Origin of the sequence: Pseudoxanthomonas sp. J31 (assembly GCF_000510725.1) — a bacterium.
GTDB lineage: Bacteria > Pseudomonadota > Gammaproteobacteria > Xanthomonadales > Xanthomonadaceae > Pseudoxanthomonas.
This window is the reverse complement of sequence record NZ_AZNZ01000011.1, coordinates 1-56,848: the sequence shown is the minus strand read 5'-3', so window position 1 is coordinate 56,848 and position 56,848 is coordinate 1. Positions and strand designations below refer to the sequence as shown.

The following is a 56,848-nucleotide window of genomic DNA, read 5'->3' as shown; positions in this document are numbered from 1 at the left end:
TGCTTGGCGCCGGCCTTGCTGCCCATGCGCTGCATGGCCGATGCCGGCGGACCGACGAACACCAGGCCCGCCGCGGCCACCGCCTCGGCGAAGCCGGCGTTCTCGGACAGGAAGCCGTAGCCGGGATGGATGGCCTCGGCGCCGCTGCGCAGCGCGGCGTCGATCACCGCCTCGCTGCGCAGGTAGCTCTCGGCCGGTGCCGCGCCGCCGATGCACACGGCATGGTCGGCCATGCGCACGTGCAGGGCGCCGGCGTCGGCCTCCGAGTACACCGCCACGGTCTCGATCCCCAGGCGCCGGCAGGTGCGGATGACGCGGCAGGCGATCTCGCCGCGGTTGGCGATCAGGAGGCGCTTGAACAACGGGCTTGCAGGCATGGCGGGTCCAGGTGGGAACCGCGGCGCAGGGCACGCGGTTGGAACACGATCAGTCCGCGGTACCGGCCCCGGTGACGGCCGGGCCGGCGCGCGGTGCTCATTCCTTGCTTCCGATCCAGGCAGGCGGGCGCTTGCCGAGGAACGCGGCCAGGCCTTCCTGGCCCTCGGGCGAGACCCGCAGCGCGGCGATCAGCGCGGCGTTGTCCGCATCCAGCGCCTCGGCCGGGCCGCCGGCCACGACCCGCCGCACCAGCGCCTTGGCCGAGGCCGCGGCGACCGGGCCGGCCTGCAGCAGCAGGTCCAGTTCGGCCTGGACGGCGGCATCCAGCGCGTCCTCGGCCACCACGGCATGCAGCAGGCCCATGCGCTGCGCCGCCTCGGCGTCGAAATGCCCGGCGGTGGCGAACCAGCGCCGCGCCTGGCGCGGTCCGATGGCGGCCACGACATAGGGCGAGACCACCGCCGGCAGCAGGCCCAGCCGGGCTTCGGTCAGGCCAAAGCGGGCCTTCGGCGTGCCGATGGCGATGTCGCAGCACGCCACCAGGCCCACGCCGCCGCCGAAGGCCGGGCCGTGCACCCGCGCCAGGGTGGGGCGCGGCAGCTCGTCCAGGGTGCGCATCAGCCGGGCCAGGGCGAGGGCATCCTCGCGGTTCTCCCGCTCGCTGGCGGCGGCCATGCCGCGCATCCAGTTGAGGTCGGCGCCGGCGGAGAACGAGGGCCCTTCGCCTTCCAGCAGCACCGCGCGCACCGCCGGGTCGGCGCCGGCCTGTTCCAGCGCGGCGGTCAGGGCGGCGATCAGGGCCGGGTCGAAGGCATTGTGCAGGTGCGGCCGGTTCAGGCGCAGGCGCAGCACGGGGCCGGCCGGTTGGATCAGCAGCGGTTCGGCCATGTCGGCTCCGGGGGAAAACCGTTTCGGATGATAACGGTGCCCCGGTTGGCGGCCATGACGCAGCGCGGCGAGGACCGGTCCAGCGGAAACCTTCACCTGGCCGCGATGCTAGAATTGAGAACAATTCTTGATTGTCCGGAGCCATCGTGCTGCTGTCAGACCTGCCGCCGCGCACGCCCGTCGCGGTCACCTCCGTCGAGGATCGCCACCCCAACGACGTCGTCGCCCGCCGCCTGCGCGAGCTGGGCTTCGTGGCCGGCGAGCCGGTGCAGGTGGTGGCGAAGGGGCCGCTCGGCGGGGAGCCGCTGCTGGTGCAGGTCGGCTACACCCGCTTCGCCCTGCGCCGCGCCGAAGCGGCCCGGGTGCGGGTGCAGCCCGCGGGCACGGAGGCGGCATGAGCGCCCAGGAAGCGAGCCTGCGCCTGGCGCTGCTGGGCAACCCCAACTGTGGCAAGACCGCGCTGTTCAACCAGCTGACCGGCAGCCGGCAGAAGGTGGCCAACTACGCCGGCGTGACCGTCGAGCGCAAGGAAGGCCGGCTGGTCACCCCGTCCGGCCGCAGCTACGCCGTGCTGGACCTGCCCGGCGCCTACAGCCTCAACCCGGCCAGCCTGGACGAGGCCATCACCCGCGACCTGTGCCGCGGCTTCTACCCGGGCGAGCCGGCGCCGGACATGCTGGTGTGCGTGGTCGACGCCACCAACCTGCGCCTGCATCTGCGCTTCGTGCTGGAGGTGCGGCAGATGGGGCGGCCGATGGTGGTCGCGCTGAACATGAGCGACGCCGCGCGCCGCCGCGGCATCGCCATCGACCGCGCCGCGCTGGAGCGCGAACTGGGCGTGCCGGTGGTGGAGACCGTGGCCGTGCGCCGCAACGGTGCGCGCGAACTGGTCGAGCTGATCGACCGCTTCGCCGCCGCCCCGCAGCCGCCGGCGGTGCAGCTGCCCGCGGACGCCGACCTGCACGCCGAGACCCGCCGCCTGCTGGCGGCGACCGTGTCCATGCCGGCGCGCACCGCGCAGGTCGACGACGCCCTGGACCGCTGGCTGCTGCATCCGTTCTTCGGCCTGCTGACCCTGGCCGTGGTGATGTTCCTGATCTTCCAGGCGGTGTACGCCTGGGCCACGCCGGTGATGGACCTGATCGACGCCGGCACCGGCGCGCTGGGCGAGTGGGTCTCGGCGACCCTGCCGGAAGGGCCGCTGGCCAGCCTGCTGGCCGATGGCATCATCGCCGGCCTCGGCGGGGTGGTGGTGTTCCTGCCGCAGATCCTGGTGCTGTTCGCCTTCATCCTGGCGCTGGAGGAATCCGGCTACCTGCCGCGCGCGGCGTTCCTGCTGGACCGGATGATGGCCGGCGCAGGCCTGTCCGGGCGTTCCTTCATCCCGCTGCTGTCGTCCTTCGCCTGCGCCATCCCCGGGATCATGGCCACGCGCAGCATCCAGGACCCACGCGACCGCCTGGCCACCATCCTGGTGGCGCCGCTGATGACCTGCTCGGCGCGGCTGCCGGTGTACGCGCTGCTGATCGGCGCCTTCATCCCCTCGCGCGAGGTCTGGGGCGGGTTCAACCTGCAGGGCCTGGTGCTGTTCGGCCTGTACATGGCCGGCATCCTCAGCGCGCTGGCGGTGTCGTTCGTGATGAAGAAGTGGCGCCGCGACCGCGGCGAGCACCCGCTGCTGCTGGAGCTTCCGTCCTACCGCCTGCCCAACCCGCGCGACCTGGCCATCGGCCTGTGGGAGCGTGCGCTGATCTTCCTCAAGCGCGTGGGCGGCATCATCTTCGCCCTGACCGTGCTGCTGTGGGTGCTGCTGAACTTCCCCGCGGCCCCGGCCGACGCGACCCTGCCGGCGATCGACTACAGCCTGGCCGGCCGCATCGGCCATGCGCTGGCGGTGGTGTTCGCGCCGCTGGGCTTCAACTGGCAGATCTGCATCGCCCTGATCCCGGGCCTGGCCGCGCGCGAGGTGGCGGTGTCCTCGCTGGCCACGGTGTACGCACTGTCGGCGGCCGATGACGAGGCCGCGGCGCAGGCGCTGACCCCGCTGATCGCCGATGGCTGGTCGCTGGCCACCGGCCTGGCCCTGCTGGTGTGGTTCATCTATGCCCCGCAGTGCATCGCCACCTGGGCGGCGATCAAGCGCGAGACCGGCTCGTGGAAGACCATGGCCATCGCGGCCGGCTACCTGTTCGCCCTGGCCTACCTGGCCTCGATGCTGACCTACCAGGTCGCCATCCGCCTGGGCGCGGGCTGAGGAGGACGCACGATGCCGCTGTGGCTGCAGTACGTGATCGTCGCACTGGTGGTGCTGCTGGCGCTGTGGATGTTCCTGCGCCGCCAGTTCCCCGGCACCGTGCGCCGGCTGCGCCTGGCCCTGGCGGCGCCGCTGGTGCGCGATGGCCGGCCGGCATGGATGCGGCGCCTGGCACGGCTGATCGCCCCGGCTGCCGGCGGCGGCGCCGGTGCCTGCGGTGGCTGCGATGCCTGTGGCCCGGAGCCGCGGAAGGGGCCGCCACGCTGAGCCGGGGGCCGGGATCAGGCAAGAGAAAACGGGCGCCGCGGCGCCCGTTTTCCGTTTCCGGTGGTGTGGCCGCTCAGCCGTCCGCGTCCTGCGGCATCCAGGCCTTGTAGCGGCCGCTGCAGTGGAGCAGGGCCATCATGTAGAGCATGCCGTCGTAGTAGCGGTGGTGGCCTTCCGGCACCGGGCGTTCCCACAGCGCGCGCACGAAGTCCAGCCGCCGCGGGTGGTCGGCGGCGAGGCTGGCGGTGGCGTTCATCGCCACCAGTCCGGTGGTCTGGCCGCCGCCCAGCGGCTTGCCGGCCAGCGTGTACAGGCTGGCGTAGCGGTCCAGGCCCTGGCGGTGGAAGAACGCCTGCAGGCGGTTGCTCAGCTCCACCTGGCGCGGGTCGGCCCGCCACCAGGACCAGTCCATCGACCAGTTCATCGCGGTGCGCCAGGCGTCGTAGCGGAAGTCCGCCGACTCGCGGCGCCACGGCGCCGCCCACGGCGTGCCGTCGAAGTTGCCGTAGTCCGGGGTCAGGGCGGTCTTCGGGTGCGCGGCGCGCACGAAGTAGTCGCGGCTGACCTGCGCCGCCTCGCGCCAGAACGCGCGGTCGGCTTCCGGCCCGACCCGCGCCCAGACCTCGTAGAAGGCGGGCAGGTGGTAGGAGGCGTCGGTATGCGCGGCGTTGGGCAGGTCCGGGGTGAAGCGGACCATCTTCGCGTCCTTGTCGAACAGGTTCACCGCGGTGGCCCGCTTCGAGGTCGAAGTGGCGCCGGTGATGGCGCCGCGGTGCAGGACGTCGGTGAGGATGCGGTCAGCCCAGCTGCGGTAGGCGTAGATGCCTTCGCCATCGCCCCAGCGCGCCGAGGCGAAGTACAGGGCGGTGATGAAGTACTCCTCGCCGTCGGGCGCCGGCATCTCGTCGTTGGCCACCCCGTCGGTGCGCACCGACCAGGCGAAGTAGCCGTGCGCCGGATGCTTCGGGTCGGCGTGGTACATGTGGGTCACGGCCCAGTTCCAGATCGCGTCGAACTCGGCCTTACGGTCCAGCTGCACCGCGATCATCATCCCGTAGGACATGCCTTCCGAGCGCACGTCGTTGCTGTTGACGTCGTGGATGTAGGCCATCGGCCCGTGCTCGTTGGCGCCGGACGGGTAGTACACCGCCTGGTTGCGCGGGTCGCCGTGGAACAGCTGCCGGAACGCGGCCTGGATCTTCGCCTCCACCGCGGCGGCGTCGTAGCCGGCCTCGGCGAACAGGTCAGGATACTGCCCGGATGCGACCGCGCCCGGGCCGGCGGCCGCGGGCGGCGGCGTGGGCGTGGCCTGTGCCGTGGCTTCGCCCGACGCGCCGCAGGCGCACAGCGCAAGGCCCAGGAGCAGGGGCAGGGCGGCGACCAGGCGCCGGATCGGAAGACGTCGGTGCATGCAGCGGATCCCCTCCAGGAAAGCGCCGCCGACCATAGCAGAACCGCGCGCGGCTTCCAGCCGGAACGGCAGCGGCGGCCGACGGGCGGCGGCCGGCTGCGCGCGGCTACATCCGGAACACGCCGAAGCGGGCCGGCTCGATCGGCGCGTTGAGCGAGGCCGACAGGCCCAGGCCCAGCACCCGGCGGGTGTCGGCCGGGTCGATGATGCCGTCGTCCCACAGCCGCGCGGTGGCGTACCAGGGGCTGCCCTGGCGCTCGTATTGCTCGCGCACCGGCGCCTTGAACGCCTCCTCTTCCTCCGCGCTCCACTGGCCACCGCCGGCCTCGATCGCGTCGCGGCGCACGGTGGCGAGCACGCTGGCGGCCTGTTCGCCGCCCATCACGCTGATGCGCGCGTTCGGCCACATCCACAGGAAGCGCGCGCCGTAGGCGCGGCCGCACATGGCGTAGTTGCCCGCGCCGAAACTGCCGCCGATGACCACGGTGAACTTGGGCACGGACGAACATGCCACGGCGGTGACCATCTTCGCCCCGTCCTTGGCGATGCCGGCGTTCTCGTACTTGCGGCCGACCATGAAGCCGGTGATGTTCTGCAGGAACACCAGCGGGATGCCGCGCTGGTTGCACAGCTGGATGAAGTGCGCGCCCTTGAGCGCGCTCTCGCCGAACAGGATGCCGTTGTTGGCGACGATGCCCACCGGGCAACCGTGCACGTGGGCGAAGCCGGTGACCAGGGTCTTGCCGTAGCGGGCCTTGAACTCGTCCAGCTCGCTGCCGTCGACGATGCGCGCGATCACCTCGCGGATGTCGAACGGGCGGCGCGTGTCCTTCGGCACCAGGCCGTACAGCTCCTCGGCCGGGTACAGCGGCTCGCGCGGTTCGCGCAGCGCCACGGCGGGCTGCTTGCGGCGGTTGAGGTGGCCGACGATGCCGCGCGCGATCTCCAGCGCATGGCGGTCGTCCTCGGCGTAGTGGTCGGCCACGCCGGAGACCGAAGTGTGCACGTCGGCGCCGCCCAGCGCCTCGGCATCGACCACCTCGCCGGTGGCGGCCTTCACCAGCGGCGGGCCGCCGAGGAAGATCGTGCCCTGGCCGCGGACGATGATGCTCTCGTCGCACATCGCCGGCACGTAGGCGCCGCCGGCGGTGCAGCTGCCCATCACCACCGCGATCTGCGGGATGTCCTCCGCGCTCATCCGCGCCTGGTTGTAGAAGATGCGGCCGAAGTGCTCCTTGTCCGGGAACACCTCGTCCTGCAGCGGCAGGAAGGCGCCGCCGGAGTCGACCAGGTAGATGCACGGCAACCGGTTCTCGCGCGCGATCTCCTGCGCGCGCAGGTGCTTCTTCACCGTCATCGGGAAATAGGTGCCGCCCTTGACCGTGGCGTCGTTGGCCACGACCACCACTTCCTGGCCCATCACCCGTCCGATGCCGCAGACCATGCCGGCCGCGGGCGCGGCGCCGTCGTACATGTCCTCGGCCGCCAGCGGGGCGATCTCCAGGAACGGGGAGCCGGGATCGAGCAGGGCGTCGATGCGTTCGCGGACCGGCAGCTTGCCGCGTTCGACGTGGCGCTGGCGGGCTTTCTCGCCACCGCCCTCGGCGGCCCGTTGCAGGCGCTGGTGCAGTTCCTCGGCCAGTTGCCGGTGGTGGCTTTCGTTTTCGCGGAATTCGGGGGAGCGGGTATCGATCTGGCTGCGGAGGACGGGCATGGGAATCGTCGGTTAGGCGTGCCCGGAGGATAAGCCAGCGCGTCCCTGGCGCCTTCTGGCGCCGCAACACGGGCCGGCCGCGGCGCGGCCGGCCCGGATGGATCAGTCGTTGTCGGTGCGGGCGTCGGCCGCGGCCTCGCGCGCCTTGTCGGCGGTCGCGTCGGCGGCGTTGGCGGTGGCTTCGGCCGCGTCGGCGGCGGCTTCGCGGGTGGCGGCCTCGGCGCGCTGGCCGGCCTCGCGGGCGTGCACTTCGGCGTCGGCCGCGGCCTCGCGGGTGGCATCGGCGGCCGAACTGGCGGCCTCACGGGTAGCGGCGGCCGCGTGCTCGCCGGCCGCGGCGGCATGGTCGCCGGCGGCCGCGGCCTCGGCGCGGGCCTCCTCGCGCGAGGAGTTGTCGCAGGCGCCCAAGGCCAGGGCGAGGGCAGCGGCGGCGGGGATCAGCAGGATGCGGTTGCGGGTCATGGTCGACTCCTGTTCCGGGGAATGGGGCGCCAGGCTGGCGCGGCGGCAGCATTCCCCGGCCGCGGTGGGCGTGCCGTGAACCGGCTGAACAGTCCAGTCAGCAATAGGCTGGGACTATTGAACTGCCGTTCATCTGCGTATTCAGGTTTGGGGTCCGGAGGCCATTCCGCGGAAGCAGCTAAACGTTTTCATGCGCAGCTGGCAGCGCACCGTATGGAGCGGCGCAGGGGTGGCATGGCAGGCCCGCAGGCGCAGCCACGCCACGCTCCTACCGTTGGGGCCGCCAGTGGAGCGGGGCAATACGCGCGGGTGAGGCGTAGCGGGTAGGAGGCGCACGAGTACGGGATGTGCGGCCGAACGCCGCCTGCCTCGGGTCAGCCTGCCCGTTGCATGGATATCCGGCCAGCGTTGCGCCGGCCCATTCCGGTGGAAAACCGCAAGCGTGGAATATCGCGCGCATCCGCAAAGCGGGATCCGGATAAAGCGAAAGGCCGCCGGTTTCCCGGCGGCCTTCCGTGCAGCGTGCTGTAAAGCCTTATTACTTCTTGGCTTCTTCGGCAGCGTCCTTGGCCTGCTCGGCAACGTCGGCAGCAGCCTCGGCGGTATCGGCGGCAGCGTCGGCAGCGCCCTCGGTGGCAGCGCCCTCGGCCGAAGCGGCGGCGTCAGCGGCGGTGTCGGCAGCAGCAGCGGCCGAATCGGCGGCGACCTGGGCGGCGTCGGCAGCCTCGGAGCCCTCGGCGGCAGCGGCGTCGGCAGCAGCCTGAGCCTCGGCAGCAGCGGTGTCAGCGGCAGCAGCCGCGTCCTGCGCCTGCTCGGAGTTCGAGCACGCGGCCAGGGCCAGACCCAGGGCCAGGGCGATCAGCAGCTTGTTGATGCTCATGTTGGATATTCCTCGTCGTTTAGTTGGGCAACGCGCGATTGCGCGCCGCCAACATGATGACAAGGCCGTTTCTGCTGTCAAGCAGCAACAGGTGAGTTTCGTAAAGAGCTCGTGAAAAACGATTACACCATTTCCAGAGCGATAGCGGTAGCCTCTCCTCCGCCGATGCACAGCGCGGCCACACCCTTCTTCAGGCCGCGCTTGCGCAGCGCGTTGACCAGGGTCACCACCAGCCGGGCGCCGGTCGCGCCGATGGGATGACCCAGGGCGCAGGCGCCACCGTTGACGTTGATCCTGTCGTGCGGGATGCCCAGCTCGCGGATCGGGGCCATGGCCACCACGGCGAAGGCCTCGTTGATCTCGAACAGGTCCACGTCGCCGACCTGCCAGCCCACCTTGTCCAGCAGGCTGGAGATGGCGCCCACCGGGGCGGTGGTGAACCACTCCGGCTGCTGCGAGAAGGTGGCATGGCCGACGATCCGCGCCAGCGGCTGCAGGCCGCGGCGGGCGGCGTCATCGGCCGACATCAGCACGGTGGCGGCGGCGCCGTCGGAAATGGAGGAGGAGCTGGCCGCGGTGACCGTGCCGTCCTTCTTGAATGCCGGCTTGAGGGTCGGGATCTTGTTGATGTCGGACTTGCCCGGCTGTTCGTCGCTGGCGATCTCCACCTCGCCCTTGCGGGTGGCGACCTTGACCGGGACGATCTCGCCCTCGAACGCGCCGCTGGCCTGCGCCGCCTGCGCGCGCCTGACCGACTCGATCGCGTAGGCGTCCTGCTCCTCGCGGGTGAAGCCGTACTTCTCCACGGTCTTCTCCGCGAACACGCCCATCGACTGGCCGTCGTACGGGTTGGTCAGGCCGTCCCAGGCCATGTGGTCCACCGCCTGGAAACCGCCGTAGCGGTTGCCGGTGCGGGAGTTGGGGATCATGTGCGGCGCGTTGCTCATCGACTCCATGCCGCCGGCGACCACGACCGAGGCCGAGCCGGCCTTGATCAGGTCGTGGCCGAGCATGATCGCCTTCATGCCCGAGCCGCACACCTTGTTGATGGTGGTGCAGCCGGCGGAGGTCGGCAGGCCGGCGGCCAGCGCCGCCTGGCGGGCCGGCGCCTGGCCGAGGTTGGCCGGCAGCACGCAGCCCATGATCACTTCCGACACATCGGCCGCGGGCACGCCCGACTGCTCCAGCGCCGCGCCGATCGCGGCCGCGCCCAGGGTGGGCGTGGGCACGCCGTTGAACTGGCCGAGGAAGGAACCGATGGCGGTGCGTTTGGCGGCGACGATCACGATGTCGGACATGGGGGTGCCTCGCAAAGGGTGAGCCGCGATTATCCGCACACCCGGCAGGGGCGCGCCACACCCACGGTGGCAGGCGACAAGCCGCGCACGCTTGCGGTATAGAACGGCCGTGGCGGCGTCCGCGCCACGCCTTCGGGGAGAACACGATGCAGGGAAGTGCCCGACATCCTTCCGGCGCCGTACGCGTGCTGCTGGCGACCGCCGTGGCCATCGCCCTGGCCGCCTGCGGTGGCGGGGGAGGCGGCGGCAATGTCCGCCCGGGCAATCCGTCGACGCCCCCGCCGCCTTCCAGCGACGTCCCGCAGCCGGCCGCGGACGCGCACCTGGCCATCACCAACGCCAGCGCCCGGCAACGTGGCGGCCTTACCGGTGCCGGCTATGCCATCGGCCTGATCGACACCGGCGTGAACCGCAACCACCCGGGCCTGGCCGGGCGGGTGGCGGCCAACCTCAACTACGTGGATCCGCAGGCGAACAACCTCGCGGTCGACGACGTGGTCGGCCATGGCACGACGGTGGCCCTGCTCGCCGCCGGCGTGCCGGTGGGGCCCTGGCCGGGTGGGGTGGCACCGGGGGCGACCATCCTCTCGGCGCGGGTCATCAACGACAGGCGCCCGGACGACGACGGCTCCGGCCGCGGCAACGAGGTCAGCGGCCCGCTGGGCCTGCGCCCGGTCCACGAGGACCTGGTCGCGCGCGGCATGCGCATCATGAACAACTCCTGGGGCGGGCTGTACTGGACCCGGGACAGCGTCACCGCGCAGATCGCCGAGGAGTACCGCTTCTTCATCCGCGACCACGACGGCCTGGTGGTGTTCGCCACCGGCAACGAGGGCCGCGCCAATCCCACCGATACCGCCTCGCTGCCCAGCCAGGCCGGGCCCAACGGCACCCGCCCGGCGGCCGACCTGGAACGTGGTTGGCTGGCGGTCACCGCGGTGGACACCAGCCGTCCCGACCGCCTGGCCTCCTACGCCAATGCCTGCGGCCTGGGCCGCGACTACTGCCTGGCCGCGCCCGGCACCTCGGTCTACCCCGGGCACGACGCCACCGCGGGCAACACCACTTATTACTATGGCTCCGGCACCTCGTACGCGGCGCCGCTGGTGTCCGGCGCCGCAGCCCTGGTGTGGGAGAAGTTCCCGTACTTCGACAACGACCTGGTCCGCCAGACCTTGCTGGGCACGGCCACCGACATCGGCGCGCCCGGCCCGGATGCGGTGTTCGGCTACGGCCTGCTGAACGTGGCGCGCGCCCTTGGCGGGCCGGCGAAGTTCGACTGGGGCGACGTCGAGGTGAGCTTCGAGGGCGAATCGGCCTGGAGCAACCCGATCAGCGGCGCCGGCGGCCTGGTCAAGCGCGGCAGCGGCACCCTGGTGCTGGAGAAGCCGTCCACCTACACCGGCGCTACCCGGATCGAACAGGGCGTGCTGCGCGCGCCCGGTGGCCTGTCCGCCTCCGACGTCCACGTGGCCAGCGGCGCGCGGCTGGAGCGCGTCACCGAACTGGGCGCGGACCTGGTCAACGCCGGCACCGTCGTGGTCGACGGCGGCGGCAGCGCGCAGGGCGCGCCGTTGGTGGTGATGGGCGACTACACCCAGCAGGCCGGCGGCCGCCTGACCCTGGTGCTGGGCAATGGCGGCATGCAGGTGCGCGGCCGCGCCACCATCGAGGGCGGCGACGTGCAGGTCATCGGCCAGCGCCAGGGCTACGTGATGCAGGTGCGCGAGGACGTACTGTCCGCCGAGGGCGGCCTGGCCGGCCGCTTCGACGGGCTGGGCGCGGGCCCGGGCGTGTTCCTGGACGCCTCGCTGGTGTATGGCGGCAGCAGGGTGTGGATGGAACTGCGCCGGGTGGACGTGGCCGCCACCGCCGCCGCGCTGGGCATCGGCGATCCGGCCGCGCTGGGCGCGGCCCGGCGCCTGGAATCGGCGTTCTCGAGCCTGGACCAGAACGGCGTGCCGGCGGCGGCCGGCGCGGATTTCGAGCGCATTGCCGGTGCCATCCAGCGCACCGAGGACGCACAGTCGGCGGCCGCCACCCTGCGCAGCCTCTCCGGCGAATTGCATGCCGCGGCCATGGCCGCCACCTTCGACAGCCTGGACCTGGGCCGGCGCACGTTGTCCTCGCGCCTGGACCAGCTGGCCGGCGGCGCCCAGAGCAGCGGCAGCTGGATCGAATCCCTGGGGGCACCGGCGCTGGCCGGCGGCGCGCACGGCGATGCCCGGGTCAGCGGCTGGATGGCAGGCCACGATCTGCGCCTGGACGGGCGCAGGTTTGCCGGCCTGGCCGTGGCCGAAACCCATGGCGACAGCCGCCTGCGCGCGCTCGGCGACCGCAGCCGCGAGCGCCAGGCGCAGGTGCAGGCCTATGCCGGCGTGCACGGCGAGCGCGCCTACCTGGCCGGGCAGTTCGGCAGCGGCCAGTGGCAGCGCCGCACCGACCGCCAGCTGCTGGCCGGTGCCAGCCGCCACGCCGTGCATGCCGGTTACGACGGCCGCTTTGCCGTGGCCGCGCTGGAAACCGGCTGGCGCTTCGGCACCGGCGCCAGCGGCCTGGTGCCGTATCTGGGCCTGGAATACGCGCAGGTCCAGAGCGACGGCTTCCGCGAGCAGGGTGCCGCCGGCTTCGGCCTGCGCAGCGCCGCGCTCGATGCCCGCCGCAGCCAGGGCCTGGCCGGCCTGCGCGCGTTCGGCCATTTCGGCGCGTGGCAGCTGCAGGGGCATGCGGAGTGGCAGCACACCCTGTCCAGCGCCGGGCTGGCGCCGCTGGCCAGCTTCGTCGGCGTCGATGCCTGGTCGCCGCTGGCCGCGGCTGATCCGACCCGCGGCGGTGGCCTGTTCGGCTTGAGCGCGCGCACCCGGCTCGGCCGTCACGCGCAGCTGGGCTTCAGCTTCGACCAGCGCTTCGGACCGCGCGGTGACGCACGCCAGGCCAGTCTCCAGTACGCCGTGGACTTCTGAAACGCCGCGCGTGGCCGGCGGCGTTTCCGCCGCACTTCAATGGCGCAGCCGCTTGGCCCGGGCAGGCGGCGCGCACCGCGCCGCCGCAGTACCCGGGCGCCGGCGAGGTCTGGCGCGTCGCCACGCGCTGTGGGCTTGCCGCAGGACTGGTCCGGGGGCGACTCCCGTGCGCAAGTCGCCGGATGCGGCCTTCGGCCCTGTCCGGGCCATGCGGGCCAGGCTCAGCCGCGGCCCTCGAACAGTTCCCGGCCAATCAGCATGCGCCGGATCTCGTTGGTGCCGGCGCCGATCGAATAGAGCTTGGCGTCGCGCAGGATGCGCCCGGTGGCGTACTCGTTGATGTAGCCGTTACCGCCCAGGGCCTGGATGCCTTCCAGCGCCACCTGCACCGCCGCCTCGGAGGCGTGCAGCAGGCAGGCCGCCGCGGCGGCGCGCGAGCGCCGGCCTTCGTCGAAATCGCGCGCCACCTGGTAGGCGAAGGCGCGGCTGGACTGCAGCGCGGTGTACATGTCGGCGATCTTGCCCTGCATCAGGCCGAAGGTGCCGATCGCCGCGTCGAACTGCTTGCGCTCGCGCACGTAGGGCAGGGCGATGTCGAGCGCCGCCTGCATCAGCCCGATCGGGCCGCCGGTCAACACCAGGCGCTCGGTGTCCAGGCCGCTCATCAGCACGCGCACACCCTGGTTGACCTCGCCCAGCACGTTTTCCTGCGGGATCTCGCAGTTGTCGAACACCAGCTCGCAGGTGTTGGAGCCGCGCATGCCCAGCTTGTCCAGCTTCTGCGCGGTGGAGAAGCCGCGCATGCCACGCTCGACGATGAAGGCAGTCATGCAGCGGCTGCCGGCCTCCTTGCCCGCGGTGCGCATGTACACCAGCAGCACGTCGGCTTCCGGGCCGTTGGTGATCCACATCTTGCTGCCATTGGCGATCCACACCCCGTCGCGCAGCTCGGCGCTGCAGCGCATGGAGCCGACCACGTCCGAGCCGGCGCCCGGCTCGCTCATCGCCAGCGCGCCCTTCCATTCGCCGCTGCAGAGCTTCGGCAGGTACTTGCGGCGCTGGGCCTCGTTGCCGTTGAGGAACAGGTTGGACACGCACAGGTTGGAGTGCGCGCCGTAGCTGAGCCCCACCGACCCGGAGGCGCGCGAGATTTCCTCCATCGCCACCAGGTGGGCGAGGTAGCCCATGCCGCTGCCGCCGTATTCCGGGGCGACGGTCATGCCCAGCAGGCCCAGCTCGCCCAGCTTGGGCCACAGGTCCTGCGGGAACGCGTTGTCGTGGTCGATCTGCGCCGCGCGCGGCGCGATCTCGCTTTCGGCGAAACGCTGGACGGCCTCACGCAGCGCGTCGATTTCCTCCCCAAGCTGGAACGCTCGCATCGGCCGCCTCACTCCCTGATTGTTTCATTTGAACCTAGTGTAGTGCGGGACGCGAAAGCGTCATGTGCGGGCGCAACAAACGCCGCCGGGATGGGGGTTCTCCGCTGCCCGGCAGCCATGCACACAGCCCGGACAAGGCCCACGGCCACACCCGGAAAGGCAGCCGGTCACCCGTAGCAGGCGCATCGACCCTATGCGTACGCAGGCACATATGCCGGCAAGGCCACAGGCCGCACCGGGACCCCGAATCCCGAATCCCGAAAAAAAGGCCCGGAACCCGGGCCTTTTTTTCCTCAGTGCTGCTCGCCGCGCAGATGCCCCATGCGCGGGGCCGAGCGGCCCATCGGCAGCTTGAGCTTGCCGATCGCCGACAGGCGCGCCTCGGCGATGCGGTCGGCGGCGTACTGCGGGCTGATGTTCTCGCGCTCGGACAGGTCGAAGATCTTCGCCACGTTGTGGTAGATGCTGCGGATCAGGCGCATCGCCCGCTCGCGGTTGTAGCCGTCGATCTCCAGCGACACGTTCATCACGCCGCCGGCGTTGACCGCGTAGTCCGGCGCGAACAGGATGCCGCGCCGGTGCAGCTCGTCGCCCACCGCATGGCTGGCCAGCTGGTTGTTGGCCGAGCCGCACACGATCTTCGCCTTGAGCCGCTCGATGGTCTCCATCGTCAGCGCGCCTTCCATCGCGCACGGCGCGAACACGTCGGCGGCCACGTCGTAGATCTCGTCCACGCCGACCGCCTCCACCCCGTACTCGGACACCGCGTACTCCACGCGTGCCGGGTCCAGGTCGGTGACGAACAGCTTGGCCCCGCGCTCGCGCAGCAGCTTCACCAGCTCCATGCCGATATGGCCCAGGCCCTGCACCGCGATGCTGGTCTTGCCGATTTCCTCGTGGCCCAGCTTGCGCTGCAGGCTGGCCATCAGCGCCTGCAGGGTTCCGTAGGCGGTGAACGGGGCCGGGTCGCCGGAGCCACCGTGGACCTGGTGCACGCCGGTGACGTACTCGGTCTCCAGGTACACCAGCTCCATGTCGTTGACGTCCGTGCCCACGTCCTCGGCGGTGATGTAGCGCCCGCCCAGCGCATCGACCGCGCGGCCGAAGGCGCGGAACAGGGCCTCGGTCTTGTCGGTCTTCGGGTCGCCCAGGATCACCGCCTTGCCGCCGCCGATGTTCAGGCCGGCCAGCGCGTTCTTGTAGGTCATGGTGCGGCTCAGGCGCAGCACGTCGCGCACCGCGTCGGCCTCGTCGGCGTAGTGGCGCATGCGCACACCGCCCAGGGCCGGGCCCAGCACGGTGCTGTGGATCGCGATGATCGCCTTCAGGCCCACGTCGGGGTTGTTGCAGAAGACCACCTGTTCGTGGCCGGAGGTGGCGAGGGTTTCAAACAGCATGGCGGGCTCCGCGTCGTCGGGTCGCGCGTGGCGGCGGGCCGGCCGGCACCGCCGGGCGCCGGGTCCGGAAACAAAAAAGCGACGTGGCCGGGTGGGGGAGGGCATGCGTCGCGGGTCACATTCTAAACCGGTTCCAACTCCGCTCCCGCGAAGGCTTGTCCGAACGAACGATCGTGCTATTTTGCGTTCCATGAACCTGCCCGCGCCTGCCACCGCCAAGGGAGCCCATACCCGCGACATGCTCCTGAGCCGCGCCTGCGAACTTGCGGCCCGGGTCGGGCTGGAGGGGGTGAGCATCGGCGAGCTGGCCAATGCCGCGGGCATGTCCAAGAGCGGCGTGTTCGCCCACTTCGGCTCGCGCGAGGACCTGGTGCGGCAGACCCTGGAATGGGCCGCTGCCGGCTTCACCGATCAGGTCCTGGTGCCGGCCCTGCGCCGGCCGCGTGGCCTGCCGCGGCTGCAGGCGGTCATCGAAGGCTGGATGGACTGGATCCTGGCCCATCCCGACGGCTGCGTGTTCCTCGGCGCGATCTCCGAGTACGACGGCCGCCCCGGCCCGATGCGCGAATTCGTCACCGAACTGATGGAGCGTTGGCGCGGCGTGGTCGAAACCGCGGTGCGCAAGGCCGTCGAGGAGGGCCACCTGCGCCCTGGCACCGACCCGAAGCTGCTGGCCTTCGAATTGCATGGCCTGATGTACGGCCTGCACCACGTACGCCTGCACGACCCGCAGGCCCCGGAACTGGCGCGCCGCGCCCTGCACGACCTGTTCGACCGCTACCGGGCCGATGCCGGCCCGGCCACTCCCCCCCGCTGATACGGAGCTGTGCCATGGATGCCGCAAAGCCTTCCTCTTTGCCTCAAAAAAGCACGATCGTTCGCAAATCCGGCGTCCCGCGCCCCCTGCGCTGGGCCTTCCGCGCCGGCAGCTGGCTGGCACCGCGCACCACCGTGCGCCATGCCTCGCGGCTGTTCGCCACGCCGCTGCCCAGCTCGCGCAGCCGCGCCCTGGCCGCCCCCTGCGACGACGCCCGCATCGGCCAGGTGGAAAGCGGCGGCCACGTGCTGACTACCTACACCTGGGGCGATCCGGCGTTGCAGCCCTATGTGCTGTTCGCGCATGGCTGGTCCAGCTTCGGCCTGCGCTGCCGGCCGTGGGTGGAGCCGCTGCGCGCGGCCGGCTACGCCGTGGTCGCCTTCGACCTGCCCGGGCACGGGCGCAACCCGCCATGCCAGACCAACCTGCCGGCCTGCGCCGCGGCGCTGGCCGACGTGGCCCGCCAGCACGGCCCGGCCGCTGCCCTTGTCGCGCACTCGATGGGCGGCGCGGCGGCGGTGCTGGCGCTGCGCGAAGGCGTGCGCGCCGGCCGGGTGGTGCTGCTGGCGCCGGCGGCGGACATGCGTGAGGCCGGCCACCGCTTCGGACGCACAATCGGCCTGAGTCCGCCGCTGGTGGCGCGCATGTTCGAGCGCTTCGAACGCCAGATCGGCATTGCCGTGGACCAGCTGGCCGCGCACCTGCACCTGCCCGCGCTGGGCGTGCCGGCGCTGGTCGTGCACGACGTGGAGGACGAGGACGTGCCGTGGGAGGAGGGCGAACGCTACGCCCGCCTGTGGCCGGGCGCGCGCCTGCTGAGCACCCGCGGCCTGGGCCACCACCGCATCGCCTCCGAACCGCAGGTGGTGGAGGCGGCGCTGCGCTTCCTGCGCGGCGAGGCGGTGGGCGAGCGGGTGGTGTCCTCGCCCAACCTGCCGTTCGGGCTCGCCTGAAACCATGTTTGACTTTATGTGAACCGCATCGCAGATTGCGCGCCGCACGGGGGGATCCGTCGGCGCGCCTGCGCGCCCAGCAACTGCCCGACCACACGCCGGCGCCGCCGGCGTGGTGGTCGCGCGCGGCTTTCCCCGGCCCGCCAGGGAATTGGCGGCCTGGTCCCCCTTCCGCACGGATGCGGGGATCGTCCACACCACAGGGGGGAAGCCCATGAACCGTCATGCAGTCGTCCTCGCCGCGCTGTTGCTGGCCGGCGCCACCCAGCCCGCGCACGCCCAGGCCGTGTCCCAGGCGTGGAAGCAGTACCGCGAAGGCCGCACCACCCAGGCGCCGCCGCCGCCGTCCGAGCCGGAGCTTCCGGCGGCGATGAGCCACCAGCAGGCCCAGTACTACCGCCCGGTGCAGCGCGACGGCAGCGGCTTCTTCGTTGGCGCCCAGCTCGGCAAGGGCTGGATCTACGAGGAGATCGACCAGGACGCGGTTTCGTTCAACGCCGGCTACCGCTGGCAGGCGGGTCCGGTCGCGCTGCTGGGCATCGAGGTGGGCGCCGGCCGCCTGGCCGACACCCGCTGGCAGGGGATCCATTTCGATGAGGTGAAGTTCCGCAGCATCGGCTTCAATGGCCGCTTCAACTTCGGCCGCCACAACCCGTGGTACGGCATCGTCCGTGCCGGCTACTGGGCCGCCGACGTGGGCGAGGGCGAGTGGGCCGGGGAAGTGGATGGCGGCTACGTCGGCATCGGCGTCGGCGTGGACCTGGGCCGCAACGCCAACCTCAACCTGCTCTACACCAGCTACGTCTACGCCAGCTCCTACTACTGGGCCGACTACGAGTTCAACCGCGCCGACACCGTGACCGTCGGCATCGAAGCGCGGTTCTGATCGCGATCACTGGCGGCATATAGCCCGGGCAGGCGGAACGCACCGCGCCGCTACAGTGCCGGGGCGATGGCGGGGCCCGACGCGTCGCCAACGCGCTGCGGCGGAGTCCCGGATGCGGCCTTCCTTATCCGGGCTAGGCGTAGGCGTCGCATTTCAATGGCCGGGGCCGCGAGGGCGGCCCCGATGCCATCGCACATCGATGACGCAGGGCGCGGCCCGCCGCTGCTGCCGGGGAACCGCCGCCGGACGGCGTTGGCGGACGACTTCGCGTGCATGGCGGGATCCCGGGTGCCATCCGGCCTTATCCGGCCGCCGCCGCGATGCAGGGCGTCGCCATCGCACCTGCGCGAAAGTCACGCTGCACCGCGCCAATCCGTTTCGGATGCAAGCACTAGAATCGGGTCGAATCCCGACTTTCCGGTGACGCATACGCATGAGCACGCCCGCCAGCCATCTCCAGGGCGCACGCCCCGAAGCCCACGCCGACACCACGCCGCTGCGCTTCGTGACCGCGGCCAGCCTGTTCGACGGCCACGACGCGGCGATCAACATCATGCGCCGGCTGATCCAGGCCCAGGGCGCTGAAGTGATCCACCTCGGCCACAACCGCAGCGTCGAGGACGTGGTCCGCGCCGCGCTGCAGGAAGACGCCGACGCCATCGCCCTGTCCAGCTACCAGGGCGGCCACGTCGAGTACTTCAAGTACATGGTGGACATGCTGCGCGAGAAGGGCGCCTCGCACATCCGCGTGTTCGGCGGCGGCGGCGGCACCATCACCCCCGAGGAAATCCGCGAGCTTGAGGCCTACGGCGTCGAGCGCATCTACCACCCCAACGACGGAATGAAGATGGGGCTGGTGGAAATGATCGGGGATGTGGTTGCGCGCGCCAAGCGCGCGCGTGATTCGTCATTGGTGGCTGGTGATCCGCAAGGGCACGACGCGGCCGACGAGTTTGCGATCGCCCGCATGCTCTCGAGGATCGAGGACGGCGCCTTCTCCGAATCCGAGCTGGCCCTGATGCGCCGGGGCTGGGCTGCCGCTCCCAGCGAATCACGAACCACGAATCACCAGTCACGCCCGACCACGCCAGTGGTCGGCATCACCGGCACCGGCGGCGCCGGCAAGTCCTCGGTCACCGACGAGCTGCTCAACCGCTTCCTGGCCTGCTTCCCGCAGATGCGCATCGCGGTGCTGTCGGTGGACCCGACCCGCCGGCGCACGGGCGGGGCGCTGCTGGGCGACCGCATCCGCATGAACTCGCTGCGCAGCCACCGCGTGTACATGCGCTCGATGGCCACCCGCCGCCAGCACAGCGCCACCAACACCGTGCTGCGCGACTGCATCGGCTACCTGCGCTCGCTGGATTTCGACCTGGTGATCGTGGAGACCGCCGGCATCGGCCAGTCCGACTCGGAGATCGTCGACCTGGTCGACTTCCCGGTGTACGTGATGACCTCCGACTACGGCGCCGCCAGCCAGCTGGAGAAGATCGACATGCTCGACTTCGCCGAACTGGTGGTGCTGAACAAGTACGACCGCCGCGGCGCCGAGGACGCCCTGCGCGACGTGCGCAAGCAGTGGAAGCGCAACCGCAACGCCTTCCAGGTGCCGGACGAGGAGATCCCGGTCTACCCGACCATCGCCAGCCAGTTCAACGATCCCGGCGTGAGCTGGATGTTCGCCAACCTCTGTCGCCTGCTGCGTGGGAAACTGGACTCCGCCCTTGGTTCTGCTGTCGGCTCCCCCCGCTGCGACTTCAACCCCAGCATCGACACCTCGCTGAAGGAACCGCGGGCCACCGTGCTGATCCCCGGCAACCGCGTGCGCTACCTGGCCGAGATCGCCGAGCAGGGCAGGGCGATCAACCGCCGCATCGAAAGCGAGGCCGAGACCGCCGCCCGCGCCCAGCACTACTGGGAAGCCCTGCGCGAGCTGGGCGACCCGCTGCTGCCCGAGCCGCTGGCGCTCTACGACGGCGCCGCCCTGCAACCCCCGTCCTCCGGGGAGGCTGTCGAAGCCGACCGCAGCCTGCTCACCCTGCGCCAGCGCTACAACGACGCCATCCAGTCGCTTTCCAGCGATTCCCAGCGCCTGCTGCGCGAGTGGCCGCAGCGGCTGAAGTCGATCACCGACGAGGTCAACGAGTACCAGGTCCGCGGCAGGACCATCCGGGTCGAGAACTACCGTGAGTCCCTCAGCCACCAGAAGATCCCGAAGATCGCCGCGCCGCGCTTCAGGTCCTGGGGCGAGCTGCTGACCTTTCTCGGCAAGGAGAACCTGCCCGGCAGCTACCCGTACACCGGCGGCGTCTACCCGTACCGCCGCACCGGCGAGGATCCGATCCGCATGTTCGCCGGCGAGGGCACGCCCGAGCGCACCAACCGCCGCTTCCACTACCTGTCCGCCGGGCAGCCGGCCGCGCGCCTGTCCACCGCGTTCGACTCGGTGACCCTGTACGGCGAGGACCCGGCGCCGCGCCCGGACATCTACGGCAAGATCGGCAACTCCGGCGTCAACGTGCCCACGCTGGACGACATGAAGAAGCTGTACTCCGGCTTCGACCTGTGCGCGCCGAACACCAGCGTGTCCATGACCATCAACGGCCCGGCGCCGATCATCCTGGCGATGTTCATGAACACCGCCATCGACCAGCAGGTGGAGAAGTACCTGAAGGCCGACCCGGACCGCTGGGCCGAGGCGAAGCGGAAGATGGACGCCTTCTTCGAAGGCCGCCAGCGCCCGCGCTACCACGGCGACCTGCCGCCGGGGAACGACGGCCTCGGCCTGGGCCTGCTGGGCGTCACCGGCGACCAGCTGGTGGACCGCGAGACCTACGAGAAGATCAAGGCACAGACCCTGCGCACCGTGCGCGGCACCGTGCAGGCCGACATCCTCAAGGAAGACCAGGCCCAGAACACCTGCATCTTCAGCACCGAGTTCGCCCTGCGCATGATGGGCGACATCCAGCAGTACTTCGTCGACCACCAGGTCCGCAACTTCTACTCGGTCTCCATCTCCGGCTACCACATCGCCGAGGCCGGGGCGAACCCGATCAGCCAGCTCGCCTTCACCCTCAGCAACGGCTTCACCATCGTCGAGTACTACCTTGCCCGCGGCATGCACATCGACGACTTCGCGCCCAACCTGAGCTTCTTCTTCAGCAACGGCATGGACCCGGAGTACACCGTCATCGGCCGCGTCGCCCGGCGCATCTGGGCCCGCGCCATGCGCGAGCGCTACGGCGCCAACGAACGCTCGCAGATGATGAAGTACCACATCCAGACCTCCGGCCGTTCCCTGCACGCGCAGGAGATCCAGTTCAACGACATCCGCACCACGCTGCAGGCCCTGTACGCCCTGTTCGACAACTGCAACAGCCTGCACACCAACGCCTACGACGAGGCCATCACCACGCCCACCGAAGAGAGCGTGCGCCGCGCCGTGGCCATCCAGATGATCATCAACAAGGAGCTGGGCCTGAACTTCATCGAGAACCCCTGGCAGGGGAGCTTCGCGGTGGAGTACCTGACCGACCTGGTGGAGGAGGCGGTCTACAAGGAGTTCGAGGCCATCAGCGAGCGCGGCGGCGTGCTCGGCGCCATGGACACCATGTACCAGCGCGGCAAGATCCAGGAAGAGAGCCTGTACTACGAGCATCGCAAGCACGACGGCAGCCTGCCCCTGGTCGGCGTCAACACCTTCCTGCCCAAGGAACACGCCGGCGAAGTGGCCACCGAGATCGAGCTGATCCGCTCCACCGAGGCCGAGAAGGCCCAGCAGATCGCCAACGTCCGCGCCTGGCAGGCCAACCGCAACGTACTTGCGCCGGAGGGCGAGACGGGCCACGCCCACGTGGTCGAGGACAGCACCGTCGCCGACGTCCACGCCGGCCACGGCCTGGCGTATCTCCAGCACACCGCGCGCCGTAGGGGTAACGTCTTCGAGGCGCTGATGGAAGCCGTCAAGACCCACTCACTGGGGCAGATCAGCCACGCGCTGTACGACGTGGGTGGGGAATATCGGCGGAATATGTGAGACCAAGCGGGTGCGCTTAGATCGATGGCGAGCTTAGGACGGTTCGATCCGCAAAGAGCTCAAGGGGGGAGGCTATGCGGTTAATCGATGTGCGTATTAGGAACTTTCGCAGCGTCGCGGAAGAGCAGACCATACCCATTGGCGCGGGTATGACGCTGGTCGGCCCAAACAACTCGGGCAAGACAAACGTGCTCCGGGCGGTTCAGATGCTCTTTACTGGACACGACAATGTCCTCGGCTACAGTCGCGCCCGAGACCTCCATTCTAAGGCGGGAAAAGAGCGGACCACGATTACTGTTCGCTTTGACGGCGATCCAGCTGGGGCTGAGGGATGGTTCTTTGATGAGTTGGATGTCTTGCACAAATTACAGGGCACTAAGCGCACATCGAATGAGGCGACGCTCCACCTCTATTTTTCCGAGACTGATACGCCTGTTTATAACTTCTTTCCAAACGTTAAGCGTCCAACCGAGAGAAAGAAGGCGGTTCGATATTCGTCTGTTGCTAGAAAGCTCGTATCGCGTTTCTTAGAAAGCTTTGCTGTCCACTACGTCCCTTCTGACAAGTCGGTTGATTTCCTATACCGAGACCTCGTGACGCCTTTTCTTCGGGAAACGCTCGCGCCCGTGTTAGATGTGCATCGCGAAGACCTGCAGTTGAAACTAGATGAAGCTGGGGCCCATGTCTCGGCTGCGCTCAAGGCTGCAGGCTGCGACGGCATCGTCGCTGGCTTCCACGTTCCCGATGGGAGCATTGCTTCGTTATTAAGCCATTTCGATTTTAGCTTGGCAGATCCGTTGCCGACGCCGTATGCAAGGAAAGGAATGGGAATACAAGCTGCCTCCATATTTGCGGCAATGACCTGGATTACCAAGCAGGAGCGTTCGGCCGGCAAGAACGTTGTGTGGCTCCTTGAGGAGCCGGAGTCCTATCTCCATCCATCTCTGTCGGCTGCCTGTGCGCGGCTGCTGCAACAACTTGGTGCCGATGCATCTGTGTTGAGGACGACGCACTCGCTGTCGTTCGTTCCAAACGATCCGCGGTTTGTTCGCGGAGCCGAAAGAGTAGGCGACAAGACTGTTATCGCGACATACAAAACATCGTTTGAAGCTGGCGCCAGCATCCGGAAATCGCTTGGTGTGAAGTTCAGTGACTATTATGGTTTGACCGAGGCGAACGTGTTTTTCGAGGGCCCTTCGGATCGCGAGTTGATCTCTTGGGTGCTCACTAAGGTGCCGAGCGCGGATTATCCATTCCTAAGGAAGGCGCAGCTACAAGATTTCGGTGGCGTGAAACATTTGTCGGGATTTCTGCGGGCAACGTATGCCCTCTTTTGTAAAGAGGTGGCATCTGTTTCCGTGTTTGATGGGGACGATGCCGGAGTCAAGGAGCGCAAGGATCTCCAGCAGTATTTCGGTCAGAAGAAGGTGCAATTTCGGGCCAATGAAGAGTTCGTGTCTGTTCGGGATCGATTTGCGATCGAGGGCCTTTTTCCTGACGCGTGGCTTATCAGTCTTTACAGCTCAAGACCTGGTTGGTTCGAAACTTTCTCAGTAGATGCGAGTGGCAGCCTTGAGCCCTTCAAGGTGAAGGACGACCGAAAGGGCGACGTCATCAAGGCACTTCGCGCCGTAGCGGATAGTCAGGCCGACCTCGCGTGGGCTGAGCGATTTATTAGTGTCTTGGCCGCGATCGATGGTGCGTTGCAGCGGCAGATCAAGTCGCTGTAGATGAGACCGAGGTCAGCTTGGAGCGACCTCGGTTCTTCGGACAGGGGGCCAAGGACACATACCCCCAGGCGGTTGTGCTTCTCTTCGTACTGGCGGCCAGCGCTTCGATCTGTCTCCGGAATCAATCGTGCCGGAGCCTTTGTTCTGGCGCGTGTGGTCGCGTAGTCCATCTTCCGCCCCTGGTCGAATGCATCGCGAAATCTGCGCAGTACGCGAACTGGCAGGCGGGATTCGGCAACATCCCGCCGTGGACGGGCGCTAAGATTGCTCCATCCGCGACGTGCCAACCGCCCGTTCACCGGCGTACCGCCTGGCCACCGCGGGCCACGGCACGTCCCAGGTCGAACTTCGCCGGCCAGGCGGCTGTGCGTGGCGTCCATTGGGACGTTGACGGGACGTCGGGTCGGTAGGACGCAGTGCCGCGGCTCATCCCTGCCATGTCCAGATTGGCATCTTTCAGGGCGTTATTCGCATGGCTGTGGCCGGGGAGCGGCCGCACGGCCGTGGCTATCCTATGCCGGCGCGGGGCGATGCCCCTGGCCGCGGCGCGGCGGCAGCTGGCGCCGTGCCCGCAGCAACCCGAACGGACCATGGGGAGGTGAGGACTGATGGAGCATCAACACAAGGTGGACCTGACGCGGCGCAACCTGTTGCTGGGCTCGGCGGCGCTGGGCGCGGCGGCGTGGCTTCCGCCGGTGTTCGCGGCCTCCGGTGGCATCCGGGCCACGATCGATACCGGGGCCACGCGTCCGCCCATTTCGCCGATGATCTACGGCGGTTTCATCGAGCATATCGGCAACCTGATCAACCACAGTCTGTGGAGCGAGACGCTCGACGACCGCAAGTTCTATTACGGCGTCCTGGCCGAGCGTCCCCGCAAGCCGGACGATCGCCGCGGCGCGATGGGCTTCATGGAAAAGTGGGTGGCCGTCGGGCCGGTCTCCGCCATCGCGCTGGATACCGAACGCCCGTACGTGGGCGAGCACAGCCCGGTCGTCACCGTCGACGGCTCGCAGGAGCGGGGGATGGTGCAGCACGGCCTGGCCCTCAAATCCGGTACGCCTTACGACGGCCGCATCGTCCTGTGGGCCGACCCGGGCGTGACTGTCACCATCAGGCTGGTCCGCGGAGATGGCGGCCAGACACTCTCCACCCGGGTGCGCGCGTCGTCGCAGTGGCAGACGCAACGCTTCCGTTTCGAGCCTGGCATGGACACCACCGAGGCGCGGCTGGAGATCGTCGGCCAGGGCCGTGGCCGCTTCGGCGTGGGCGCGGTGTCGCTGATGCCGGCGGACAACGTGCGCGGGTTCCGCGCCGACACCGTGGCGCTGATGAAGCAGATGAACTGCCACATCCTGCGGATGCCGGGCGGCAACTTCATCTCCGCGTACGACTGGGAGAACACCATTGGCGACCCCGACCGGCGCCCGCCCGTCCTGGACCCGGTGTGGAACGCGGTGCAGCCCAACGACGTGGGCGTGGACGAGCTACTGCAGCTGTGCGAGCTGATCGGATGCGAGCCGTTCTGGTGCGTGAACACCGGCTTCGGCGATCCGCGCTCCGGCGCCCAGCTGGTCGAGTACGTCAACGGCAGCGCCGACACCGAGTGGGGCGCGAAGCGGGCGGCTAATGGCCGCATCAAGCCCTATGGGGTCAAGTACTGGGCGGTGGGCAACGAGATGTACGGCCACTGGCAGTACGGGCACATGGCCCGTGACCAGTACACGGTCAAGCACAACATGTTCGTGGACGCCATGCGCAAGGTGGACCCGGACATCTACATCGTGGCCCCCGGTGGTTTCGTCGACGAGATGACCACCGGCCAGGGCATCTTCATCGAAGGCCAGCCGCAGGTGCATGTCGGCTCCGATCGCGACTGGGCCTACGGCATGTTCAAGGACAGCTGGGGCAGGTTCGACGCGCTGGGCACCCACGCCTATCCGCCGGCTGGCAAGCGCTTCGACCTGGCCACCGGCAAGCTGGTGGATGTGACCCAGACGCTCAACGAGTGGGTGCACCAGATGCCCGACCGCATCCGCACCATGGTGGACGCTTGGGAGCAGTACAAGAAGCACTTCCCGGAACTGGAGAAGGGCAGCGTCAAGGTGTTCTTCGACGAATGGGCCTTCCATTTCGAGGACGACCTCAAGGGCGCCCTGGCGATTGCCGCCGCGTTCCACGAGTTCTTCCGCCACACCGACTTCATCGCGATGGCCGGTTTCACCATGGCCACCGGCTGGCTGAACTTCGACCGCACGCGCTCGCAGATCAGCATCAAGGGGCGGATGTTCCAGTTCTACCAGGAGCGCTTCGGCACCGTGCCGGTGGCGGTCAACGGCAACTCGCCCACGCCCGCGCCGAAGTACCCGGTCGGCGGCGACCAGCCCAGCGTCAATACTGGCGGCGACACGTATCCGCTGGACGTGTCCGCAGCGCTGACCGCCGATGGCCGGACCCTGGCCGTGGCCGTGGTCAACGGCACCGAAGCGCCGCACAGCTTCTCGCTCGCGCTGCAGGGCTTCAGGCCCAAGGCGGCGGGGCGCTGCTGGAAGTTCAGCGGCCCCGGCCCGGACGCGAAGAATCCGCTGGGGGAGCCGGAGCAGGTCGGTGCCAGGGAGTCCACGTTCGACGCCTCGGCCGGCTCCCTGACCATCGCCCCGGCAAGCGTGGAGATCTATCACTTCGAGCGGGCCTGACCGCGGCAGGGCGTGTCCGGCTGGTTAGCCGGGCACGCGCCGCGTGGAAAGCATCAACCGCAAGAAGCACGTCCCGCCGCGCATTGCCCCGCATTTCCCCATGACACCTGCACTTGGCTAAACGGCACGGGCAGGCCATGCTGCCCCCTCGTCCCATGTCTACCGGTATCTCATGACCCGTCGATTCACTCAGGCTGTCCTGACTTCCGCCCTGATCCTGGGCCTCGCCGGCTGCGATTCTCCCCCGGCGCCCGATGCTGCCGCCGAGGTGGCTCAGCCGCAGGCCGGACAGGCCGCCGCCGGGCAGGCCAAGCCGCCGATCTCCAAGTTCAAGGCCTACACCCGGCGTTTCGAGGGCGAGGCCCTGCTCACCCAGAGCCATGCCACCGGCCACGTCGGCGACCTGTTCTTCACCCACTGGAAGGACGGCGGCGAAGCCTCGTTCAAGCTGGACGAGCAGGGCAACTTCAGGATCGACTGGGTGGGCGGCGACTACAACTACGTCGGCGGCCCGGGCTGGGAACGTGGCGACCGCAACCGCGTGATCGGCTACCACCTCAACGAGGATTCCGGCGCCAGCTACGTCACCCTGTATGGCTGGGGCTACAACAAGGACATGGACCCGAGCGATCCGGCCCACCTGGTGGAGTACTACGTGGTCCAGCGCGGCGTCCGCACGCCGGGGCAGGGGGGCGAGGAGGGCGTGAGCTTCACCAGCAATGGCGTGGAGTACACCACGATCCGCACCGTGCGCACCCAGAAGCCTTCGATCAACAACACCGCCACGTTCTACCAGTACTGGAGCAGGCCCAAGGAGCAGCTGCCGCTGGGCCAGGACCACAAGATCATCTTCGCCGACCACGTCGCCGCCTGGGAGCGCAATGGCTGGAAGCTGCCGGACATGGACAACTTCGACGCCAGCGACGATCCCACGTACCAGGTCTTCGCGGTGGAGGTCTTCATGGTGGAAAAGGGCGGCACCGTGTCGGGGCGGGTGTGGGAGGAGGCTCCGTAAGGAAGGAGTGCCCGATCCGGCCAGGCTGCGAAAGCAGGGGCCGGATCGGGGAGAGGGGCTTGGTTGCAGGGGGAGATGATGCGGGGGACGGGACTGGCGCCTTGGCTGGTGCTTGCACTGTCGCTGCTGGCCGCGGCGTGCGCGCAGGCGCAGACCGTGCGAGCGCAGGGGCCTCGCGGGGAATACAGGCCGCCGGCGTACGTGCCGCGGCAGCCACCCAACGTGATGGCGCGTGATACGACGCCCATGAACTGCGAGCAGTTCCGGAGCCACCCACATCCGCGCATGGTGGCCTTCTGCGAGGGGATCGAGCGCTCGCTGGTGCAGATGGACGCAAGGCTCCAGGGGCGGCCGGCGCCTTCGGGCAGCGTGATCGAACTGCCGCCGCTGGGGAGCGCCGAGGCCCGCCAGCTCGGGTATGCCTGCGTTGGCGGGCAGGCCATGCGCCGGCTGGAGGATGGCTGGGAGCAGGTCATGGCCCGGGACAGGGGCTGGCAGCGCTGCCGGGGCGGGTGAGCCGGCGGGCGGTGTCGCCCAGGCCAGGGCAGCCAGGCGTGGCGGGTGCGTTGCTCACGAGTGCGCTTCGCCTACCCGGGCTGCGAAGGTCGGATCCGGCGGCAATGTCGCGCCGCGTGGCGACGCGTCGGGCGCCGCCAGCGTGCTGGGCACTGTAGCGGCGCGGCGCGCTTCGCCTGCCCTGACTATGCGGAAGCGGTTTGCGAACGCGGGCAGTGCCCGGCGCTTGCCTGCGTCGATGTGCGGCGGCATCGCGCTGGCATGTCGTGGCGGGAATGTCCAGCGCTGTCTTTTCCGCGGGCACCGCAAGAAGGGCAAAAAACGCCTGCGCGGGGCCATGAATACGTATGCACAAGGCTTCCGCAAGTGTGACCGGCCACTACCATTGCCGCACGCTCCGGGCAGGTCCCGGGCGCTTAAAGGACCGGGCGATCGCAAGGCGACGTACCCGGCCATCGCACACCACTTCCTTGGAGAGGGGACATGCATCACAAGCGCAACATGCTTAGCGCGGCGCTGGCGTCTGCCATCGCGCTGAGCGCGGCCGGCGTGAACGCCCAGGACAACAGCGGCGACGCCACCAACCTCGATACGGTCACCGTCACCGGCATCCGTCGCGGCATCGAGAGCGCGATCTCGGTCAAGCGCGACTCCACCTCCATCGTCGAGGCGGTCTCGGCCGAGGACATCGGCAAGCTGCCGGACGTGAGCATCGCCGAGTCGATCGCGCGCCTGCCGGGCCTGGCGGCGCAGCGCGTCGCCGGTCGCGCCCAGGTCATCAGCGTGCGCGGCCTGTCCCCGGACTTCGCCACCACCCTGCTCAACGGCCGCGAGCTGGTCAGCACCGGCGACAACCGCAGCGTCGAGTTCGACCAGTACCCGTCCGAGCTGATCAACGGCGTCACCGTCTACAAGACCCCGGACTCCGGCCTGATCGGCCAGGGCCTGTCGGGCACCATCGACATGCAGACCGTGCGTCCGCTGAGCTTCGCCGACCGCGTGGTCTCCGTCTCCGGCCGCTACCAGAAGAGCTCGCTGGGCGAGGCCGCGGGCGTGGACCCGTACGGCAACCGGTTCAACGTCAGCTTCGTGGACAAGTTCGCCGACGGCACTCTGGGCATCGCCCTGGGCTACGCCCACTCCGACATGGCCAAGCAGGAGAACCAGGTCGGCCTGTACGAGCCGTGGGAGCAGGTCGGCGACGGCTGGCGCCCGGGCGTCGAGGCCGGCACCTGGTACTCCGGCGGCATCAAGGCCCTGCGCCGCACCGGCAATGCCAAGCGCGACGGCCTGATGGCCACCGTGCAGTACCGCCCGAACAACACCTGGACCAGCACGCTCGACGCGTTCTACACCGACGCCGAGGAGTACGACACCGCCAACCAGCTGGAAATCCACCTGGGCGACTTCAATGGCGGCTACGACCGCCTGCAGGTCGACGGTGCCCAGGTCAATGGCAACGGCACCTTCACCGGTGGCATCGCCCGCAACGTGTACCCGCTGGTGCGCGGCATGTACAACCACCGCGAGGACAACATCAAGGCACTCGGCTGGAAGAACGAGCTGTCGTTCGAGAGCTGGCGTCTGATGGCCGACGTGAGCTGGTCCAAGGCCGAGCGCGACGAGCTGAACCTGGAGAACAACCTGCAGCGCGTGCCGGCGCCGGTCCTGGACTCGGTGACCCTGGACTTCAGCCGCGGCGGCTTCCCGCAGATGAGCACCGGCCTGGACTATTCCGATCCGGCCTCGCTGTACCTGACCGGTACCATCTATGGCTCCGGCTACGGCAAGGTGCCGCACGTGGACGACGAGCTGTACGGCATCCGCGTGGTGGCCAACTTCAACGGCCCGCAGGCGCTGGCGTGGGTCTCGGACATCGACGTGGGCGTCAACCACGCCGACCGCAGCAAGAACAAGACCCAGGCCGAGGGCGGCACCGAACTCGGCGCGCAGGGCGACACCAGCATCGCCGCCGACCTGCAGTACGCCCCGGTCAACCTGGGCTTCGCCGGCGCCGGCGTGATCCCGGCCTGGAACGTCCCGGCGGCGGTGGCCCGCTACATGGTGTTCAACCCGATCACCACCGAGAGCTGGCTGATCCCGAAGCAGTGGAGCGTGGACGAGAAGATCACCACCACCTTCATCCGCGCCAACATCGACACGATGATCGGCTCGGTGCCGGTGCGCGGCAACTTCGGCATCCAGGCCCAGCACGTCGACCAGTCCTCGCACTCCAACTACTGGGACGGCAGCCAGCCCGAGGGCAGCCGCGTGATCCCGCTGAGCAAGGGCAAGACCTACACCGACATCCTGCCCAGCCTGAACCTGGCCTTCGAGCTGCCGGCGGAGAACACCGTGCGCTTCGCCCTGGCCCGCCAGGTGGCGCGCCCGCGCGTGGACGAGCTGCGCACCTCGATGGAGTTCGGCGTGGACGAGTCCACCGGCCGTCCGGGCGCCAGCGGCGGCAACCCGGAGCTGGATCCGTGGGTGGCCAACGCGGTCGACCTGTCGTGGGAGAAGTACTTCGGCACCAAGGCCTACATCGCGGCCTCGCTGTTCTACAAGGACCTGCGCACCTACATCTACACCCAGAAGCGCGATGGCTACGACTTCACCCCGCAGGTCGACGCCTGGCTGGAAGCCAACGGCATCCGCCTGCCGGAGGACTTCGTGGTGGACAAGACCGGCACCTACACCGCGCCGTTCAACGGCAAGGGTGGCAGCCTGCGCGGTGCCGAGCTGACCGCTTCGCTGCCGCTGGACCTGTTCTCCGACGCCCTGCGCGGCTTCGGCATCGTGGCCAGCGCCGGCTTCAACGACAGCGACATCACCATCGATCCGGATCCGGAAACCGTGTCGAGCGTGGGCAGCGACCCGATCATGCTGCCGGGCCTGTCCAAGCGCGTGTACAACTTCACCGCCTACTACGAGAACAACGGCTTCGAAGTGCGCGTGAACCAGCGCAAGCGCTCGGACTTCATCGGCGAGATCGGCAACTTCGACGGCGTCCGCACCCTGCGCTACGTCAAGGGCGAGGACGTGATCGACGCCCAGGTGGCCTACAGCTTCGCCCAGGGCAGTTCGCTGCAGGGCCTGAGCCTGTACCTGCAGGGCAGCAACCTGAACAACTCGCGCTACCACACCTACGCCGGCACCAAGGACCGTCCGCTGGAGACGATCGAGTGGGGCCGCACCTGGCTGGTGGGCGCGAGCTACAAGTTCTAAGCGCGAACGGACACCTCCCTGTAGTACCTTGGCCCGCCCTCACCGGTGGGCCATTTTTTTGCCGTCCGGCGGCGCCCGCCTTGCCGCGGGGATGGGCCGGAGGTCATGCCAACTTCCCGCATGGGCAGCCGCGCGGGCAGGGTGGTATCCAGTCGTTTTCACCACGCACGGAGAGCCCCATGGAAGCCACCCGCCGCGACCTGCTGAGGCTGGGCGCGCTTGCCGCCGCCTCCGCCGCCGCCCTGCCGGCCCTGGCCGCCGGCGGCGGCGCGCCGGCCGCCGCCGCCACCGACCTGCCGCAGGTGGAGAAGGCCGAGCGCCCGCTCAACATCCTGATCCTTGGCGGCACCGGCTTCACCGGCCCGTTCCAGGTGCGCTACGCGCTGGCCCGCGGGCACAAGGTGACCCTGTTCAACCGCGGCAAGCGACCCTCGCCGGAGTGGCCGGGGGAGGTCGAGCAGCTGCACGGCGACCGCGAGACCGGCGACCTGTCGGCGCTGCGCGGGCGGCGCTGGGACGTGTGCATCGACAACCCGACCAGCCTGCCGTCGTGGGTGCGCGATGCGGGCAAGGTGCTGCGCGGCAACATCGGGCATTACCTGTTCATCTCCACCATCTCGGTCTACGCCGACGGCAGCCGCCCCGGCATCGACGAGGACGCGCCGCTGGCGCAGTACCGCGGCCGCGATGCCATGGCCGAGACCCGGCAGACCCTGCTGGCCGACATGGAGAACCTGTACGGCCCGCTGAAGGCGCTCAGCGAGGCCGAGGCCTGGAAGCAGTTCGGCGAGCGCACCACCATCGTGCGCCCGGGCTACATCGTCGGCCCGCGCGACGAAACCGACCGCTTCACCTACTGGCCCCTGCGCGTGGCCGACGGCGGGGAAATGCTGGTGCCGGGCGACGGCCAGGACCCGATCCAGGTGATCGACGGCCGCGACCTGGGCGAGTGGATGATCCGCCTGGCCGAGAACGGCACCACCGGCACCTTCAACGCGGTCGGCCCCGGCTACCCGCTGACCATGGACGCGATGCTGCACGGCTGCCAGGCGGTGACCTCGACCCCGCTGCAGCTGACCCACGTGGACCCGGAGTTCCTCGAGGCGCAGGGCGTGGAGCTGCCGATCTGGGTGCCGCGCAACCGCGGCCCGTATGCCGGCTATGGCCAGGTCAGCAACGCGCGCGCGGTGGCCGCCGGGCTGACCTTCCGCCCGCTGGCCAACACCGTGGCCGACCTGCTGGCCTGGTACCGCAGCCTGCCGGCCGAACGCCAGGCCAAGCCGCGCGCCGGCATCGACCGACAGCGCGAGGCCGAGCTGCTGCGTGCCTGGCACGCCCGCGCCGGCTGAGCCGGGCACGCCACCACGCCAGCGGCGTGGCAGGGCCGTTGTTCACGGCCGTGCCACGCCGCCCTGCGTAAGGTCCGGGTCACCTAACGGACGGAGCAGGGCATGATCAAGTGGGCCATCATCTTCCTGGTAATCGGACTGATTGCCGGGGCATTGGGGCTGGGTGGCGTGGCCGGGGTGTCGATCGGCATCGCCAAGTTCCTGTTCGTCGCCGCGCTGCTGATCGCGGTGGTGCTGTTCGTGCTGGGCCTGACCATCTTCCGCAAGGTGACTTGATCTGGTGTCGCGTGCTGGTAATGTCGGCGCCGACATGAGGAGATCCCGGAACCTCGCCCGCGCGGCCTCGCTGCTGCTACTGCTGCTCCCGTCCGTGCTGCCCGCCCGCGACCTCGGCGTGGCCGGGCACCTGCCACTGCCGGTGCTGGACCTGCAACGTTTCGCGGGCCCCTGGCACCTGGCGGCGTGGTTGCCGGTGGACTTCCAGCGCAAGTGCGTGCGCGAGGCGCGGGTGGAGTACCGGGCCGGCGCAGGCGAGGGCTTCGACGCCCACCAGTCCTGCCTGGACGAGGACGGGCGCCGCATCGGCGAGGACGCCGAGGTGGTGCCGGTGCCCGGCGCGCCCGGCTCGCTGCAGGTCCGTGCCGTGGCCCCGCGCTGGCGCGCCTGGGTGCCGTTCGGCTGGACCCGCCGCTGGGTGCTGGCGGTGGACCCGGAATACCAGTGGGCCCTGGTCGGCGCGCCGGACCGGGACCGCCTGTGGATCCTGTCGCGGCAGCCGCGGGTGGACCGCCTGCTGCTGGCCTCGCTGGTCGGCAAGGCGCAGGAACTGGGTTATCCGGTCGCGGAACTGGTGTTCGACGCCGGCGCACCCGGCAGCGAGGCACGCAGCGTGCCGCAGGCGCTGGTGGCCTCGACCAACGAGCCGTTCTGGCAGGCGCGGGTGGATGGCACGGGGCTGGTGCTGACCGGTCCGGACCTGCCGCAGCCGCGCCGCCTGCAGCTGGCCAGCCGCACCGACGCGCTGGTGCCGGGCGTGCAGGCGATCGTGGCGCGCGATGCCCAGGGCACGGTCGTGTTGCGTGTGGCCACCGGGCAGTGCCAGGACAGCATGTCCGGGGCGTGGTACCCGCTGCGCGCGGCGCTGGCGGTGGATGGCGCGGAGGAAGTGCCGGGCTGTGCGCGTCCGGCGGCGATGCCGGCGCCGGGGGAGCCGCGCTAGCCCGTTACAATGGCGGCCGTTTTTTTCCTGCAACGAGGATGCAATGGCTGCCATTCCTTCCTGTCCGCAGTGCGGACTGGACAACACCTACGCCGACGGCGCGCTCTGGATCTGCCCGGACTGCGCCCACGAGTGGACCGAGGAGGAGGGCGCCGAGGCGGAAGCCGGGCTGGTCGTGCGCGACAGCAATGGCAACCCGCTGGCTGCCGGCGACACCGTGGTCGTGATCAAGGACCTGAAGGTCAAGGGCTCCTCGATCCCGCTCAAGCAGGGCACGGTGATCCGCAACATCCGCCTGGTCGAGGGCGATGCGGAGCACATCGAAGGCAACTCGGACAAGATCAAGGGCCTGGTGCTCAAGACCCAGTTCCTGCGCAAGGCCTGAGCGAATCGCCGATCATTGGTGATTGGTGATTGGTGATTGGGCGGGGCGTGTGGCCCGGGCAAGTGCAGCGCAGCGCCGCTGCAGTGCCATGGCGCCCTCGAGGCCTGGCGCTTTGCCACGCGCTGCGTCGTCGTCTGGAGCACCGTTCCCTTCCCGGCGGGATGGGGTAGGGGGGAGGGCCAGGCGCCGACGCAGCTCCCCGATCGCGGCGTAGCCGAACGCCGGCGCCCGGCCATCGCCTGCATGCCCCTCCGCGCGTGTCCGCTATGATTCGGCGTTCGTCCGGCGCCACCGCGCCGCAATCCTTTTCCGGCCACGCTGCCCGCCAGCGTGGCCCGTCCGCAGGAGTCACGCATGCGTTCCAGACCTTTCGGCCGTAGCGGCCACACCGTCGGCGAGATCGGCTTTGGCGCCTGGGCCATCGGCGCGGCCTGGGGCACGGTCGACGACCGCGATTCGATCGCCGCGCTGCACGCGGCGCTGGATGCCGGCCTGGATTTCATCGACACCGCCGACGTCTACGGCGACGGCCACTCCGAGCGCCTGATCGCGCGCGTGCTCAAGGAGCGCGGCGGCAAGCGCCCGTTCGTGGCGACCAAGGCCGGGCGCCGCCTGCCCAGGCAGGAAGTGGCCGGCTACACCGCGCAGAACCTGCAGGAGTGGGTGGACCGCAGCCGCCGCAACCTGGAGATGGAAACCCTCGACCTGCTGCAGCTGCACTGCCCGCCGACCGACGCCTACTACCATCCGGAGATCTTCGAGCACCTGGAGCGGCTGGTGGAGCGCGGTGCGATCGCCCGCTACGGCGTGAGCGTGGAGCGGGTGGAGGAAGCGCTCAAGGCGATCGAGTACCCGAACGTCGCCAGCGTGCAGATCATCTTCAACATGTTCCGCCTGCGCCCGGCCGGGCTGTTCTTCCAGGAGGCCCTGCGCCGCGGCGTGGCGGTGATCGCGCGAGTGCCGCTGGCCAGCGGCATGCTCAGCGGCAAGTTCCGCGCCGATACCCGCTTCGAGGAAAGCGACCACCGCAACTTCAACCGCAACGGCGAGGCCTTCGACGTCGGCGAGACTTTCTCCGGCGTGCCCTATGAGGTCGGCCTGGCGGCAGTGGAGAAGCTGCGTCCGCTGGTGCCGGCCGGCGCCACCATGGCCCAGTTCGCGCTGCGCTGGATCCTGATGCACGAGGCGGTGAGCGTGGTCATCCCCGGCGCCAAGAACCCGGAGCAGGCGCTGGCCAACATCGCCGCGGCCGGGCTGCCGGCGCTGCCGGAGGAGGTCATGGCCGAGGTCGCGCGGATCTACGAGCAGGACATCAAGCCGCACGTGCACCAGCGCTGGTGACCCCCGGCGCCGGGGCGCAGGCGGGCGCAACCGTTGGACTTTCCGACAGGAGCAGGCACATGAAGATCCTGGTGGTACTGACGTCCCACGATCGCCTGGGCGAGACCGGCGAGAAGACCGGCTTCTGGCTGGAGGAACTGGCCGCGCCGTACTGGCGCTTCCGCGATGCCGGGGCCGAGGTGGTGCTGGCCTCGCCCCGCGGCGGGCAGCCTCCGCTGGACCCGCGCAGCGATGCGCCGGAGTCGCAGACCGACGATACCCGGCGCTTCCAGGGCGATGCCGCGGCGATGGCGGCGCTTGCCAACACCCGGCCGCTGGCCGAGGTGTCGATGGACGACTTCGACGCGCTGTTCTATCCAGGCGGCCACGGCCCGCTGTGGGACCTGGCCGAGGATCCACGCTCGATCGCCCTGGCCGCGCGCGCGGCCGAAGCCGGCAAGCCGCTGGGCGCGGTCTGCCATGGCCCGGCCGCGCTGCGGCGGGTGCGCGGTGCCGACGGCGCGCCGCTGGTGCAGGGGCGCAAGGTCACCGGCTTCAGCGATAGCGAGGAAGCCGCGGTGGGTCTGACCGGGGTGGTGCCGTTCTCGGTGGAGGCCATGCTGCGCGACAACGGCGGCGAGTACTCCAAGGGGGCCGACTTCCAGCCCCACGTGGTCAGCGACGGCCTGCTGGTGACCGGGCAGAACCCGGCCTCCTCGGCGCCGGCGGCCGAGGCGCTGCTGGCCCTGCTGCGCTGACCCGGCAAGCGCACCTCCACCAATGCCGCCCGGCGCCGCGCGTGCCGCCCGGGTAGACTGCCCGCGCGTCCTTCGCCGCGGCGGGGGACTCCATTCCGATGCCCGGGGGATGCCATGCGTCTGGACTGCCACGTGCGATCGCCGGCCCTGCGCGACCCGCCGGCCGCGTTCGCCTTTGCCGGCCGGCAGGACGGTGCCGGAGCCGGCGCCAGGCCGGGTCGATCCCTGCGACCACCTGTTCCACGCTGCCACGGGCGCGGTGCGGTGATGGCCGGGCGCATCTGCCTGTCGACCTTCCTGCTGGCGGTGCTACTCCTGCTGGCCGGCTGCAGCCAGCCGGCATCCCCGGTGCCGGCCACGGCTCCCGCGCACGGAAAGGCCACGGAAGACGACGGCATCGCGGACGCGCCCGGACCGGAGATCGTCGCCCTCGCCGGCGCCTGGGACCTGTGGGAGGACACCGAGGGCGGCAGCGTCTGCCCGGTCACGCTGCAGGCCACGCCCAACCTCGGCGGGCATGCGCTGGAGGCGGATCCGGCCTGCCTCGCCTCGCTGGGCCTGGAAGGCGAGGCGTTTGCCTGGCTGATCGACGGCCGCGACCAGTCGCTGGTACTGGTGGATGCCACGCGCAAGGCCATCGTGCGCCTGCCGCGCAGCGGCGAGCGCGAGTTCTACCTGCCGCGCGACGGCAATCGGCGGTACGGGCTGATGCTCAACCCGGCGCAGTAGTCGCGGCGCCCGCCGGCGATGGTCGCCGGCCAGGCAAGGTTCGCCTGCCCCGGCCGGCAGGCCTGCCGCGGCGCGGGTCAGGCGTAAAATGCGTCCCTGGTGTTTTGCGGAAAGCGCGCAGTGGCAGAACAGATATCCGCGGTCCCGGCGTCCGCGGCCCCTGGGGAGGCGCCGGCATCGGCGGCACGCATCGGTCCGGCCTCGCCGGCCGACATCGAGGCCCTGTCCGCGCTGCTGGTGGAGACCGTCGCCAACAACGGCTCGGTCGGCTTCATGCACCCGCTGCCGCTGGACGAGGCGCGTGCGTTCTGGCGCGGCGCGCTGGAGGCGGTCGCGCGCGGCGAGCGCGTGGTGCTGTGCGCCTGGCAGGACGGCCAGCTGCTGGCCACCGGTTCGCTGGCCCTGGTGCAGGCGCCCAGCCAGCCGCACCGCGCCGAGCTGACCAAGGTGATGACCGCGCCGGCGGCCCGCGGCCGCGGCGTCGGTGCGGCCCTGGTGCAGGCGCTGGAACAGGCAGCGCGCGAGCGCGGCCGCCGCCTGCTTACCCTGGATGCCTCGCTGATCGAGGGCGCCACCGCGTTCTACCGCCGCCTGGGCTACCACACCGCCGGCGACATCCCCGAGTACGCCTACAAGCCGCTGGGCGGGCTGGGCGCGACCCGGATCCTGTGGAAGCTGCTGGACGCGCGCGAGCCGGCGCGGACGTTGCCGGTCGACCCGGCCGCCGACGAGCGGTACATGCGCCAGGCCCTGGCCCTGGCCGAGCGCGCGGAGAAGGAATACGACGAGATCCCGGTGGGCGCGGTGGTGGTCTCGGCCGGAGGCGAGGTGATCGGCGAGGGCTGGAACCGCAACATCGCCGACCACGATCCCAGCGCGCATGCCGAGATCATGGCCCTGCGCCAGGCCGGCCGGGCGTTGGCCAACCACCGCCTGGTCGGCGCCACCCTGTACGTGACGCTGGAACCCTGCGCGATGTGCGCCATGGCCCTGGTCCATGCCCGCGTCGCGCGAGTGGTCTACGGCGCGGCCGATCCCAAGACCGGCGCCTGCGGCAGTGTGTTCGACGTCATCGGCGACCCGCGCCACAACCACCGCGTGCTGGTGCAGGGCGGGGTGCTGGGCGAGGAGGCCGGGCGGCGCCTGACCAACTACTTCCGGGCCAAGCGCGGCAAGCCGCCGGTCTGAGCCCGGTTCAGCCCCCCGGCGGCAGCGGCCGGGTGGGGCGGTGGTCCATTTCCTCGTTGATCGCGGTCACCGCCAGGGTGGACTCGCGCGCCAGCAGGAAGCTGGCGGCAAACATCGACAGCACCCCGGCCGAAGCCAGCCAGATCGGCAGCGAGCCCAGGCGGTGCCCGGCGAAGTTGTCCACGGCCACCGCCAGGCTGGTGCCGACGAAGCAGCTGATGGCGATGTACAGCAGCTGCCCGGCGCGCAGCATCAGCAGGCTACGCAGGCGCTGCAGGGCGATGCGCTTCTCGTACAGCTGCCGCTCGCGCTCGTCGCGCACTTCCGGCAGTTCCCGCAGCAGGGTCCGCGCGCGGTCGATGATCCGGGCCAGGCGGTTGTTGGCCGACAGCAGCAGCGAGGCGGTGGCTGTCAGGAAGAAGGCCGGCGCCAGCATCGCGGCCAGGATGGCATGGGTGCTCGACTCTTGCATCGACCGGGCGTGGATGGGGACCTGCGGTATCATGCCAGCCCCCGCCGCGCCCGCAAGCGCGGCCCCATCACCGTTGGAGTTCCGCAAGCGCATGGCCATGGCCGCAGGAATGGACCGCCTGATCTGGATCGACCTGGAGATGACCGGCCTGGACACCGACCGCGATTCCATCCTCGAGATCGCCACCGTCGTCACCGACGCCCAGCTCAACGTGCTGGCCGAGGGCCCCGAGCTGGCCATCGCCCATCCGCTGGAGACCCTGCAGGCGATGGACGAGTGGAACCGCAACCAGCACAGCCGTTCCGGCCTGTGGCAGCGGGTGCTGGACAGCGACGTGACCCTGGCCCAGGCCGAGGCCCGCACCGTGGCCTTCCTCAACGAGTGGGTACCGGCCAAGGCCTCGCCGATGTGCGGCAACTCGATCTGCCAGGACCGCCGCTTCCTGCACCGGCTGATGCCGCGGCTGGAGCAGTACTTCCACTACCGCAACCTGGACGTGAGCACGCTCAAGGAGCTGGCCCGCCGCTGGTGCCCGGAGGTGCTGGCCGGGGTCGGCAAGCAGGCCGCGCATACCGCGCTGAGCGACGTGCACGATTCGATCGCCGAGCTGCGCCACTACCGCCAGTTCCTGGGCAAGTTCGCCGGGCTGCCGGCGGCCTGAGCGTCAGGGGCCGCCGTTGCCGCGCCTGGTCCGCCGGCACGGACCGGCCAGCGGCCCGCGGCAGGCGCCGCCGGCGCTCCCGCCGCCGCGCCGGGGGGACTGGCGCCGGCGCCGGCCGAGGCGCAAACTCCGCCCGTTTCCCGGCCCGGGCCACGGCCCCTTGCCCTGCGCACCGGCCCGGATACAGCGCCGGACGACCCGCCGTGGCGGGTGCATGGCCGACGCGCGACGACCGCCGGGGCCCGCCCACCACGACCCCGCCGCCTCGCCACATGCCGATGTCCCGTTGTCCTCCATGGAGGCAGCATGAAGTACGTCGTACGTGCGTCGGAATTGAACCTGCGGTCCTCGCCCAGGGTGGTTTCGACCAACCGCATCGGCCTGTTGCCGCGCGGGCACGAGGTGGAACTGCTGGAGAAGGCGGCGGCGCCCTGGTGGAAGATCCGCACCCGGCTGGACGGCACCCCGGTCGAGGGCTATGTCTCCTCCGCCTACCTGGTGGCCGGACCGGAAAAGGCGCCCCCGGAGGCGGTGGCGAAGAAGCTGGTGGAGGTGCACCTGCAGACCAGCCAGCCGGTCACCCGCGGCCGCGACGGCGGCCGCGCCTTCGCGCTCAACGAGGCCGGCGCGCCGCGGCGCGATGCCCGCACGCCGGCCGCGCGCGCCGCGCAGCTGCTGGAGATCGTGCACTGGCTGCGGGTGGACAGGAGCGCGCGCTACCTGCGCAAGGGCAGCAGCACCTTCTGCAACATCTACAGCTACGACTACTGCTTCCTGGCCGGCGCCTACCTGCCGCGGGTGTGGTGGACGGCGACCGCGATCAGCGCGCTCAACTCCGGCAGGAGCGTGGCGGTGGTGTACGACCAGACCGTGCGCGAGCTCAACGCCAACAGCCTGCACGACTGGCTGCCGGAGTTCGGGCCGCAGTTCGGCTGGCGCCGGGAGTTCGACCTGGACGCACTGCAGGCGGCGGCCAATGCCGGCGCGGTCTGCCTGGTCTCGGGGAAGAACGCCAACAGCGAGAGCCCCGGCCATATCTGCCCGGTGGTGCCGGAGAAGGGTACGCGGCAGGCCGACCGCAGGAACGGGCGGGTCCACGCGCCGCTGCAGAGCAATGCCGGACGCGAGAACTTCCAGTTCGGGACGCCGCGCTGGTGGACCTCGGCCACGTTCAGGAGCACTTCGTTCTGGATCCATGACTGAGACGGCGGGCGTGCCCAGCGCCGCCAGGGAGGGGATATGGATAGGGAGCAGGCGTCCACGCCGATGGAACGTGCCGCCGGACACATGGACGGCACGCTGGGACAGGGGGCCGGGCTGCAGGACCGCGCGGCCCTGGCCGGGGAGGAGGCGCGGCTGGTGGAGCGGCGCCGCGCCCGCGCCGGCATCGACCCCGGCGCGCCGCGCATCGGCCTGGCGCTGTCCGGCGGCGGCATCCGCAGCGCGACCTTCTGCCTGGGGCTGCTGCGCGGCCTGGCGCAGAACGGCCTGCTGAAGCGCTTCGACTACCTGTCCACGGTATCCGGCGGCGGCTACGTGGGTGCCGCGTTCACCCGGGTGGTGCAGAAGATCGGCGTGGTCGAGGCCGAGAACGCCTTCGCCCGCAGCGATTCGGTGCTGCTGGAATGGCTGCGCCGCAACGGCCGCTACCTGACCCCGCGCGGCGCGCGCGACGTCGGCGCGGCAGTGGCCACCTACCTGCGCAGCGCGCTGGCGGTGCACGCGGAGATGGCGGTGCTGGCGGTGCTGCTGGGCGTGCTGGTGGTGCTGCCGCACGCCCTGCACAACGACCTGGACCTGGTGCTGTCCGCGCAGTGGCAACCATGGGCGTCGGCGTGGTTCGTGCTCGCGGCGGCGGCGTGGATGCTGCTGGCCTCCAGCACCCTGGTGCCGTACTGGACCCTGCGCGACCTGCCACGGGAGGCCAACGAGCCGGGGACGCCGCTGCTGGCCATCCTGCCGCCGCGCGCGGCCGACGTGGTGGTGCTGGCGCTGCTGCTGGCGGGCCTGTGGCTGCTGCCCGGGCGCGACCTGGCCTGGCTGCAGCCGCCCTGGGCGGCGCCGTCGGCGGCGTTCTTCCTGTGCCTGTTCGCCGCCGGCACCCTGGCCCGGCATGCCGGGCTGTACCTGCGCCTGTCCGGGCGCTCGGACGAACGCCCCAACACCCGCCTGGCGCAGCAACGCAACCGCCTGACCGAGGCCTTGCGCCGCGCCAATGCGCTGGCGCTGGGGCTGGCCGGGCTGGGCGTGGTCGACGTGCTTACCTGGCAGGTGGCCAAGCTGCTGGAACAGGGCGACCGCTGGCTGGAGGGCGGCCTGACCCTGGGCAGCCTGCTGGTGCTGCTGCGCGCGTTGAGCGAACCGCTGCAGCGCATGGCCCGCTCCTCGGATGGCCCGCATGCGCGCTGGACGCCGAAGCTGCTGAACCTGCTGGGCCTGCTGGTCGGCGCGCTGGTGGTGTGCGCCTGGGTGCTGCTGGTCCAGTGGGTGGTGTTCATCGCCCCGTTGCGGGGCGAGGACGGCGTGCTGGCCTACCTGCCGTTCTGGGCGCGCGCGGCGGTGCTGGGCGCGCTGGCGCTGGCCTGGGTGCTGCTGACCCAGCGCAACCGCGACTGGGTCAATTCCAGCTCCCTGCACGGCTTCTACCGCGCGCGCCTGGTGCGCGCCTACCTGGCGCTGGGCAACGTGCAGCGCTTCGGCCCGCGCCTGGATGGCGAACGGGAATCGCCCGACGCCTGGTCGGTGACCACGGTGGTCCCGGGCGACGACACCGACCTGTCCAGCCACCGTCCCGAGGAAAACGGCGGCCCGCTGCACCTGGTCGGGGTGTGCCTGAACCAGACCCGCGAGGCGGCCAGCGGCATGTACAACGCCGACCGCAAGGGCCTGGCCGCCACCATCAGCGCGCGCGGCATGGAGCTGGGCAGGGACCGCTTCCTGCCGCTGGCGCAGATGCGCGACCCGGGCACCCTGGGGCGCTGGATCGCCATTTCCGGCGCGGCGGCCTCGCCGGGCGCGGGCTCCTACACCTCGCGGGGCTGGGCGGTCCTGCTGTTCATGGTGGGGGCGCGCCTGGGGTTCTGGCTGCGTCCGCGCCAGGAGGGCGCAGCGCAGGAGGAGCCGGCGCGCGACGGCCTGCTGCGGCGCGCCGGGCGCTGGCTGGGCACGACCAAGTTCGGCCTGCTGGCCAGCGAGGCGCTGGCGTCGTTCGCCGGGCCGTGCCAGGACTGGTGGTACCTGTCCGACGGCGGGCACTTCGAGAACACCGGCGTGCACGCGCTGCTGCAGCGCCAGCTGGACTTCATCGTGCTCGCCGACTGCGGCGCCGACCCGCGCTACGAGTACGACGACCTGGAGAACCTGGTGCGCAAGGCGCGCATCGACTTCGACTGCGACATCGAGTTCTGCACGCCGGAGGACGCCGCCGCGATGGGCGCGGTCGCCAGCGAGCACCTGGCGGTGCTGGCACCGGAGGACCTGGCCAAGAACTACACCGCGCGCGGCGTGCTGCTGGCGCGGATCTGCTACAACCGCAGCAACCCGGCGCGGCGGCGGCTCGGCACCCTGCTAGTGGTCAAGCCGGCCCTGCACGTGTCGCTGGACGCCGACGTGCTGGCCTATGCCCGCCGCCATCCGCTGTTCCCGCAGCAGCCGACCTCCGACCAGTTCTTCGACGAGGCGCAGTGGGAGAGCTACCACCGCCTGGGCGAGGACATGGGACGGGCGCTGCGGGCGGAGTGGCTGGAGAAGGTGCACGGCTGGAACATGCCGGCGCCAAGGCCGGGGAATGTGCTGGAACCGCTGCGGCGGCCGCCCAAGCCCGAGCCGCAGAAGGCGCCGGTGCCGTTCTGGCGCCCGGAAACCAGGGCCGCCGCGATCGGGGCCACCGTCGGCGTCGGCGTGCTGGGCACGCTGCTGCTGCCGGTGGCGCAGGCATTGCAGCAGTGGCAGCAGGAACGCAGCGCACGCGAGCAGGCGGTGGAGGCGGTGCTGGACCGCGTGGATGCCATCCGCGAGGCGAGTCCGGACAAGCCGCCCGGCGCGGACGAGCGCGGCGCCGTGCGCCTGCTGGCCGACGCAGTGCGCTACGGTGGGGTATCGGCGCGGGTGCGCCGCCATGCGGCCAGCCGCCTCGCGGGGCTTGCGGCGCTATGCCAGGTCCCCGCGGATCCCGCCGGGAACAGCTGCGATCCGGCACGCCACTGGGTATGCGACGACGTCTGCGGCACGCACCCCGACCAGGACGACCCGTACTGGATGCCCGCGCCGCAGCAGGAGCCCTGCAGGAATCCCCTGCTGGCACGCTTGCCCGCGTGCAACCGGCAACGGCCCGCGGATGCAGGCACGATGGCCATGCCGGAACCGGCCGTGGCTGCCGGCGGCAGTACTGCCTCGACCTACCCGGAGGCCGCGGCGGACCTGGAGGCGCCCGGCATCGACGGGCCGACTGCGCTGCAGTCCGGTCCCGGCGGGGGCAGGGGGCCGGCGTCGGTGCCGGCGCCGCTTCCGGTCGAAGCGCCGGCTCCGGCACCGCCGGCGTCCGCGCGGGTCCCCGCGCTCGCGGCATGCGGGACGGAAGCGTCGCCCATGACCCTGTACGTGCAGGTGCATGACGAGGCCAGCCGTGCCTGGATCGCCGGCCTGGTCAAGGGCGACTCCGATATCGCCCCTGCGCTGGGGAATACGGTGCGCGTGCCCGGCATCGAGAACGTGGTCGCCACCGCGCAGCGCCATGGCCGCAATCCGCCCGCGCCCTGGCCGCGGCCGACCCTGCTGGTCCACCGCCGCGGCAACGAGGGCGACCGCGAGTGTGCTCGCGGGATTGCCGCGGCGCTGGCGGCGCGGGAGCCTGGCCTGGAGGTGCAGGTGCGCGAGCTGGCCGCGTCCATCCGCAGCAACCGCCGCGTGATCGAACTATGGCTGCCGCCCTGCGCCGCGGATGCGGGCACGCCCGGTCCGGCGCGTTGCGAAGCCGTGCCTTAGCGCCGCTGTTCTGCCAGGGCGGGAAAGGGCACAAACAGGAAGGCCATGCCGGCGCACCGGCATGGCCTTCGGTGGCGCGCGGACGGTCCGCTCGCGCGGACCGCAGCGGCTCAGGCGGCGCCGCCCTTGAGCCTGGCCAGGCGCAGCCAGGTATCGACCACGGTGTCGGGGTTGAGCGACACCGACTCGATGCCTTCCTGCATCAGCCACTCGGCCAGGTCCGGGTGGTCGGAGGGACCCTGGCCGCAGATGCCCACGTACTTGCCCTTGGCGCGGGCAGCCTTGATCGCCATCGACAGCAGCTTCTTGACCGCCGGGTTCCGCTCGTCGAACAGGTGGGCGACGATCGAGGAGTCGCGGTCCAGGCCCAGCGACAGCTGGGTCAGGTCGTTGGAGCCGATCGAGAAGCCGTCGAAGATCTCGAGGAACTCGTCCGCCAGCAGGGCGTTGGACGGCACCTCGCACATCATGATGATCTTCAGGCCGTTCTCGCCCTGGCGCAGGCCGTTCTTCGCCAGCACCTCGACCACCTTGCGGCCTTCCTCGAGCGTGCGCACGAACGGGATCATCACCCAGAGGTTCTCCAGGCCCATCTCGTTGCGCACGCGCAGCACCGCCTTGCATTCCAGGGCGAAGGCGTCGGCGAAGGACGGATCGACGTAGCGGCTGGCGCCGCGGAAGCCGATCATCGGGTTCTCTTCCTCAGGCTCGTAGCGCTGGCCGCCGATCAGGTTGGCGTACTCGTTGGACTTGAAGTCCGACAGGCGCACGATCACCGGGTTGGGCGCGACCGACGCGGTGAGGGTGGCGATGCCCTCGGCGAGGCGGTCGACGTAGAAGCTGACCGGGTCGGCGTAGCCGGCGACGCGCTCGTCGATCCGGCGCTTGGTGTCCGCGTCCTGGCGGTCGTACTCCAGCAGCGCCTTGGGGTGCACGCCGATGTGGCTGGCGATGATCATCTCCAGGCGCGCCAGGCCGATGCCGGCGTTGGGCAGCTGGCCGAAGTCGAACGCACGCTCGGGATTGGCGACGTTCATCATGATCTTCAGCGGCGCCGGCGGCATGTTGCCCAGGTCGGTGGTGGTGCGCTCGAACGGCAGGCGGCCGGCATAGATGTAGCCGGTATCGCCCTCGGCGCAGCTGACGGTCACTTCCTGGCCGTCCTTGATCAGGTCCAGCGCGTTGCCGGTGCCGACCACCGCCGGCACGCCCAGCTCGCGGGCGATGATCGCCGCGTGGCAGGTGCGGCCGCCGCGGTTGGTGACGATGGCGCTGGCGCGCTTCATCACCGGCTCCCAGTCCGGGTCGGTCATGTCCGCGACCAGCACGTCGCCCGGCTGCACGCGGTCCATGTCCTCCAGCAAGCGCACCACGCGCGCCACGCCGGCGCCGATCTTCTGGCCGATGGCGCGGCCCTCGGCGATCACCTCGCCGCGCTTCTCCAGCGCGAAGCGCTCGATCTGGGTGGCGTGGCCACGCGACTTCACCGTCTCCGGGCGCGCCTGCACGATGAACAGCTTGCCGGACACGCCGTCCTTGGCCCATTCGATGTCCATCGGGCGGCCGTAGTGCTGCTCGATGGTCAGGGCCTGGCGCGCCAGCTCGTGCACGTCCTCGTCGGAGAGCGAGAAGCGGTTGCGCAGCTCGGCCGGCGTGTCCTCGGTGCGCACGCGCTCGCCGGGCTGGTCCGAATACACCATGCGGATCGCCTTGCTGCCGAGCGAGCGGCGCAGGATCGCCGGCTTGCCCTGCTTCAGCGTGGGCTTGTAGACGTAGAACTCGTCCGGGTTCACCGCGCCCTGCACGACCATCTCGCCCAGGCCGTAGCTGGCGGTGACGAACACCACGTCGCGGAAGCCGGACTCGGTGTCCAGGGTGAACAGCACGCCGGAGGCACCCACGTCCGAGCGCACCATCAGCTGCACGCCCGCCGACAGGAACACGTCCTCGTGCTTGAAGCCGTGGTGCACGCGGTAGGCGATCGCGCGGTCGTTGTACAGCGAGGCGAACACTTCCTTGACCTTGTGCACGACATCGTCGGCGCCGGTCACGTTGAGGAAGGTCTCCTGCTGGCCGGCGAACGAGGCATCGGGCAGGTCCTCGGCGGTGGCGGAAGAGCGCACGGCCACCGCCACGTCGTCGCCGCCGTTCTCGCTGCACAGCTTCGCGTAGGCGGTGCGGATATCGGCATCCAGCGCCGGCTGCAGCGGGGCATCGATCACCCACTGGCGGATCTCGCGCCCGGCCGCGGTAAGCGCGTTGACGTCCTCGACGTCCAGCTGCGCGAGCCGGTCGTAGATGCGCTGGTGCAGGTCGTTGTGCGCGATGAAGTCCTTGAACGCTTCGGCCGTGGTGGCGAAGCCACCCGGCACCGAGACGCCGAGGCCGGACAAGTGCCCGATCATCTCGCCGAGGGAGGAATTCTTGCCGCCGACGCGTGCCAGGTCGGCAAGACGAAGCTCATGCAACCACAGGATGTTCTGGTTCAAGTGCGATGCTCCGTGGAGCCACGCCCGGCCGGGCAATGGCCGTGTCCCGAGGTATGTGGGGTGGTTATGATGCCCCTGCGATTTGCGGCATATCAATGTTGATCATGTCATTCAACACGAAACCGGAGACGTCACAGGCATGAGCGCGATCCGCCCTGTTTTCTACGTTTCCGATGGTACCGGTATCACGGCGGAAACCATCGGCCACAGCCTGCTGACCCAGTTCAGTGGATTCCAGTTCGTGACCGACCGCATCGCCTTCGTCGACGACCTCGACAAGGCGCGCGAGGCGGCCGCGCGCATCCGCTCGGCCGGCGAGCGCTACGGCGTGCGGCCGATCGTGGTCAATTCCTGCGTCGATACCCAACTGAGCATGCTCCTGGCCGAAAGCGGGGCGTTGATGCTGGACGTGTTCGCGCCGTTCATCGAGCCGCTGGAGCGCGAGCTCAACCAGCCCCGGCAGGCGAGGGTGGGGCGCGCGCACGGCATCGTCGACTTCGACAGCTACCACCGCCGCATCGAGGCGATGAATTACGCCCTGGCGCATGATGACGGCGTCGCGCTGGACTATGTCGACGCCGACGTGGTGCTGGTGGGCGTGTCGCGCGCGGGCAAGACGCCGACCTGCGTGTACCTGGCGCTGCATTACGGCGTGAAGGCCGCCAACTACCCGCTGACCGACAGCGACCTGGACAACGACAGGTTGCCGGAGCGGCTGCGTCCGTACCGGCGCAAGCTGTTCGGACTGACCATCGATCCGGACCGGCTGCAGCAGATCCGCCAGGAGCGCAGGCCGGATTCGTCCTATTCGCGGCTGGAGACCTGCAGGCGCGAGGTGCAGGCGGCCGAGGCGATGTTCGCGCGCGAGCGCATCCCGACCCTCAGCACCACGCACACCTCGATCGAGGAGATCTCCAGCAAGGTGCTGGCCACCTTCGGCCTGCAGCGGGAGATGTTCTGAACGGCGGCCCGTACGCATGGGGGCCGGCGGCGGGCTTTTCAATGCTGCCGCGCGCGCGCCTTGCCGTGTAGCATCGGGCGCATGCAGCAGGCACTCCCCATCGTCGCGCGTATCCCCAGGATCGGCCGCTTCGGCTGGCTGATGGGGCTGTACGCGGAGAACCACGCCCGCCTGACCCGGCTGTTCGCGCCGGCCGGGCTGGCGTGCGGCAGCTACGTGTCCTCGCTGGGCGACGGCCTGGACGTGCGCCTGGACGTGCTCGAGCGCCACCGCTACACGGTCGAGCTGCGCCTGACCTACGACCTGTGCGACCCGGTGACCGGCGAGCCGGACCCCTCTGCCTACCTGCGCCTGTACAACGACGCCCGCCAGGTCGAGACCACCCACTGCTACGTCGGCCGGCGCTGGCAGGACGTGATCGGCATGTACCCGCCGCCGGCCGAAGTGGTGGGCCACCGCCTGCGCATGAACACCTTCCTGGGCAAGTGGCTGCAGTACCTGGCCGAGCAGGGCCACGGCGTGGCCACGCTGCGCCCGGCGCCGCCGCTGGCCGCGCCGCGGGCACCGCTGGCGGCCGTGGCGCGGGACTGACCATGGGCTTCGATCCGCGTTCCGTGCCGCTGTCGGTGCTGGACCTGGCACCGGTGTGCGAGGGCTCGGACGTCTCCGCCGCGCTGGCCAACAGCGTCGACCTGGCCCGCCATGCCGAGGCCCTGGGCTACCGCCGGTTCTGGCTGGCCGAGCACCACAACATGCCCGGCATCGCCAGCGCCGCCACCGCGGTGCTGATCGCGCACGTGGCCGCGCATACCTCGAAGATCCGGGTTGGCGCTGGCGGGATCATGCTGCCCAACCATTCGCCGCTGCAGGTGGCCGAGCAGTTCGGCACCCTGGCCGCGCTGCATCCGGGCCGGATCGACCTGGGCGTGGGCCGCGCGCCGGGCACCGACCACGCCACCGCGCGGGCGCTGCGCCGCTATTTCGACTCCGCCGAGCAGTTCCCGCAGGACGTGCAGGAGCTGCTGCGCTATTTCGAGCCGGTGCAGCCGGGCCAGGCGGTGCAAGCCGTGCCCGGCGCCGGGCTCGGGGTGCCGGTGTGGATCCTGGGTTCCAGCCTGTTCGGCGCGCAGCTGGCCGCGGCGCTGGGCCTGCCGTACGCGTTCGCCTCGCACTTCGCCCCGGATGCGCTGGAGGAAGCCCTGCTGGTCTACCACCGGCACTTCCGGCCCTCGAAGCACTGCGCCGAGCCGCACGTGATGCTGGCGGTGAACGTGGTGGCCGCGGCCACCGACGCCGAGGCGCGGCGGCTGTTCACCACCCCGCAGCAGGCCTTCGTGAACCTGCGCCGCGGCCGCCCGGGACTGATCCCGCCGCCGGTGGACGACATCGAGGCCTACTGGAACCCGCAGGAGAAGGCCGGGGTGGAGCGGGCGCTGGCCTGCAGCGTGGTCGGCAGCCGCGACACCGTGGCCGAGGGCCTGGCGCGCTTCGTCCAGCGCCACCGCCCGGACGAGCTGATCGTGGTGGCCAACCTGCACGACCACCAGGCCCGGCTGGAGTCCTACCGGATCGCGGCCGAGGCCTGGGGCCTGGCGGCCGCCGGTTGACCACCTGAACGGCGCCGACGGACGGCGCTCGCTATTCCGGACGAATACGGGTATCGTGCCCCCACTGTGTTTGCATGGGTCACCGTGAATCGTGGCCTGATGCAGTCGATCCGACGATCGCGCTACATCGTTCCGCTTTGCCTAACACCTGCAACCCAGTACCCGCCGCGGATGTCCCGCGACCGGGTTTTCCATTTTTCCGTTGAGGAGTTAGCAAACATGTCCGATCGTCAGACCGGTACCGTCAAGTGGTTCAACGACGCCAAGGGCTTCGGCTTCATCACCCCGGAGAGCGGTGCCGACCTGTTCGTGCATTTCCGTTCGATCCAGGGCTCGGGCTTCAAGTCGCTGCAGGAAGGCCAGAAGGTCTCCTTCATCGTCGTGCAGGGCCAGAAGGGCCTGCAGGCCGACCAGGTCCAGGCGCTGTAACTGACTGGCCTTCCCGGCTCGCGCCGGGATCGCAGACCGGAACGCCGGGGGCGCAAGCCTCCGGCGTTTTCCGTTTCCGGGCCCGGCGCGCGGCGCAACGGATGGCAAACGCCGGCCGTGCGAGGATGGGCGCAGTCGAACAGGAGTTGCCGATGCTGACCGTCCATCACCTGGAAAATTCCCGTTCCCAGCGCGTGCTGTGGCTGCTGGAGGAACTGGAGCTGCCGTACCACGTGGTGCACCACAGGCGCGACCCGAAGACCCTGCTGGCGCCGCCGGAGCTGCGCGCCGTGCACCCGCTGGGCAAGGCCCCGGTGCTGGTGGATGGCGGCCAGGCGCTGGCCGAATCCGGTGCGATCCTGGAATACCTGGTCGAGCGCTACGACACCGGCTATGCGCTATCGCCGCCGCCGGAACCGGCGCTGGCCGAGGAGCGCCTGCTGTACCGCTACTGGATGCACTACGCCGAGGGCTCGGCCATGCCGCCGATGCTGCTGTCGCTGGTGCTGCGCCGGATCCGCAACGCGCCGATGCCGTTCTTCGCCCGGCCCATCGCCCGCGCCATCGTCGACCGCACCCTGGCCGGCTTTGTCTCGCCGCAGGTGAAGCTGCACCTGGACTGGATGGAGCAGGCGCTGGACGGCGGCGGCTGGTTCGCGGGCGAGCGCTTCACCGCGGCCGACATCCAGATGAGCTTCCCGATCGAGGCCGCGGCGGCGCGCGCCGGGCTGGACGGCCACCCGAACCTGCGCGGCTTCCTCGAGCGCATCCACGCGCGCCCGGCCTACCAGCGGGCGCTGGAGCAGGGCGGCCCGTTCGCGGTCGCCACCGGCTGATCCGCCCGCCGGCGGCGACCCATGCGGATCGGATTCGACAACAGCTTCCTGCGCGAACTGCCCGGCGACCCCGAGGCCGGGCCGCGCGTGCGCGAGGTCTTCGCGGCCTGGTCGCGGGTGGATCCCACCCCGGTGGCCGCGCCGCGGCTGCTGGCCTGGTCGCCCGAGGCCGCGGCCCTGGCCGGGCTGGACGCCGCCGACGCCGAGCACCCGGACTTCGCCCGCGTGTTCGGCGGCAATGCGCTGCTGGAAGGCATGCAGCCGTGGGCGGCCAACTACGGCGGCCACCAGTTCGGCAGCTGGGCCGGGCAGCTGGGCGATGGCCGCGCGATTTCGCTGGGCGAGGCGATCGGGCCGGACGGCGGGCGCTGGGAACTGCAGCTCAAGGGCGCGGGGCGCACGCCGTACTCGCGTTTCGGCGACGGCCGCGCGGTGCTGCGCTCCTCGATCCGCGAGTTCCTGTGCAGCGAGGCCATGCACCACCTGGGCATCCCCACCACGCGCGCGCTCAGCCTGGTCGGCACCGGCGAGGAGGTGGTGCGCGACATGTTCTACGACGGCCATCCGCGCCCGGAGCCCGGTGCCGTGGTGTGCCGGATGGCGCCCAGCTTCCTGCGCTTTGGCAGCTGGCAACTGCCGGCCTCGCGCGGCGATACCGCGCTGCTGCGGCGGCTGGCGGACCATGTCCAGCGCCACCACTTTCCGGACCTGCATGGACTGGGCCCGGCCGGCGACGCGGAATGGTTCGCGCAGGTGTGCGAGCGCACCGCGTGGATGGTGGCCGGCTGGATGCGGGTGGGCTTCGTCCACGGGGTGATGAACACCGACAACATGTCCATCCTCGGCCTGACCATCGACTACGGTCCCTATGGCTGGCTGGAGGACTACGACCCGGACTGGACGCCCAACACCACCGACGCCCACGGCCGCCGCTACCGCTATGGCGCCCAGCCGCAGGTGGCGTACTGGAACCTCACCCGGCTGGCGCAGGCGCTGGCGCCGCTGTTCGGCGGGGCCGCGCCGCTGGAGGCCGGGCTGCAGCGCTACCTGGACGCCTGGGCCCGGGCCGAGCGGGAAATGGTGGCCGGCAAGCTGGGCCTGGCCCGCGCCGGCGCCGGTGACGTGGCCCTGTTCGAGGACCTGTGCCGGGTGCTGCAGGCCGGGCAGTTCGACCTCACCACGTTCTTCCGCCAGCTTGGGGAGGTGGATCCGGCCACGGCCAGGCCGGCGGACTTCGCGGCGGTGTCCTACGACGCCGTCGCGGCCGCGGCGGTGTCGCCGGCGTTGCAGGAGTGGCTGGCACGCTACGCCGCGCGCCTGGCCGACGACCCGCTGGCGCCACCACGGCGGCGCGAACGCATGCGCCTGGCCAATCCGCGCTACGTGTTGCGCAACTGGCTGGCGCAGGAGGCCATCGACCGTGCCGAGGCCGGCGACCTGGCGTCGGTGGCGACGCTGCTGGAGGTGATGCGCCGCCCGTACGAGGACCAGCCTGGACGGGAGCACTACGCCGGCCTGCGCCCCGAATGGGCGCGCCATCGCGCCGGCTGCTCGATGCTGTCCTGCAGCTCCTGACGGCGTTACCGTTTGCGCATCCCGTCCGTCCGGAGAGCTTCCCCGATGTCCGCAACAGTCGCCGAACCCGCCACCCAGCCGGCCTGGGCCTCGCTGGTCCGCGAGATCCCGGACTTTCCCTCGCCGGGCATCGTGTTCCGCGACATCTGCCCGCTGCTGGCCGATGCCGAAGGCCTGGCCGCGATGCTCGACGACCTGGCCGCGCCATGGCGCGGCGTGGCGATCGGCCTGGTGGCCGGGATCGAGGCGCGCGGCTTCATCCTCGGCGCCGCGCTGGCGCCGCTGCTGGGTGCCGGCTTTCTGCCGCTGCGCAAGCCGGGCAAGCTGCCCGGGCCGGTGGTCGAGGAACAGTACGCGCTGGAATACGGCAGCGACCGGCTGCAGCTGCAGGCCGGCGCGGTCGCGCCGGGCACCCGCGTGCTGCTGGTGGACGACGTGCTGGCCACCGGCGGCACCCTGGCCGCGGCGGCCCGGCTGCTGGCACAGCAGCAGGCCCGGGTGGTCGGGGCGGGGGTGCTGATGGAGCTGGTGGCCCTCGGTGGCCGTGCCCGCTGGGAAATCGACGCGCCGCTGGTGGCCTTGCTGAGGCACTGAGGCGGGATCGGGATTCGGGATTCGGGATTCGTGGTTGGTGCTTCGCGGGGCGCGTAGTCCGGACAACGCGGCGCATCCGGGGGCGCGACGCGCGCCCCGGTAGGCAGGGTCAGAGCCTGCGTACGCGGAAGCGGCGGCCCTTGATCCTGCCGGCTTCCAGCCGCTGCAGGGCGCGTTCCGCCTGTGCGTTGGCGATGGCCACGTAGGAGCGGGTGGCCGCAATCACGATCTTGCCGATGGCCGATCCGGGCAGGCCGGCCTCGCCGGTCAGGGCGCCGAGGATGTCGCCGGGGCGCAGCTTGTCGGTCTTGCCGCCGTCGATGCGCAGGGTGGTCATCGGTGCCCGTGCCGGCTGGGCGGGGCGGCCGGTGGCCAGCGGCGCGTTCTCGCGCGGCGGCGGGCTGTCCTGGGCGGCGGCGATCATCCCGGCGCGCGCGTTCTCGCGGCCGGCGACCAGGCTCAGGGCCAGGCCACGGCGGCCGGCGCGGCCGGTGCGGCCAATGCGGTGGCGGTAGGCATCCACGTCGGTCGGCAGCTCGTAGTTCACCACCGCGGCCAGGTCCTCCACGTCCAGGCCGCGCGCGGCCACGTCGCTGGCAACCAGCACGTTGCAGCTGCGGTTGGCCAGCTGCAGCAGCACTTCGTCGCGGTCGCGCTGCTCCATGTCCCCGTGCAGGGCCAGGGCGGAGAAACCGAACTGGCGCAGCGAGCCGGCGACCTCGTCCACGTCCTTGCGGGTATTGCAGAACACCACCGCCGATTCGGGGCGATGGCGCAGCAGCAGGCCGGCCACGGCCTTCTGCCGGAACTGCGGGTCCACGTCGAAGAAGCGCTGCTCGATGTCCGGCGCCGATTCACCGCCGTCCACCGAGACCTCCACCGGATCGCGCAGCAGCTGGCGGGCGAGTTCGCGGATCGCATCGGGGAAGGTGGCCGAGAACAGCAGGGTCTGGCGCTGGCCGTGGCAGCGGTTGGCGATCTCGCGCACCGGCTCCTCGAAGCCCATGTCCAGCATGCGGTCGGCCTCGTCCAGCACCAGGGTGCGGACCACGCCCAGGTGCAGCACGCGCTTGCGGGCCAGCTCCTGCACCCGGCCCGGCGTGCCGACCACGACCTGCGGGTCGTGCGCCTGCAGCGAGGCGATCTGCGGCTCCAGCGCCACGCCGCCGGTGAGCACGCTCAGCTTGAGGTTGGGGATGCCGGTGGCCAGGCGGCGCAGCTGGCGGCCGACCTGGTCGGCCAGCTCGCGGGTCGGGCACAGCACCAGCGCCTGGCAGCGCGATTGGCCCGGATCCAGCCGCTGCAGCAAGCCCAGGCCGAAGGCGGCGGTCTTGCCGCTGCCGGTGGGCGCCTGCGCCAGCAGGTCGCGGCCTTCCAGGATCGGCGGCAGTGACTGCGCCTGGATCGGCGTGGCGGCGGTATAGCCCAGCGCGTCCAGTCCGGGACGCAGGGCGGGGGAGAGCGGCAGCGCGGCAAAGTCGGTCATGCGCCATTCTCGCAGGTGTGGCCCGTACAATGCGCGGATGCCTTTGATCACCCTGCAGAACGTCGACTACAGCGTCGGCGGCCCGTTGTTGCTGGAACATGCCGACCTGTCGATCGAGCCGGGCGAACGCATCGCCCTGATCGGCCGCAACGGCGCCGGCAAATCCACCCTGCTCAAGCTCATCGCCGGCGAACTGCAGCCGGACGATGGCCAGGTGCGGGTCCAGGCAGGCGTGCGTGTGGCGCGCCTGGAGCAGGAGGTGCCCGGCGGCACCGAGGGCAGCGTGTTCGACGTGGTCGCCGGCGGCCTGGGCGAGCTGGGCACCTGGCTGGCGCAGTTCCACCAGATCAGCCATGCCGCGGAATTCGACGCGGCGCAGCTGTCGCGGGTGCAGGCGAAGATCGACGCGGCCGACGGCTGGGCCCTGGACCGGCGCGTGGCCGAGGTGCTCAGCCGCCTGGAGCTGGATGGCGATGCGGTGTTCGCGCGCCTGTCCGGTGGCATGAAGCGCCGCGTGCTGCTGGCGCGCTCGCTGGTTTCCGCGCCGGACGTGCTGCTGCTGGACGAGCCGACCAACCACCTGGACATCGAGGCGATCGACTGGCTGGAGGGCTTCCTGAAGGAGTGGAGCGGCAGCGTGGTGTTCGTCACCCACGACCGCCGCTTCCTGCGCGCCCTGGCCACCCGCATCGTCGAGATCGACCGCGGCCAGGTCACCAGCTGGCCGGGCGACTGGGCCAACTACGAGCGCCGCCGCGAGGAGCGGCTCAACGCCGAGGCGCAGGAGAACGCGCGCTTCGACAAGCTGCTGGCGCAGGAGGAAGCCTGGATCCGCCAGGGCATCAAGGCTCGCCGCACCCGCGACGAAGGCCGCGTGCGCCGGCTCAAGGCCATGCGCGTGGAACGCGCCCAGCGCCGCGAACTGTCCGGCAACGTGCGCATGGAGGCCGCCCAGGGCGAGTCCTCCGGCAAGAAGGTCATCGAGGCCAGGGACCTGCATTTCGCCCACGGCGGGCAGGTGATGGTGCGGGGCTTCTCCACCACCGTGCTGCGCGGCGACCGCATCGGCCTCATCGGCCCCAACGGCAGTGGCAAGACGACCCTGCTGAAGCTGCTGCTGGGCGAACAGCAGCCGCAGGCCGGCGAGGTGAAACTGGGCACCAACCTGCAGGTGGCCTACTTCGACCAGTACCGCGCGACCCTGCGCGAGGACTGGAACGCGATGGAGAACGTGGCCGGCGGCCGCGACTTCGTCGAGATCAACGGCTCGCGCAAGCACGTGCTGGCCTACCTGCAGGACTTCCTGTTCACGCCCGAGCGCGCGCGTGCGCCAATCACCCGCCTGTCCGGCGGCGAGCGCAACCGCCTGCTGCTGGCGCGCCTGTTCGCGCAGCCATCCAACCTGCTGGTGATGGACGAGCCGACCAACGACCTGGACGTGGAAACCCTGGAGCTGCTGGAAGACCTGCTGGCCGACTACAACGGCACCCTGCTGCTGGTCAGCCACGACCGCGACTTCCTCGACAACGTCGTGACCTCTACGTTGGTGATGGAAGGCGAGGGGCGGGTGGGCGAGTACGTGGGCGGCTACAGCGACTGGCTGCGCCAGCGCCCGGCACCGCCGGCGCCGAAGCCCGCCGCGGCCAGGCCCGCGCCGGCCCCGGCCGCCGCGCCCGCGGCGCCGGCGCCGGCCGGCAAGCGCAAGCTCAGCTACAAGGATGCGCGCGAGCTGGAGCAGCTGCCGGGCCGGATCGAGGCGCTGGAAGCTGAGCTGGCGGAACTGGCCGCGGCCATGTCCGACCCGGCCTTCTACCAGCAGGATCCGGGCGTGGTCGCCGCGCATGGCAAGCGCATGGCCGATGCCCAGGCCGAACTGGACGCCGCCTACGCCCGCTGGGCCGAACTGGACGGCTGAGCCCGGCCGCGCATCGCATGCACCCGGCCGCTGCCGGCGCGCGACGGGCCCGGGGCGGGCTACTTCGCGCGGCCGGTATTGCGCGGCGTGCTGTCCGGCGCCAGGAACGCCCAGAACGGCACCCCGGCCTCGGCCCACCAGCGCACTGCATCGTCCAGTACCTCGACCAGGGTCTGCAGGTCCTGCGGGCGGGTGCCCTGCAGCCCGGCGAAGCCGTCGATCGCCAGCAGGTAGCCCGGAGCGGGCGCCCAGGACAGGTCGCGCAGCGCATCCAGCAGGCCATCCCAGTTGCGGCCCCAGCCGGCCGGGAAGTCCAGCGTGGTGGCGATGCGCAGCAGCAGCGCGGCCTTGTCGCGGCAGCCCTCCAGATCGATCCGCCGCACCAGCAGGCCGGCATCGCGCGCGGCCGCGGCCAGCGCCGCCAGGTCGGCGGCGGCAACCTCGTAGACGCCGGCGCGGGTGGCATCGTCCAGGCCGAGGTCGAATCCGGAGTGGGTCATGGCCGTGCCTCCGCCATGGGCACCTGGAAGGCGCGGAAGCTGCCGTAGTGGTCGGCGCTGTAGTACCACTCGGTTGGCGGATCGCCGCCGGTGACGATGCGGCGCGCGCCACGGTGCGGCACGCCGGGCGTCGGCACGGTGTACTCGCGGTAGTGGCCGCGCGGGCGCGGCGGCAACCGGCCTTCGCGGTTGGCGAACACGCTGCCGTCCTGGCGGTGCGGGAACGG

Annotated in this window: 46 protein-coding genes and 1 pseudogene (1 of these 47 cut by a window edge); 33 read left to right on the top strand and 14 right to left on the bottom strand. The window is 70.6% G+C overall.

Annotated features, from left to right (window positions below; genetic code table 11):
• Positions 1-362 carry the start of an acetyl-CoA carboxylase biotin carboxylase subunit gene (locus PSEJ31_RS0112185; protein WP_028915609.1) on the bottom strand. It extends 1,645 nt beyond the left edge of the window, so 362 of the gene's 2,007 nt are visible here — the first part of the coding sequence; its start codon is at positions 360-362; its stop codon lies beyond the left edge, outside the window.
• A 112-nt stretch (positions 363-474) separates the two neighbouring features.
• A complete protein-coding gene (locus PSEJ31_RS0112180; RefSeq protein WP_028915608.1) occupies positions 475-1,266 on the bottom strand; it encodes an enoyl-CoA hydratase-related protein in 792 nt (263 codons plus the stop codon).
• 146 nt (positions 1,267-1,412) lie between these two features.
• On the opposite strand from PSEJ31_RS0112180, the gene PSEJ31_RS0112175 reads away from it, so the two are divergent.
• From PSEJ31_RS0112175 to PSEJ31_RS0112165, 3 genes are read left to right on the top strand one after another with little or no spacing between them, the layout of a single operon-like run.
• Positions 1,413-1,664, top strand: coding sequence for a FeoA family protein (locus tag PSEJ31_RS0112175; RefSeq protein WP_019399512.1), 252 nt, complete (start codon positions 1,413-1,415; stop codon positions 1,662-1,664).
• Positions 1,661-3,520 carry a ferrous iron transport protein B gene (feoB, locus tag PSEJ31_RS0112170; protein WP_028915607.1) on the top strand — a complete coding sequence of 620 codons (1,860 nt, stop codon included), beginning with the start codon at positions 1,661-1,663 and terminating at the stop codon, positions 3,518-3,520. The genes PSEJ31_RS0112175 and feoB overlap by 4 nt, the downstream gene beginning before the upstream one ends.
• Before the next feature lie 12 nt (positions 3,521-3,532).
• Complete coding sequence (locus tag PSEJ31_RS0112165; RefSeq protein WP_019399514.1) at positions 3,533-3,787, top strand: DUF6587 family protein; 255 nt, start codon at positions 3,533-3,535, stop codon at positions 3,785-3,787.
• Between the two features lie 73 nt (positions 3,788-3,860).
• On the opposite strand, the gene PSEJ31_RS0112160 is transcribed toward PSEJ31_RS0112165, so the two are convergent.
• From PSEJ31_RS0112160 to PSEJ31_RS0112140, 5 genes are all read right to left on the bottom strand, one after another.
• Positions 3,861-5,198: a glycosyl hydrolase family 8 gene (locus PSEJ31_RS0112160; protein WP_026010708.1), complete on the bottom strand. Its 1,338-nt coding sequence runs from the start codon at positions 5,196-5,198 to the stop codon at positions 3,861-3,863.
• Positions 5,199-5,304: 106 nt separating this feature from the next.
• Positions 5,305-6,912, bottom strand: a complete 1,608-nt coding sequence (locus PSEJ31_RS0112155; RefSeq protein WP_028915606.1) for a carboxyl transferase domain-containing protein — start codon at positions 6,910-6,912, stop codon at positions 5,305-5,307.
• 102 nt (positions 6,913-7,014) lie between these two features.
• Positions 7,015-7,374 (bottom strand): hypothetical protein, encoded by a 360-nt coding sequence (locus tag PSEJ31_RS0112150; RefSeq protein WP_019399517.1) that lies wholly within the window; start codon positions 7,372-7,374, stop codon positions 7,015-7,017.
• Between the two features lie 538 nt (positions 7,375-7,912).
• A complete protein-coding gene (locus tag PSEJ31_RS0112145; protein WP_028915605.1) occupies positions 7,913-8,254 on the bottom strand; it encodes a hypothetical protein in 342 nt (113 codons plus the stop codon).
• Between the two features lie 122 nt (positions 8,255-8,376).
• On the bottom strand, positions 8,377-9,552 hold the full coding sequence (locus PSEJ31_RS0112140) for a thiolase family protein (RefSeq protein WP_028915604.1): 1,176 nt from the start codon (positions 9,550-9,552) through the stop codon (positions 8,377-8,379).
• A gap of 146 nt (positions 9,553-9,698) precedes the next feature.
• Between PSEJ31_RS0112140 and PSEJ31_RS0112135 the strand changes: the two genes are divergently transcribed.
• Positions 9,699-12,515 carry a S8 family serine peptidase gene (locus PSEJ31_RS0112135; RefSeq protein ID WP_051403735.1) on the top strand — a complete coding sequence of 939 codons (2,817 nt, stop codon included), beginning with the start codon at positions 9,699-9,701 and terminating at the stop codon, positions 12,513-12,515.
• A gap of 221 nt (positions 12,516-12,736) precedes the next feature.
• Here the strand turns inward: PSEJ31_RS0112135 and PSEJ31_RS0112130 are convergent, their stop codons facing one another.
• Positions 12,737-13,894, bottom strand: coding sequence for an isovaleryl-CoA dehydrogenase (locus PSEJ31_RS0112130; protein WP_019399521.1), 1,158 nt, complete (start codon positions 13,892-13,894; stop codon positions 12,737-12,739).
• 293 nt (positions 13,895-14,187) lie between these two features.
• The gene (locus PSEJ31_RS0112125; protein ID WP_028915602.1) at positions 14,188-15,291 is read right to left on the bottom strand and encodes a Glu/Leu/Phe/Val dehydrogenase dimerization domain-containing protein; all 1,104 of its coding nucleotides are present in this window, start codon (positions 15,289-15,291) and stop codon (positions 14,188-14,190) included.
• Between the two features lie 238 nt (positions 15,292-15,529).
• Between PSEJ31_RS0112125 and PSEJ31_RS0112120 the strand changes: the two genes are divergently transcribed.
• The 18 genes and pseudogenes from PSEJ31_RS0112120 to tadA all read left to right on the top strand — a co-directional run bounded on the left by PSEJ31_RS0112120 (position 15,530) and on the right by tadA (position 38,113).
• Positions 15,530-16,108 (top strand): TetR/AcrR family transcriptional regulator, encoded by a 579-nt coding sequence (locus PSEJ31_RS0112120; protein WP_232211019.1) that lies wholly within the window; start codon positions 15,530-15,532, stop codon positions 16,106-16,108.
• A gap of 14 nt (positions 16,109-16,122) precedes the next feature.
• The gene (locus tag PSEJ31_RS0112115) at positions 16,123-17,061 is read left to right on the top strand and encodes an alpha/beta hydrolase (protein WP_028915600.1); all 939 of its coding nucleotides are present in this window, start codon (positions 16,123-16,125) and stop codon (positions 17,059-17,061) included.
• A 214-nt stretch (positions 17,062-17,275) separates the two neighbouring features.
• Positions 17,276-17,947 carry a hypothetical protein gene (locus PSEJ31_RS0112110; protein ID WP_028915599.1) on the top strand — a complete coding sequence of 224 codons (672 nt, stop codon included), beginning with the start codon at positions 17,276-17,278 and terminating at the stop codon, positions 17,945-17,947.
• A gap of 433 nt (positions 17,948-18,380) precedes the next feature.
• The gene (locus PSEJ31_RS0112105) at positions 18,381-21,983 is read left to right on the top strand and encodes a methylmalonyl-CoA mutase family protein (protein ID WP_028915598.1); all 3,603 of its coding nucleotides are present in this window, start codon (positions 18,381-18,383) and stop codon (positions 21,981-21,983) included.
• A 74-nt stretch (positions 21,984-22,057) separates the two neighbouring features.
• A complete protein-coding gene (locus PSEJ31_RS16590) occupies positions 22,058-23,713 on the top strand; it encodes an AAA family ATPase (protein ID WP_028915597.1) in 1,656 nt (551 codons plus the stop codon).
• A 608-nt stretch (positions 23,714-24,321) separates the two neighbouring features.
• Positions 24,322-26,409, top strand: a complete 2,088-nt coding sequence (locus PSEJ31_RS0112095; RefSeq protein WP_028915596.1) for an alpha-L-arabinofuranosidase — start codon at positions 24,322-24,324, stop codon at positions 26,407-26,409.
• 268 nt (positions 26,410-26,677) lie between these two features.
• On the top strand, positions 26,678-27,424 hold the full coding sequence (locus PSEJ31_RS0112090; protein WP_028915595.1) for a glycoside hydrolase family 11 protein: 747 nt from the start codon (positions 26,678-26,680) through the stop codon (positions 27,422-27,424).
• Positions 27,425-27,499: 75 nt separating this feature from the next.
• Positions 27,500-27,940 carry a hypothetical protein gene (locus tag PSEJ31_RS0112085; protein ID WP_028915594.1) on the top strand — a complete coding sequence of 147 codons (441 nt, stop codon included), beginning with the start codon at positions 27,500-27,502 and terminating at the stop codon, positions 27,938-27,940.
• Positions 27,941-28,423: 483 nt separating this feature from the next.
• Complete coding sequence (locus tag PSEJ31_RS0112080; RefSeq protein WP_028915593.1) at positions 28,424-31,165, top strand: TonB-dependent receptor; 2,742 nt, start codon at positions 28,424-28,426, stop codon at positions 31,163-31,165.
• A gap of 179 nt (positions 31,166-31,344) precedes the next feature.
• A complete protein-coding gene (locus tag PSEJ31_RS0112075; RefSeq protein WP_028915592.1) occupies positions 31,345-32,514 on the top strand; it encodes an epimerase in 1,170 nt (389 codons plus the stop codon).
• A 102-nt stretch (positions 32,515-32,616) separates the two neighbouring features.
• A complete protein-coding gene (locus PSEJ31_RS16585; protein ID WP_019397347.1) occupies positions 32,617-32,790 on the top strand; it encodes a DUF1328 domain-containing protein in 174 nt (57 codons plus the stop codon).
• 34 nt (positions 32,791-32,824) lie between these two features.
• Positions 32,825-33,733, top strand: a complete 909-nt coding sequence (locus PSEJ31_RS0112065) for a lipocalin family protein (RefSeq protein ID WP_028915591.1) — start codon at positions 32,825-32,827, stop codon at positions 33,731-33,733.
• Between the two features lie 43 nt (positions 33,734-33,776).
• Positions 33,777-34,118: a zinc ribbon domain-containing protein YjdM gene (locus PSEJ31_RS0112060; RefSeq protein WP_026010237.1), complete on the top strand. Its 342-nt coding sequence runs from the start codon at positions 33,777-33,779 to the stop codon at positions 34,116-34,118.
• A gap of 354 nt (positions 34,119-34,472) precedes the next feature.
• Positions 34,473-35,459 (top strand): aldo/keto reductase, encoded by a 987-nt coding sequence (locus PSEJ31_RS0112055; protein WP_026010236.1) that lies wholly within the window; start codon positions 34,473-34,475, stop codon positions 35,457-35,459.
• Between the two features lie 59 nt (positions 35,460-35,518).
• Entirely contained in the window at positions 35,519-36,196 is a 678-nt protein-coding gene (locus PSEJ31_RS0112050) for a type 1 glutamine amidotransferase domain-containing protein (protein ID WP_019397343.1), read from the top strand.
• 267 nt (positions 36,197-36,463) lie between these two features.
• On the top strand, positions 36,464-36,925 hold the full coding sequence (locus tag PSEJ31_RS0112045; RefSeq protein WP_028915590.1) for an AprI/Inh family metalloprotease inhibitor: 462 nt from the start codon (positions 36,464-36,466) through the stop codon (positions 36,923-36,925).
• Between the two features lie 273 nt (positions 36,926-37,198).
• Positions 37,199-37,528: pseudogene (locus PSEJ31_RS17275) on the top strand (GNAT family N-acetyltransferase); the annotation flags it as partial.
• Positions 37,529-37,630: 102 nt separating this feature from the next.
• Positions 37,631-38,113 carry a tRNA adenosine(34) deaminase TadA gene (tadA, locus tag PSEJ31_RS17270; RefSeq protein WP_028915589.1) on the top strand — a complete coding sequence of 161 codons (483 nt, stop codon included), beginning with the start codon at positions 37,631-37,633 and terminating at the stop codon, positions 38,111-38,113.
• A gap of 7 nt (positions 38,114-38,120) precedes the next feature.
• Here the strand turns inward: tadA and PSEJ31_RS0112035 are convergent, their stop codons facing one another.
• A complete protein-coding gene (locus PSEJ31_RS0112035; RefSeq protein ID WP_028915588.1) occupies positions 38,121-38,585 on the bottom strand; it encodes a DUF2721 domain-containing protein in 465 nt (154 codons plus the stop codon).
• 97 nt (positions 38,586-38,682) lie between these two features.
• On the opposite strand from PSEJ31_RS0112035, the gene orn reads away from it, so the two are divergent.
• From orn to PSEJ31_RS17115, 3 genes are all read left to right on the top strand, one after another.
• Positions 38,683-39,246 carry an oligoribonuclease gene (orn, locus tag PSEJ31_RS0112030; protein WP_028915587.1) on the top strand — a complete coding sequence of 188 codons (564 nt, stop codon included), beginning with the start codon at positions 38,683-38,685 and terminating at the stop codon, positions 39,244-39,246.
• Between the two features lie 306 nt (positions 39,247-39,552).
• Complete coding sequence (locus tag PSEJ31_RS16050) at positions 39,553-40,449, top strand: SH3 domain-containing protein (RefSeq protein ID WP_084220859.1); 897 nt, start codon at positions 39,553-39,555, stop codon at positions 40,447-40,449.
• 63 nt (positions 40,450-40,512) lie between these two features.
• Positions 40,513-44,229, top strand: a complete 3,717-nt coding sequence (locus PSEJ31_RS17115) for a patatin-like phospholipase family protein (protein WP_198015057.1) — start codon at positions 40,513-40,515, stop codon at positions 44,227-44,229.
• Between the two features lie 110 nt (positions 44,230-44,339).
• Here the strand turns inward: PSEJ31_RS17115 and ppsA are convergent, their stop codons facing one another.
• Positions 44,340-46,718, bottom strand: a complete 2,379-nt coding sequence (gene ppsA, locus PSEJ31_RS0112015) for a phosphoenolpyruvate synthase (protein WP_028915585.1) — start codon at positions 46,716-46,718, stop codon at positions 44,340-44,342.
• 139 nt (positions 46,719-46,857) lie between these two features.
• On the opposite strand from ppsA, the gene PSEJ31_RS0112010 reads away from it, so the two are divergent.
• The 7 genes from PSEJ31_RS0112010 (at position 46,858) to PSEJ31_RS0111980 (ending at position 52,720) form a co-directional block, all read left to right on the top strand.
• Entirely contained in the window at positions 46,858-47,679 is an 822-nt protein-coding gene (locus PSEJ31_RS0112010; RefSeq protein ID WP_019397335.1) for a pyruvate, water dikinase regulatory protein, read from the top strand.
• 81 nt (positions 47,680-47,760) lie between these two features.
• Positions 47,761-48,270 carry a DUF1249 domain-containing protein gene (locus PSEJ31_RS0112005; protein WP_019397334.1) on the top strand — a complete coding sequence of 170 codons (510 nt, stop codon included), beginning with the start codon at positions 47,761-47,763 and terminating at the stop codon, positions 48,268-48,270.
• A 2-nt stretch (positions 48,271-48,272) separates the two neighbouring features.
• A complete protein-coding gene (locus tag PSEJ31_RS0112000) occupies positions 48,273-49,286 on the top strand; it encodes an LLM class flavin-dependent oxidoreductase (RefSeq protein ID WP_019397333.1) in 1,014 nt (337 codons plus the stop codon).
• A 219-nt stretch (positions 49,287-49,505) separates the two neighbouring features.
• Positions 49,506-49,715, top strand: a complete 210-nt coding sequence (locus PSEJ31_RS0111995; protein ID WP_013535118.1) for a cold-shock protein — start codon at positions 49,506-49,508, stop codon at positions 49,713-49,715.
• Between the two features lie 152 nt (positions 49,716-49,867).
• Positions 49,868-50,551, top strand: coding sequence for a glutathione S-transferase (locus PSEJ31_RS0111990; RefSeq protein WP_026010233.1), 684 nt, complete (start codon positions 49,868-49,870; stop codon positions 50,549-50,551).
• A gap of 21 nt (positions 50,552-50,572) precedes the next feature.
• Positions 50,573-52,126, top strand: a complete 1,554-nt coding sequence (locus PSEJ31_RS0111985; protein WP_028915584.1) for a YdiU family protein — start codon at positions 50,573-50,575, stop codon at positions 52,124-52,126.
• A gap of 45 nt (positions 52,127-52,171) precedes the next feature.
• Complete coding sequence (locus PSEJ31_RS0111980) at positions 52,172-52,720, top strand: adenine phosphoribosyltransferase (protein ID WP_028915583.1); 549 nt, start codon at positions 52,172-52,174, stop codon at positions 52,718-52,720.
• Between the two features lie 109 nt (positions 52,721-52,829).
• Here the strand turns inward: PSEJ31_RS0111980 and dbpA are convergent, their stop codons facing one another.
• Positions 52,830-54,206, bottom strand: coding sequence for an ATP-dependent RNA helicase DbpA (gene dbpA / locus PSEJ31_RS0111975; protein ID WP_028915582.1), 1,377 nt, complete (start codon positions 54,204-54,206; stop codon positions 52,830-52,832).
• A 37-nt stretch (positions 54,207-54,243) separates the two neighbouring features.
• On the opposite strand from dbpA, the gene PSEJ31_RS0111970 reads away from it, so the two are divergent.
• On the top strand, positions 54,244-56,121 hold the full coding sequence (locus tag PSEJ31_RS0111970) for an ATP-binding cassette domain-containing protein (RefSeq protein WP_028915581.1): 1,878 nt from the start codon (positions 54,244-54,246) through the stop codon (positions 56,119-56,121).
• A 59-nt stretch (positions 56,122-56,180) separates the two neighbouring features.
• Here PSEJ31_RS0111970 and PSEJ31_RS0111965 read toward each other — a convergent pair whose 3' ends face one another.
• Entirely contained in the window at positions 56,181-56,621 is a 441-nt protein-coding gene (locus PSEJ31_RS0111965) for a barstar family protein (RefSeq protein WP_019397937.1), read from the bottom strand.
• A partial coding sequence (locus PSEJ31_RS0111960; RefSeq protein ID WP_028915580.1) for a ribonuclease domain-containing protein occupies positions 56,618-56,848 on the bottom strand: 231 nt, incomplete at its 5' end. The genes PSEJ31_RS0111960 and PSEJ31_RS0111965, both read right to left, overlap by 4 nt.

What these genes read in the sequence shown, in the direction of transcription:
- PSEJ31_RS0112145 (WP_028915605.1), bottom strand. Translation starts at nt 8,254, where the DNA reads ATGAGCATCAACAAGCTGCTGATCGCCCTGGCCCTGGGTCTGGCCCTG.
- PSEJ31_RS0112120 (WP_232211019.1), top strand. Translation starts at nt 15,530, where the DNA reads ATGCTCCTGAGCCGCGCCTGCGAACTTGCGGCCCGGGTCGGGCTGGAG.
- PSEJ31_RS17115 (WP_198015057.1), top strand. Translation starts at nt 40,513, where the DNA reads ATGGAACGTGCCGCCGGACACATGGACGGCACGCTGGGACAGGGGGCC.
- PSEJ31_RS0111985 (WP_028915584.1), top strand. Translation starts at nt 50,573, where the DNA reads ATGCGGATCGGATTCGACAACAGCTTCCTGCGCGAACTGCCCGGCGAC.
- PSEJ31_RS0112065 (WP_028915591.1), top strand. Translation starts at nt 32,825, where the DNA reads ATGAGGAGATCCCGGAACCTCGCCCGCGCGGCCTCGCTGCTGCTACTG.
- PSEJ31_RS0112000 (WP_019397333.1), top strand. Translation starts at nt 48,273, where the DNA reads ATGGGCTTCGATCCGCGTTCCGTGCCGCTGTCGGTGCTGGACCTGGCA.
- PSEJ31_RS0112010 (WP_019397335.1), top strand. Translation starts at nt 46,858, where the DNA reads ATGAGCGCGATCCGCCCTGTTTTCTACGTTTCCGATGGTACCGGTATC.
- PSEJ31_RS0111995 (WP_013535118.1), top strand. Translation starts at nt 49,506, where the DNA reads ATGTCCGATCGTCAGACCGGTACCGTCAAGTGGTTCAACGACGCCAAG.
- feoB (WP_028915607.1), top strand. Translation starts at nt 1,661, where the DNA reads ATGAGCGCCCAGGAAGCGAGCCTGCGCCTGGCGCTGCTGGGCAACCCC.
- PSEJ31_RS0112180 (WP_028915608.1), bottom strand. Translation starts at nt 1,266, where the DNA reads ATGGCCGAACCGCTGCTGATCCAACCGGCCGGCCCCGTGCTGCGCCTG.
- PSEJ31_RS0112080 (WP_028915593.1), top strand. Translation starts at nt 28,424, where the DNA reads ATGCATCACAAGCGCAACATGCTTAGCGCGGCGCTGGCGTCTGCCATC.
- PSEJ31_RS0112165 (WP_019399514.1), top strand. Translation starts at nt 3,533, where the DNA reads ATGCCGCTGTGGCTGCAGTACGTGATCGTCGCACTGGTGGTGCTGCTG.
- PSEJ31_RS0112140 (WP_028915604.1), bottom strand. Translation starts at nt 9,552, where the DNA reads ATGTCCGACATCGTGATCGTCGCCGCCAAACGCACCGCCATCGGTTCC.
- PSEJ31_RS0111970 (WP_028915581.1), top strand. Translation starts at nt 54,244, where the DNA reads ATGCCTTTGATCACCCTGCAGAACGTCGACTACAGCGTCGGCGGCCCG.
- PSEJ31_RS0112045 (WP_028915590.1), top strand. Translation starts at nt 36,464, where the DNA reads ATGGCCGGGCGCATCTGCCTGTCGACCTTCCTGCTGGCGGTGCTACTC.
- PSEJ31_RS0112130 (WP_019399521.1), bottom strand. Translation starts at nt 13,894, where the DNA reads ATGCGAGCGTTCCAGCTTGGGGAGGAAATCGACGCGCTGCGTGAGGCC.
- PSEJ31_RS16590 (WP_028915597.1), top strand. Translation starts at nt 22,058, where the DNA reads ATGCGGTTAATCGATGTGCGTATTAGGAACTTTCGCAGCGTCGCGGAA.
- PSEJ31_RS0112095 (WP_028915596.1), top strand. Translation starts at nt 24,322, where the DNA reads ATGGAGCATCAACACAAGGTGGACCTGACGCGGCGCAACCTGTTGCTG.
- PSEJ31_RS0112105 (WP_028915598.1), top strand. Translation starts at nt 18,381, where the DNA reads ATGAGCACGCCCGCCAGCCATCTCCAGGGCGCACGCCCCGAAGCCCAC.
- PSEJ31_RS0112055 (WP_026010236.1), top strand. Translation starts at nt 34,473, where the DNA reads ATGCGTTCCAGACCTTTCGGCCGTAGCGGCCACACCGTCGGCGAGATC.
- PSEJ31_RS0111990 (WP_026010233.1), top strand. Translation starts at nt 49,868, where the DNA reads ATGCTGACCGTCCATCACCTGGAAAATTCCCGTTCCCAGCGCGTGCTG.
- PSEJ31_RS0112155 (WP_028915606.1), bottom strand. Translation starts at nt 6,912, where the DNA reads ATGCCCGTCCTCCGCAGCCAGATCGATACCCGCTCCCCCGAATTCCGC.
- PSEJ31_RS0112005 (WP_019397334.1), top strand. Translation starts at nt 47,761, where the DNA reads ATGCAGCAGGCACTCCCCATCGTCGCGCGTATCCCCAGGATCGGCCGC.
- PSEJ31_RS16050 (WP_084220859.1), top strand. Translation starts at nt 39,553, where the DNA reads ATGAAGTACGTCGTACGTGCGTCGGAATTGAACCTGCGGTCCTCGCCC.
- PSEJ31_RS0112110 (WP_028915599.1), top strand. Translation starts at nt 17,276, where the DNA reads ATGAACCGTCATGCAGTCGTCCTCGCCGCGCTGTTGCTGGCCGGCGCC.
- orn (WP_028915587.1), top strand. Translation starts at nt 38,683, where the DNA reads ATGGCCGCAGGAATGGACCGCCTGATCTGGATCGACCTGGAGATGACC.
- PSEJ31_RS0112150 (WP_019399517.1), bottom strand. Translation starts at nt 7,374, where the DNA reads ATGACCCGCAACCGCATCCTGCTGATCCCCGCCGCCGCTGCCCTCGCC.
- PSEJ31_RS0112050 (WP_019397343.1), top strand. Translation starts at nt 35,519, where the DNA reads ATGAAGATCCTGGTGGTACTGACGTCCCACGATCGCCTGGGCGAGACC.
- PSEJ31_RS0112085 (WP_028915594.1), top strand. Translation starts at nt 27,500, where the DNA reads ATGATGCGGGGGACGGGACTGGCGCCTTGGCTGGTGCTTGCACTGTCG.
- PSEJ31_RS0112160 (WP_026010708.1), bottom strand. Translation starts at nt 5,198, where the DNA reads ATGCACCGACGTCTTCCGATCCGGCGCCTGGTCGCCGCCCTGCCCCTG.
- dbpA (WP_028915582.1), bottom strand. Translation starts at nt 54,206, where the DNA reads ATGACCGACTTTGCCGCGCTGCCGCTCTCCCCCGCCCTGCGTCCCGGA.
- PSEJ31_RS0112135 (WP_051403735.1), top strand. Translation starts at nt 9,699, where the DNA reads ATGCAGGGAAGTGCCCGACATCCTTCCGGCGCCGTACGCGTGCTGCTG.
- PSEJ31_RS0111965 (WP_019397937.1), bottom strand. Translation starts at nt 56,621, where the DNA reads ATGACCCACTCCGGATTCGACCTCGGCCTGGACGATGCCACCCGCGCC.
- PSEJ31_RS0112115 (WP_028915600.1), top strand. Translation starts at nt 16,123, where the DNA reads ATGGATGCCGCAAAGCCTTCCTCTTTGCCTCAAAAAAGCACGATCGTT.
- PSEJ31_RS16585 (WP_019397347.1), top strand. Translation starts at nt 32,617, where the DNA reads ATGATCAAGTGGGCCATCATCTTCCTGGTAATCGGACTGATTGCCGGG.
- PSEJ31_RS0112075 (WP_028915592.1), top strand. Translation starts at nt 31,345, where the DNA reads ATGGAAGCCACCCGCCGCGACCTGCTGAGGCTGGGCGCGCTTGCCGCC.
- PSEJ31_RS0112060 (WP_026010237.1), top strand. Translation starts at nt 33,777, where the DNA reads ATGGCTGCCATTCCTTCCTGTCCGCAGTGCGGACTGGACAACACCTAC.
- PSEJ31_RS0111980 (WP_028915583.1), top strand. Translation starts at nt 52,172, where the DNA reads ATGTCCGCAACAGTCGCCGAACCCGCCACCCAGCCGGCCTGGGCCTCG.
- PSEJ31_RS0112125 (WP_028915602.1), bottom strand. Translation starts at nt 15,291, where the DNA reads ATGCTGTTTGAAACCCTCGCCACCTCCGGCCACGAACAGGTGGTCTTC.
- PSEJ31_RS0112035 (WP_028915588.1), bottom strand. Translation starts at nt 38,585, where the DNA reads ATGCAAGAGTCGAGCACCCATGCCATCCTGGCCGCGATGCTGGCGCCG.